The organism is Alphaproteobacteria bacterium (assembly GCA_017308135.1).
Classification (GTDB): domain Bacteria; phylum Pseudomonadota; class Alphaproteobacteria; order CACIAM-22H2; family CACIAM-22H2; genus Tagaea.
This window is the reverse complement of the sequence record JAFKFM010000012.1, coordinates 113,379-171,049: the sequence shown is the minus strand read 5'-3', so window position 1 is coordinate 171,049 and position 57,671 is coordinate 113,379. Positions and strand designations below refer to the sequence as shown.

56 protein-coding genes (2 of these 56 cut by a window edge) are annotated in these 57,671 nt (G+C 65.3%); 37 read left to right on the top strand and 19 right to left on the bottom strand.

The annotated features are described in order from the left end of the window. From J0H39_22225 to J0H39_22190, 8 genes are all read left to right on the top strand, one after another. Positions 1–18 carry the 3' portion of an SDR family oxidoreductase gene (locus tag J0H39_22225; protein MBN9499483.1) on the top strand. 765 nt of this gene lie to the left of the window's left edge, so the window shows 18 of its 783 coding nt (coding positions 766–783); its start codon lies beyond the left edge, outside the window; it ends in the stop codon at positions 16–18. Between the two features lie 2 nt (positions 19–20). Then, positions 21–863, top strand: a complete 843-nt coding sequence (locus tag J0H39_22220; GenBank protein MBN9499482.1) for a transketolase — start codon at positions 21–23, stop codon at positions 861–863. Continuing rightward, the gene (locus J0H39_22215; protein ID MBN9499481.1) at positions 811–1,848 is read left to right on the top strand and encodes a transketolase family protein; all 1,038 of its coding nucleotides are present in this window, start codon (positions 811–813) and stop codon (positions 1,846–1,848) included. The genes J0H39_22220 and J0H39_22215 overlap by 53 nt, the downstream gene beginning before the upstream one ends. After that, positions 1,848–2,642: a transporter substrate-binding domain-containing protein gene (locus tag J0H39_22210; protein ID MBN9499480.1), complete on the top strand. Its 795-nt coding sequence runs from the start codon at positions 1,848–1,850 to the stop codon at positions 2,640–2,642. Before J0H39_22215 ends, J0H39_22210 begins: the two co-directional genes overlap by 1 nt. Before the next feature lie 64 nt (positions 2,643–2,706). After that, entirely contained in the window at positions 2,707–3,387 is a 681-nt protein-coding gene (locus J0H39_22205) for an amino acid ABC transporter permease (GenBank protein MBN9499479.1), read from the top strand. 4 nt (positions 3,388–3,391) lie between these two features. Then, positions 3,392–4,042, top strand: coding sequence for an amino acid ABC transporter permease (locus J0H39_22200; protein ID MBN9499478.1), 651 nt, complete (start codon positions 3,392–3,394; stop codon positions 4,040–4,042). Then, a complete protein-coding gene (locus J0H39_22195; GenBank protein ID MBN9499477.1) occupies positions 4,029–4,754 on the top strand; it encodes an amino acid ABC transporter ATP-binding protein in 726 nt (241 codons plus the stop codon). The genes J0H39_22200 and J0H39_22195 overlap by 14 nt, the downstream gene beginning before the upstream one ends. Before the next feature lie 27 nt (positions 4,755–4,781). Next, the gene (locus J0H39_22190; GenBank protein MBN9499476.1) at positions 4,782–5,825 is read left to right on the top strand and encodes a LacI family DNA-binding transcriptional regulator; all 1,044 of its coding nucleotides are present in this window, start codon (positions 4,782–4,784) and stop codon (positions 5,823–5,825) included. A gap of 109 nt (positions 5,826–5,934) precedes the next feature. Here J0H39_22190 and J0H39_22185 read toward each other — a convergent pair whose 3' ends face one another. Beyond that, on the bottom strand, positions 5,935–6,945 hold the full coding sequence (locus J0H39_22185; protein ID MBN9499475.1) for a LysR family transcriptional regulator: 1,011 nt from the start codon (positions 6,943–6,945) through the stop codon (positions 5,935–5,937). Between the two features lie 204 nt (positions 6,946–7,149). Here J0H39_22185 and J0H39_22180 point away from each other — a divergent pair, with 204 nt between their 5' ends. The 7 genes from J0H39_22180 to J0H39_22150 are packed head-to-tail and all read left to right on the top strand — an operon-like array spanning position 7,150 to position 12,597. Beyond that, positions 7,150–8,151, top strand: a complete 1,002-nt coding sequence (locus J0H39_22180; protein ID MBN9499474.1) for an amidohydrolase — start codon at positions 7,150–7,152, stop codon at positions 8,149–8,151. Further along, positions 8,148–8,945, top strand: coding sequence for an SDR family oxidoreductase (locus J0H39_22175; protein MBN9499473.1), 798 nt, complete (start codon positions 8,148–8,150; stop codon positions 8,943–8,945). The genes J0H39_22180 and J0H39_22175 overlap by 4 nt, the downstream gene beginning before the upstream one ends. Continuing rightward, complete coding sequence (locus J0H39_22170; protein ID MBN9499472.1) at positions 8,942–9,781, top strand: sugar phosphate isomerase/epimerase; 840 nt, start codon at positions 8,942–8,944, stop codon at positions 9,779–9,781. The genes J0H39_22175 and J0H39_22170 overlap by 4 nt, the downstream gene beginning before the upstream one ends. Then, positions 9,778–10,320 (top strand): hypothetical protein, encoded by a 543-nt coding sequence (locus J0H39_22165; protein ID MBN9499471.1) that lies wholly within the window; start codon positions 9,778–9,780, stop codon positions 10,318–10,320. Before J0H39_22170 ends, J0H39_22165 begins: the two co-directional genes overlap by 4 nt. Beyond that, on the top strand, positions 10,320–11,108 hold the full coding sequence (locus J0H39_22160) for an SDR family oxidoreductase (protein ID MBN9499470.1): 789 nt from the start codon (positions 10,320–10,322) through the stop codon (positions 11,106–11,108). The genes J0H39_22165 and J0H39_22160 overlap by 1 nt, the downstream gene beginning before the upstream one ends. A gap of 11 nt (positions 11,109–11,119) precedes the next feature. Next, entirely contained in the window at positions 11,120–11,902 is a 783-nt protein-coding gene (locus J0H39_22155; GenBank protein ID MBN9499469.1) for an SDR family oxidoreductase, read from the top strand. An 8-nt stretch (positions 11,903–11,910) separates the two neighbouring features. After that, positions 11,911–12,597: a ThuA domain-containing protein gene (locus J0H39_22150; GenBank protein ID MBN9499468.1), complete on the top strand. Its 687-nt coding sequence runs from the start codon at positions 11,911–11,913 to the stop codon at positions 12,595–12,597. A gap of 1 nt (position 12,598) precedes the next feature. On the opposite strand, the gene J0H39_22145 is transcribed toward J0H39_22150, so the two are convergent. From J0H39_22145 to J0H39_22130, 4 genes are read right to left on the bottom strand one after another with little or no spacing between them, the layout of a single operon-like run. Beyond that, positions 12,599–13,462, bottom strand: coding sequence for a TauD/TfdA family dioxygenase (locus J0H39_22145; protein ID MBN9499467.1), 864 nt, complete (start codon positions 13,460–13,462; stop codon positions 12,599–12,601). Between the two features lie 5 nt (positions 13,463–13,467). Next, positions 13,468–15,354: a TRAP transporter fused permease subunit gene (locus J0H39_22140; GenBank protein MBN9499466.1), complete on the bottom strand. Its 1,887-nt coding sequence runs from the start codon at positions 15,352–15,354 to the stop codon at positions 13,468–13,470. A 14-nt stretch (positions 15,355–15,368) separates the two neighbouring features. Then, entirely contained in the window at positions 15,369–16,322 is a 954-nt protein-coding gene (locus J0H39_22135) for a TAXI family TRAP transporter solute-binding subunit (GenBank protein ID MBN9499465.1), read from the bottom strand. A 46-nt stretch (positions 16,323–16,368) separates the two neighbouring features. Next, positions 16,369–17,253, bottom strand: a complete 885-nt coding sequence (locus J0H39_22130; protein MBN9499464.1) for an NAD(P)-dependent oxidoreductase — start codon at positions 17,251–17,253, stop codon at positions 16,369–16,371. A gap of 514 nt (positions 17,254–17,767) precedes the next feature. Here J0H39_22130 and J0H39_22125 point away from each other — a divergent pair. The 16 genes from J0H39_22125 (at position 17,768) to J0H39_22050 (ending at position 36,847) form a co-directional block, all read left to right on the top strand. Then, on the top strand, positions 17,768–18,655 hold the full coding sequence (locus tag J0H39_22125) for a TauD/TfdA family dioxygenase (GenBank protein ID MBN9499463.1): 888 nt from the start codon (positions 17,768–17,770) through the stop codon (positions 18,653–18,655). Positions 18,656–18,681: 26 nt separating this feature from the next. Further along, entirely contained in the window at positions 18,682–19,659 is a 978-nt protein-coding gene (locus J0H39_22120; GenBank protein ID MBN9499462.1) for a tripartite tricarboxylate transporter substrate binding protein, read from the top strand. A gap of 18 nt (positions 19,660–19,677) precedes the next feature. Further along, positions 19,678–20,151 (top strand): tripartite tricarboxylate transporter TctB family protein, encoded by a 474-nt coding sequence (locus J0H39_22115; protein ID MBN9499461.1) that lies wholly within the window; start codon positions 19,678–19,680, stop codon positions 20,149–20,151. Positions 20,152–20,167: 16 nt separating this feature from the next. Next, the gene (locus tag J0H39_22110; protein ID MBN9499460.1) at positions 20,168–21,676 is read left to right on the top strand and encodes a tripartite tricarboxylate transporter permease; all 1,509 of its coding nucleotides are present in this window, start codon (positions 20,168–20,170) and stop codon (positions 21,674–21,676) included. A gap of 144 nt (positions 21,677–21,820) precedes the next feature. Continuing rightward, a complete protein-coding gene (locus J0H39_22105; protein MBN9499459.1) occupies positions 21,821–22,420 on the top strand; it encodes an ANTAR domain-containing protein in 600 nt (199 codons plus the stop codon). A 342-nt stretch (positions 22,421–22,762) separates the two neighbouring features. After that, positions 22,763–24,040, top strand: a complete 1,278-nt coding sequence (locus tag J0H39_22100; GenBank protein ID MBN9499458.1) for an ABC transporter substrate-binding protein — start codon at positions 22,763–22,765, stop codon at positions 24,038–24,040. Continuing rightward, positions 24,037–25,329, top strand: coding sequence for an ABC transporter substrate-binding protein (locus J0H39_22095; GenBank protein MBN9499457.1), 1,293 nt, complete (start codon positions 24,037–24,039; stop codon positions 25,327–25,329). Before J0H39_22100 ends, J0H39_22095 begins: the two co-directional genes overlap by 4 nt. A 13-nt stretch (positions 25,330–25,342) precedes the next feature. Beyond that, positions 25,343–26,239, top strand: a complete 897-nt coding sequence (gene ntrB, locus J0H39_22090; GenBank protein ID MBN9499456.1) for a nitrate ABC transporter permease — start codon at positions 25,343–25,345, stop codon at positions 26,237–26,239. A gap of 13 nt (positions 26,240–26,252) precedes the next feature. Further along, a complete protein-coding gene (locus J0H39_22085) occupies positions 26,253–27,050 on the top strand; it encodes an ABC transporter ATP-binding protein (GenBank protein MBN9499455.1) in 798 nt (265 codons plus the stop codon). Next, the gene (locus tag J0H39_22080; GenBank protein MBN9499454.1) at positions 27,047–28,240 is read left to right on the top strand and encodes an NAD(P)/FAD-dependent oxidoreductase; all 1,194 of its coding nucleotides are present in this window, start codon (positions 27,047–27,049) and stop codon (positions 28,238–28,240) included. The genes J0H39_22085 and J0H39_22080 overlap by 4 nt, the downstream gene beginning before the upstream one ends. Positions 28,241–28,243: 3 nt before the next feature. Continuing rightward, positions 28,244–30,016, top strand: coding sequence for a NirA family protein (locus J0H39_22075; GenBank protein ID MBN9499453.1), 1,773 nt, complete (start codon positions 28,244–28,246; stop codon positions 30,014–30,016). Beyond that, positions 30,004–31,548: a sulfite reductase subunit alpha gene (locus tag J0H39_22070; protein MBN9499452.1), complete on the top strand. Its 1,545-nt coding sequence runs from the start codon at positions 30,004–30,006 to the stop codon at positions 31,546–31,548. The genes J0H39_22075 and J0H39_22070 overlap by 13 nt, the downstream gene beginning before the upstream one ends. Beyond that, complete coding sequence (locus tag J0H39_22065) at positions 31,548–34,127, top strand: molybdopterin-dependent oxidoreductase (protein ID MBN9499451.1); 2,580 nt, start codon at positions 31,548–31,550, stop codon at positions 34,125–34,127. The genes J0H39_22070 and J0H39_22065 overlap by 1 nt, the downstream gene beginning before the upstream one ends. Then, positions 34,127–34,993, top strand: a complete 867-nt coding sequence (locus J0H39_22060) for a bifunctional precorrin-2 dehydrogenase/sirohydrochlorin ferrochelatase (protein ID MBN9499450.1) — start codon at positions 34,127–34,129, stop codon at positions 34,991–34,993. The genes J0H39_22065 and J0H39_22060 overlap by 1 nt, the downstream gene beginning before the upstream one ends. A gap of 106 nt (positions 34,994–35,099) precedes the next feature. Further along, a complete protein-coding gene (locus tag J0H39_22055; protein ID MBN9499449.1) occupies positions 35,100–35,561 on the top strand; it encodes a RidA family protein in 462 nt (153 codons plus the stop codon). Positions 35,562–35,563: 2 nt separating this feature from the next. Further along, positions 35,564–36,847: an alanine racemase gene (locus J0H39_22050; GenBank protein ID MBN9499448.1), complete on the top strand. Its 1,284-nt coding sequence runs from the start codon at positions 35,564–35,566 to the stop codon at positions 36,845–36,847. A gap of 28 nt (positions 36,848–36,875) precedes the next feature. On the opposite strand, the gene J0H39_22045 is transcribed toward J0H39_22050, so the two are convergent. From J0H39_22045 to J0H39_22020, 6 genes are read right to left on the bottom strand one after another with little or no spacing between them, the layout of a single operon-like run. Then, positions 36,876–37,946, bottom strand: coding sequence for an isopenicillin N synthase family oxygenase (locus J0H39_22045; GenBank protein MBN9499447.1), 1,071 nt, complete (start codon positions 37,944–37,946; stop codon positions 36,876–36,878). A gap of 11 nt (positions 37,947–37,957) precedes the next feature. Beyond that, complete coding sequence (locus tag J0H39_22040; protein MBN9499446.1) at positions 37,958–39,040, bottom strand: isopenicillin N synthase family oxygenase; 1,083 nt, start codon at positions 39,038–39,040, stop codon at positions 37,958–37,960. 16 nt (positions 39,041–39,056) lie between these two features. After that, positions 39,057–39,872 carry an ABC transporter permease gene (locus J0H39_22035; protein MBN9499445.1) on the bottom strand — a complete coding sequence of 272 codons (816 nt, stop codon included), beginning with the start codon at positions 39,870–39,872 and terminating at the stop codon, positions 39,057–39,059. Beyond that, on the bottom strand, positions 39,869–40,762 hold the full coding sequence (locus tag J0H39_22030) for an ABC transporter permease (protein ID MBN9499444.1): 894 nt from the start codon (positions 40,760–40,762) through the stop codon (positions 39,869–39,871). Before J0H39_22030 ends, J0H39_22035 begins: the two co-directional genes overlap by 4 nt. Continuing rightward, entirely contained in the window at positions 40,762–41,832 is a 1,071-nt protein-coding gene (locus J0H39_22025; protein ID MBN9499443.1) for an ABC transporter ATP-binding protein, read from the bottom strand. Before J0H39_22025 ends, J0H39_22030 begins: the two co-directional genes overlap by 1 nt. Positions 41,833–41,839: 7 nt before the next feature. Next, positions 41,840–42,889: an extracellular solute-binding protein gene (locus J0H39_22020; GenBank protein MBN9499442.1), complete on the bottom strand. Its 1,050-nt coding sequence runs from the start codon at positions 42,887–42,889 to the stop codon at positions 41,840–41,842. A gap of 304 nt (positions 42,890–43,193) precedes the next feature. Between J0H39_22020 and J0H39_22015 the strand changes: the two genes are divergently transcribed. Genes J0H39_22015 through J0H39_21995 form a run of 5 tightly spaced genes read left to right on the top strand, consistent with a single transcriptional unit; the run spans position 43,194 to position 48,470 of the window. Continuing rightward, positions 43,194–44,189 carry an isopenicillin N synthase family oxygenase gene (locus J0H39_22015; GenBank protein MBN9499441.1) on the top strand — a complete coding sequence of 332 codons (996 nt, stop codon included), beginning with the start codon at positions 43,194–43,196 and terminating at the stop codon, positions 44,187–44,189. Between the two features lie 45 nt (positions 44,190–44,234). Continuing rightward, the gene (locus J0H39_22010; GenBank protein MBN9499440.1) at positions 44,235–45,257 is read left to right on the top strand and encodes an ABC transporter substrate-binding protein; all 1,023 of its coding nucleotides are present in this window, start codon (positions 44,235–44,237) and stop codon (positions 45,255–45,257) included. A gap of 32 nt (positions 45,258–45,289) precedes the next feature. Beyond that, entirely contained in the window at positions 45,290–46,144 is an 855-nt protein-coding gene (locus tag J0H39_22005; GenBank protein MBN9499439.1) for an ABC transporter permease, read from the top strand. Beyond that, positions 46,141–46,935: an ABC transporter permease gene (locus J0H39_22000; protein ID MBN9499438.1), complete on the top strand. Its 795-nt coding sequence runs from the start codon at positions 46,141–46,143 to the stop codon at positions 46,933–46,935. The genes J0H39_22005 and J0H39_22000 overlap by 4 nt, the downstream gene beginning before the upstream one ends. Next, a complete protein-coding gene (locus J0H39_21995) occupies positions 46,932–48,470 on the top strand; it encodes an amidohydrolase family protein (GenBank protein ID MBN9499437.1) in 1,539 nt (512 codons plus the stop codon). The genes J0H39_22000 and J0H39_21995 overlap by 4 nt, the downstream gene beginning before the upstream one ends. On the opposite strand, the gene J0H39_21990 is transcribed toward J0H39_21995, so the two are convergent. Then, complete coding sequence (locus J0H39_21990; protein MBN9499436.1) at positions 48,467–49,099, bottom strand: ureidoglycolate lyase; 633 nt, start codon at positions 49,097–49,099, stop codon at positions 48,467–48,469. The genes J0H39_21995 and J0H39_21990 overlap by 4 nt on opposite strands. 172 nt (positions 49,100–49,271) lie before the next feature. Here J0H39_21990 and zwf point away from each other — a divergent pair, with 172 nt between their 5' ends. Continuing rightward, positions 49,272–50,729, top strand: coding sequence for a glucose-6-phosphate dehydrogenase (gene zwf, locus J0H39_21985; GenBank protein MBN9499435.1), 1,458 nt, complete (start codon positions 49,272–49,274; stop codon positions 50,727–50,729). On the opposite strand, the gene J0H39_21980 is transcribed toward zwf, so the two are convergent. The 7 genes in view from J0H39_21980 to J0H39_21950 are tightly spaced (at most 17 nt apart) and all read right to left on the bottom strand, a layout consistent with a single transcriptional unit that may run on beyond the window. After that, positions 50,726–51,727 carry an extracellular solute-binding protein gene (locus tag J0H39_21980; protein ID MBN9499434.1) on the bottom strand — a complete coding sequence of 334 codons (1,002 nt, stop codon included), beginning with the start codon at positions 51,725–51,727 and terminating at the stop codon, positions 50,726–50,728. The two genes, zwf and J0H39_21980, sit on opposite strands and share 4 nt — an antisense overlap. Before the next feature lie 17 nt (positions 51,728–51,744). Then, entirely contained in the window at positions 51,745–53,388 is a 1,644-nt protein-coding gene (locus J0H39_21975; protein MBN9499433.1) for an iron ABC transporter permease, read from the bottom strand. Continuing rightward, complete coding sequence (locus J0H39_21970) at positions 53,385–54,449, bottom strand: ABC transporter ATP-binding protein (GenBank protein ID MBN9499432.1); 1,065 nt, start codon at positions 54,447–54,449, stop codon at positions 53,385–53,387. Before J0H39_21970 ends, J0H39_21975 begins: the two co-directional genes overlap by 4 nt. Next, on the bottom strand, positions 54,427–55,221 hold the full coding sequence (locus J0H39_21965; GenBank protein ID MBN9499431.1) for an inositol monophosphatase family protein: 795 nt from the start codon (positions 55,219–55,221) through the stop codon (positions 54,427–54,429). Before J0H39_21965 ends, J0H39_21970 begins: the two co-directional genes overlap by 23 nt. Then, positions 55,218–56,156: a proline racemase family protein gene (locus tag J0H39_21960; GenBank protein MBN9499430.1), complete on the bottom strand. Its 939-nt coding sequence runs from the start codon at positions 56,154–56,156 to the stop codon at positions 55,218–55,220. Before J0H39_21960 ends, J0H39_21965 begins: the two co-directional genes overlap by 4 nt. Positions 56,157–56,166: 10 nt before the next feature. After that, complete coding sequence (locus J0H39_21955; protein ID MBN9499429.1) at positions 56,167–57,435, bottom strand: FAD-binding oxidoreductase; 1,269 nt, start codon at positions 57,433–57,435, stop codon at positions 56,167–56,169. Continuing rightward, on the bottom strand, positions 57,414–57,671 hold the 3' end of the coding sequence (locus tag J0H39_21950; protein ID MBN9499428.1) for a dihydrodipicolinate synthase family protein. 684 nt of this gene lie beyond the right edge of the window; 258 of the gene's 942 nt are visible here — the last part of the coding sequence; its start codon lies beyond the right edge, outside the window — the gene reads right to left on this strand; it ends in the stop codon at positions 57,414–57,416. Before J0H39_21950 ends, J0H39_21955 begins: the two co-directional genes overlap by 22 nt.

Sequence of the window (57,671 nt, the reverse complement as noted above, 5' to 3'; positions counted from 1 at the left end):
GGTCTGGACCGCGATTGACGATGACGCAAAGCGCTTCACGCAACACCAACGATCTCGCCGCCGCGATGGCGGGGCGCGCGAAGAATCTTCGCCGCCACATGCTGCGCATGGCGCGCGGGCAGGGGCAGGGCTATATCGGCCAGGGCCTGGGCATCGCCGACATGATGGCGGTGCTCTATTTCTCCGAGCTGCGTTATTCGCCCGACGATCTGCAACGTTTCGACCGCGATCGTTTCCTGCTGTCCACGGGCCATTACTCGATCGCGCTGTGGGCGGCCTTGGCCGAGGCGGGCATTCTGCGCCACGACGAGCTCGACAGCTACGGTCGCGACGGCAGCCGGCTGGAGATGAGCGCCATCGACACGACGCCGGGTGCCGAGATCACCGGCGGCTCGCTGGGCCACGGCCTGGGTTTGGGCGTGGGCATGGCGGTGGGGATCAAAACCCTCGCCCCGCAAGCGCGCATCTTCGTCGAATTGTCGGACGGCGAAATGCAGGAAGGCTCGACCTGGGAAGCGGCGATGGCCGCATCCAGTTTCCGCGCCGACAATCTGGTGGCGCTGATCGATTGCAACGGCATCCAGGCCGATGGCGCGATCGTGCTGGATATGGAGCCGGTCGCCGCGAAATGGGCGGGCTTCGGCTGGGACGTGCAGGAAATCGACGGCAATTCGATCCCGGCCTTGCTGGCCGCGTTCGATGCCGCGCGCGCGCGCGACGGCAAGCCCAAAGCGATCGTGCTGCGCACACTGCCGGGCAAAGGTGTGGCGACGCTGGAGAAGCGCGAGAAGGCGCATTTCATCCGCGTCGATGCGTCGGAATGGGATCAGTTCGAACGCGAGTTGGAGGAAACCGGTGGCTGAAGCGCGTCGCACGCTCGGGATGGGCGAACAGGAAGCGGTGGAAGGCGCCACCGTCGAAGCGCCGTTCGGCAAGGCGCTGGCCGCCGCCGCCGCGCGGGACGATCGTATCGTCGGGCTCACCGCCGATCTCGGCAAATACACCGATATTGTGCCGTTCGCGACGGCGTATGCGTCGCGCTTCTACAATGTCGGCATGGCCGAACAGAATTTGATCGCCATGTCGGCCGGCATGGCGAAGATCGGCCGCGTGCCGTTTTGCACGACCTATGGCGTGTTCGCCACGCGCCGCGCATACGATTTCGTGGCGATCGCCTGCGCGCATTCGCATCTCAACGTGAAGATCTTCGCCGGTCTGCCGGGCCTGACCACCGGTTACGGCGGCACGCATCAGGCGATCGAGGATACGGGACTGATGCGCCTGATCCCGGGCCTGACGGTGATCGATCCGTGCGATGCGACCGATCTCGCCCAGGCGGTGGATGTCGCCTTGGCGACCGACGGGCCGTTCTATGTGCGCTTGCTGCGCGGTCTGGTGCCCGTGGTACTCGATCCCGCGACCTATAAGCTGCGCCACGGCAAGGCGACGGCTTTGCGCCAGGGGGCCGATGTCGCGATCGTCTCGACCGGCTTCATGACCCAGCGCGCGCTTGCGGCGGCCAATGCGCTGCAAGCGAAGGGCATTGCGGCGGGCGTTCTGCATGTGCCGTTCCTGAAGCCGTTCGACGCCGCAGCGGTGGCCGAATTCGCCGCCGCCGCGCGTTGCGTGGTGACGGCGGAAAACCATGTGGTGTCGGGCGGGCTTGCCTCGCTGGTCGCCGAAACGCTGTTCGACGCGGGGCTGACGCGGCCGATGGCGCGTATCGGCCTGCCGGACAAATTCATCGAATGCGGCTCCGTGCCCGGACTTCAGGAGAAGTACGGGCTGATGGACGCCGATATCGCACGGGCCGCGACAGGCCTGTTGGAAAAGAAGGGGAGGAAGTGATGACGTTTCTCGGAAGTTTGAAGGCGACGCTGGCCGCTTTGGCGGTGGCGCTCGTCGCCGTGGCGCCCGCCTCGGCGCAGACCATCGACGACATCGTCAAGCGCGGCAAACTGATCGTCGCGGTCGACGTCACCACGCCGCCCTATGGGCGCATGGGGGCGGACGGCTCGCCCGAAGGCCACGAGCCGGACATGGCGCGCGCGCTCGCCAAGCATATGGGCGTGCCGGTCGAACTCGTGCCGGTGACGACGCAGAACCGCATTCCGTTCCTGATCTCGAACCGCGTCGATATGGTCATCTCGCTGTTCTCGATCACGCCGGAACGCGCCAAGCAGATCTGGTTCTCGATCCCCTACAGCTTCGAAGCGAGCGTGCTGGTCGCCCCCAAGGGGACCGAAGTGAAGACGCTGAAGGATCTGGCGGGCAAGCGCGTTTCGGTGCCGCGCGGCACGATCCAGGACACGATCCTGACGGACGCGAACATCGCCGGCATCAACATCATGCGCTACGACGACGAATCCGCCGCCATCCAGGCGATGATGTCGGGCCAGGCCGAAGTCGTCGGCACCGGCAGCTTGGTTTCGCAGCAGATGAACCAGCGTCAGCCCGGCAAGGATTACGAGAACAAGATCACCTTGCGCTCGTTCCATCAGGGCGTCGGCATCCGCAAGGGCCAGACGGACCTGCTGCAATGGCTTAACACCACGATCTACTTCATGAAGAACACGGGGGAACTGCAAGCCCTGCGCACGAAATACATGAACCAGGAACTCGGCGAATTGCCGGTGTTCTGAGAATCCGGCCGGGTGCGCGCGCGACCGCGCACCCGGATTTCGGCGAAAAGGGGTAGGCGGGGCGTTGGACTACACCTTCCAATTCGATGCCGTATTCGCCAATTGGCCGCTGCTGTTCGACGGCGTGCTGCTGACGATCCGACTTTCGATCGTCACGATGGCGAGCGGCCTGCTGATCGGCATCCTGGGCGCCTATGTGCTGCGCTTCGGGCCGCGCTGGGGCATCGCGATCGTGCGCAGCTATGTCGAGGTTTTTCGCAACACGCCGTTGCTCGTCCAGCTCTTCTTCATCTATTTCGGGCTTCCGAGCATCGGCCTGCCGCTGTCGCCCAACACCGCCGCCGTCTGGGCGCTGGGCATCAATCTGGGCGCCTATACGATCGAAATCATCCGGTCCGGGCTGCTCGGCGTGCCGGCGGGCTTGGTCGATGCGGGGCGATCGCTCGGGCTCACCGATCTTAAAATCTATCTGCTGATTCTGCTGCGCCCCGCTTTGGTGATCTCGTTCCCGGCGCTGTCCAGCCAGTTCATCGTATTGCTGCTGGGGACGAGCGTCGTGTCGACGATCAGTGCCGAAGAACTCACCGCCGTCGCGAGTTCCATCCAGTCGCGCACGTTCCGCAGCTTCGAAATCTATTTGGCCGTGCTCGCCATCTATCTGGCTTTGAGCCTGACGGCCAAGGCGATCCTCTACGCGATCTCCCGGCGTTTCATCTACGCCCATCTCAAGATGATCAAGGGGTAGGGCGATGTTCCGCGAATTCGCCTGGCTCGACGTGATCTCGCTGCTGCGCGCGGCACAGTGGACGATCCTGCTGTCGCTGTTCGCGTTCGTCGCTGGCGGGCTCGTCGGGTTGGCGGTCGCGCTGGCGCGCGTGTCGCGCATCGCGGCTTTGCGTTACGCCATGATCGGCTACATCAATCTGATCCAGGGCACGCCGTTCCTGATCCAGTTGCTGGTGATCTATTTCGGCCTGACTTTCGTCGGGATTCGGCTCGACGCGTGGAGTTCGGCGGCGATCGCGCTCACCCTTTATACCAGCGCGTTCCTGGGCGAGATCTGGCGCGGCTGTATCCAGGGCGTGCCGGCCACGCAATGGGAAGCGGCGGAAGTGTTGGGCCTCAGCCATTTCCAGAAATATCTTTACGTCATCCTGCCACAGGCGCTGCTGGTCTCGCTGCCCGCGACGGTCGGGTTCCTCGTCCAGATCGTCAAGGCGACCTCGCTGCTGTCGGTGATCGGCTTCGCGGAGATCATGCGCATCGCCCAGACGATCAACAACGTCACCTTCCAGCCCTTTATCGTCTACGGCATCTGCGCAGTGCTGTATTTCCTGATCTGCCTGCCGCTGTCGCGCTTCAGCGTCTATCTCGAACGGCGGCTCCATGGCGTTGCTTGAAATCCGCGCGCTGCGCCGGCGGATCGGCGGCAACGAAGTCCTCGCCGGCATCGACCTCGATGTCGAAACGGGCGAGGTGTTGGCGCTGATCGGCCGATCGGGCTCGGGCAAGAGCTCGCTGCTGCGCTGCATCGGCGGGCTGGACGCGGCCGATAGCGGGCGCATCGTCATCGACGGAATCGACATCGCCGATACGGCGCGCAAGCGCGATTTACGCGAACGCATCGGCATGGTGTTCCAAAGTTTCAATCTGTTCCCGCATCTGTCGGTCGAAGGGAACGTCACGCTGGCGCTGCGCAAGGTGCGCGGCATTTCTAAAGCCGAAGCGCGCGACATCGCACACGCGATGCTGGAGAAAGTCGGCATCGCGGAGAAGGCGGGCGCCTACCCGCGCGCCTTGTCGGGCGGGCAGATGCAACGCGTGGCGATCGCGCGTTCGCTCGCCCTCCAGCCGCGTTTGCTGCTGCTTGACGAGGTGACCTCCGCGCTCGACCCGGAAATGGTCCGCGAGGTCCAGAACGTGCTGACGCTGCTGGCGGCCGAAGGCGTGACGATGATCCTGGTCACCCACGAAATCGACTTCGCGCGGGCGGCTTCCCGCCGGGTTGCGCTGCTGCATAAGGGCCGGATCGGCGAAATCGGTCCGACAAAGCAAGTCCTCGATACGCCCGCCACAGCGGAACTGCGCGAATTTCTCGGCTTCCGCCTATAATGCGCTCCGGCGATTCTGGACGGGGTCATGGCCGACGCGAATAACAACGGGACGGGTAAATCTGCCGCGCGCGGCGCGTCCGGCACGTTCAGCCTTTACGATATCGCCAAACGCGCGGGCGTTTCGCCGATCACCGTGTCGCGCGTGATCAACAAGCCCGAACTCGTTTCGGCCGAGACGCGCACGCGCGTTCTGCAGGTGATCGACGAGATGGGCTTCGTGCTCAACCGCCTCGCCAGCAGCTTTTCGCGCGCCGCCAGCCGCATCGTGGGCACGGTGGCGCCGCCGATCATCAATTTCGGCATCGCCGAACAGGTCCAGGGCATGTCGGACGTGTTCTCCACCAGCGACTATCAGCTGCTGGTCAGCCCCGGCGAGTTGTCGGGCGATCACGAGGGCCGGCAGGTGATGAACATGCTGGGCTGGCAGCCGGCCGGCATGGTGCTTCAGGCGTTTTCGGAATCTGACACTATGCGCGAGACTTTGCGCACGCGCGGCCTGCCGGTCGTCGAGATCAGCGAGATTTTCGGCAAGGAGCCGATCGACTGCGTCGTGGGGATATCGAACCACGAAGCGGCAAGGCGCATGACCCATTTCCTGGCCGAATGCGGCTATAAGCGCATCGCCTTCATGGGGGCGGTGTCGCACGGCAATGACCGCGCGACGCGCCGCACGCTAGGCTATCGCGCCGCGATGGCCGAACTCGACCGCAAGCCCGTCGACGTGATCGGACCGTTGCGCGCGTCCTACGCCGCCGATGGCTTGCGCGAAATACTCGAGCTTCAGCCCGATACGGACGCGATCTTCTGCGCCAGCGATACGTTCGCCATCGCCGCGATCCAGGAATGTCAGCGCCGGGGCCTCAAAGTGCCCGACGATCTCGCTTTCGCCGGCTTCGGCGATCTCGATTTCGCGGCGATCATCGTGCCAGCACTGACGACCGTGCGCGTCGATCGCTACAATATGGGGCGTTTGGCGGCGCAAACGCTGCTGCGCCGGATGCGCGGTGAAGACGACGTGCCGCGCGTCCAAGACGTCGGCTTCACGATCATGCGCCGCGCAAGCGCGTAGAACAAAATTTGGCAATTCAACCCCCGTCGCGCCCGCCATCGGGCCGTCCCGGCGAATCCCCGTGCCAATCTCGACGGCATGTCGCGCGCCGGCTTGGCGACGGTGGACGCTAAGCAAGTTTGGATCTGCGCAAGGGTTTGCTTCGCGTCGGCCGCCGCGGCTTCGCGTGCGGCTTGGATGGCGGTTTGTCGGGCATCACGCCGAACAACTCGAAATGCGAATTTTCGGCGCCGATTTGGCGCAGCGTCTCGCCGATCAGCGCGCAAAGTTTGGCGAACTCGGGCGCGGCCGGCGTTTCGGCGCCCCGCACCAATGATAGCGTGCGTTTGATATCGGGCCGTATGATCGGGCGCGCGATCAGCTTGCCTTCGGCCATCTCGCGCGCGACGGCACCCGCCGGCAGCACCGCGCAGGCGAGGCCTTCCAGCACGATGTCGATCATCGCCGGCATCGACGTGACGGGATAGACGATGCGCGGCTGCATGCCGTGCGCGCGCATCGTATCCTTCAGAATGCGCCGCACGACGTCGCCTTCGCCCGGCATGGTCAGGTCGATGCCGCGCAACGCCGCCAATTCGATCGGCTTCGATTTGGCGTGGCGCGAGCCGGTCGCCACGATCAAACAGAGCGACTCGTTCAAGATCGGCTCGATCGCGAGATCGGCCGCCGCGCGCGCCTCGAATGCGACCGCGACGTCCAGACGGCCGGATTGGAGCTGCTCGACGATTTGATTGCTCGGCCCCTCGACGATCGACAGGTGCAGCGACGGAATCGCGTCGCGCACGCGCGCCAGCAAACGGCCGGTCAAATATCCGGTCAAGCTGGCGGGCATGCCCACGCGCACCGCCAAAGGCTGCCGATCCTCGATCTCGCGCAGACGGCGTTTGAGCTCGGCCAAACGCGCGAGGATCTTGCGCGCTTCGTCGAGGAAAAGGGCACCGGCGGCCGTCGGTACCGTGCCGGCGGAATTGCGCGTGACCAGCCTTGCGCCGAACTCCTGTTCGAGCGCGCGCAACTGCACGCCCAAAGCCGGTTGGGCGATATTCAGCTTCGCGGCCGCGCGCGTGATGCTGCCGGTTTCGCAAATGCAAACGAAGCATTCGAGCTGTCGGCTACGCATTTCCGCTCCCCGAAAATCGCGGCGGCTCAAAGCCGCATTTTTGGGATACCGGGGCGCCGGGTTTAGGTCAAACATTTTCGGTATGACCGCGAAACGAAGGTGTCTTAGACGTCGCGGTCCCGGCTTTCCAAACTTAGGTCCAAGGAAACGGCATGTTGCGCCTGCGAAGGGCGCGCGACCGTTCGTTCGTGTTGGGAGAAGCGCGTGACGATCCAGACCGCCAAATGCATCGATCTGCACGCCCATGTGCGCTTGGCCGCGACCGATGGCGCCGCGGGGCCGCACGGGCCCGAGCAGGGCGTGGACGAGAAGGGACAGCCCTGGTACCGCGTCGGCAACTACAAAATCGTCGGCGTGAAGCACAAGAACTCACCCTTCACCGACCCCGATCTGCGCATTCAGCGGATGGACGCCGCGCATATCGACTTCCAGGTCGTGTCGCCAAGCCCGCTGACCTATTTCCATCATATTGATGCGCCGTCGGCGATCGCCTTCTGCCGCAAGTTCAACGACGCGCTCGCCGAATTGGTGCGCCGCTATCCCGGCCGCTTGGCGGGCTTCGCGTCGCTGCCGATGCAATCCCCCGACGCGGCGGCCGAGGAGTTGGAGCGCGCCGTGTCCGAACTCGGCCTGTGGGGGGCCGCGACCGGCACGGAATTCGCGGGCGAGCCGCTGCACAGCCCGGCCTTCGACAAGCTCTACGATATGTTCGTGCGCCTCGACGTGCCGCTCTGCCTGCACCCCGCGCCGGCGGGCATCGACGGCCCGCCCGGCGATCCGGCGTTGAAGCGCTTCGACCTCGACGTCATCGTCGGCTTCGCCGCGCAGGAAACCATTGCCGTTTCGACGCTGATTTTCGGCGGCGTGATGGAACGCCATCCCAAGCTCGACGTCTGGATCAGCCATGGCGGCGGTGCCGCCGTGTTCTCCGCCGGTCGCTTGGCGCAAGCCGGCCGCAAACGGCCTTGGGCGACGGCATCGATGAAGAAAGACGGCGCGTTCGAGGCGATGCTGCGACGCTTTTGGTTCGACGCGCATCTCAACGACGACGTGGCGCTGAAGCTGCTGATCGACAAGGTCGGCATCGATCGCGTCGTCTTCGGCACGAATTTCGCGGGGTGGGACCAACCCGAAGACGGGCAGCACGGTTTCGTGCCGCCCGTGTTCGCCGACAACGCGCGCCGCTTGCTGCGCAAAATCGCATGACCGCGCCCGGCGACGCAAAACCGCTGGCGGTGATCGCGGGCGGCGGCAACGGCATCGGCGCCTCGACCGCGCGCCTGATGGCTGCGCGCGGCTGGCGCGTTGCGATCGGCGATCTGGACGGCGCGGCGGCGCAAGCGCTGGCGCGGGAACTGGGCGGAACGGGTTTCGCGATCGATATCGGCGACGAAAAATCGATCGCCGAATTCGCGGCTTCGGCCGACGCGCTTGCCGGCGGCGCGCAGGCGCTGATCGTGACGGCGGCGGTGTTCCAGGACAATGTGCCGCCCGACAAGCTGCCGGTCGCGGAATGGGAACGCATTCTGCGCATCAATCTGACCGGCACCTATTTGCTGAACCGCGAATTCGGCCCGCGCATGGCGCGCCGGCGCCGGGGCAGCATCGTCAACGTCGCGTCGATCGCGGCGCTGGGGTCGATGCCCGTCTACGCCTATGGCACGTCGAAATCGGGCGTGGTCGCGCTTACGCAAAACCTCGCCGGCGAATGGGGTCGCGCCGGTGTGCGCGTCAATTGCGTATCGCCGGGATCGACCTTGGTGCCGCGCGTCGTCGAACGTATCGCGTCGGGCCGCTACGCCGCGCATCCGGGCGAATTCACGGCGCTAGGCCGCGCGGTCGAACCCGACGAAGTCGCGGAGACGATCGAATTCCTCGCCTCGTCGCGCGCATCGGCGATCACGGGCGTGAATATCCCGGTCGATTCCGGCTGGCATGTCGCGCAGACCTGGGCGCAGCATGGCGGCATGCGTGCGCCGCCGCCGGCGGAAGGGACTTGATCGCCATGCGCGCATTGTCGCTCGCCTATCATACGGCGCCGGAGCTCGCACCGCTTGGCGCAGTGCGCGTCGCGGCGCAAGCCGGTTGCACGCATGTCGGCATGCGTCTGGCGGGCGGGGCCGGCGGCGACGCGCTGACGCCGCTGGCGCAAGACGCGGCGATGCGCCGTGCGGTTCTCGGCGCCTTGCGCGACGAAGGCATCGGCGTGCTGGAAGCGAGCACCGTGCGTCTGACGCCCGCGACCGATCCCGCCGCGTTCGCACCGTTTTGCGATGCGGCGGCGGAGCTGGGCGCGCGTTTCGCACTGACCAATGCCGACGATCCCGAATTCGCGCGGCTTGCCGACAATCTCGGGCGGCTTTGCGAGGCGGCGGCGAAGGTCGGTCTCGAAACGCATTTCGAATTCGTCTCGTGGTCGGCGATTCCCGATCTGGCGGCGGCGCTGGAACTGCGCCGCGCGGTCGGCCATCGCAAGCTGAAGATCGCGCTGGACGCGCTGCATTTCGATCGCTCGCGCGGCGTCGCCGCGCAGATCGCGGCGGCCGATCCGGCGGCGTTCGGCGATTTCCATATTTGCGACGCGCCGCGCGCGGAGAACCCGTTGCGCGAGGAGCAGATCCATACCGCCGTTCACGCGCGTTTGTTCCCCGGCGATGGTGCGCTCGATCTGACCGGCATGCTTGAAGCGTTGCCGCCCGATCTGCCGATCCTGATCGAAGTGCCGACGCGCGAATTAGCGCGCACGACGCTGGCGCCGGCGCGCGTATCGCGTGCCGTGGCCGCCACGCGCAACGTGCTGGCGAAATGCCGAACCAAGTTGGAGGCCCCGATATGAGCGTTCCGCAATCCGCGCGCGCGATCCGCGCCATCGCCACCGCCGTCGCGGCCCATGCCGACGATCCCGCCGCATTGACGCGGGCGTTGCAGGTCCCGTTCGGGGAATTGCTGGCGCTGCCCGATCTGCGCGCCAAGGGCGTGCCGCGCGCGGGCAACCATGTCGCCAACTCGTTCTACCTTTATTACGACGGCGACCTGTCGATCCTGCTGTTCGAATTGCCGAAGGGCAAGCGCATCCCCGCGCATGATCACGGCAATTGGGAAACGATGGGGATCTATAGCGGCGCCGTGAAGCACACGGTTTACGAGCGCACGGACGATGGCGCCGTCGACGGCAAGGCGACATTGCGGGTCGTCGACGATCGAACCTTGATGCCGGGCGATACGGCGCTGGTGGCGCCGCCCGCCGACATCCATTCCTTCATGGCGACGGTCGACGATACGTGGGGGATCACCGTCGCCGCCGGCACATATCACGCGCAGCGCAGCTATTACGATCCCGAGAACGGCACCGTCGTGAAGAAGAAACCGCGCTAATGGAACTCGGTCTCGACGGAAAGACGGCGATCGTCTTGGGCGGCACGGCCGGTATCGGTTTGGCCAGCGCGCTGCGCTTCGCGCGCGAAGGTGCGAAGGTCGCGATTTGCGGGCGCGACGCGGATCGGCTGGAAGCCGCGCGCACCCTTATCGCGCAAGCGGGCGGCAACGTGCTGGCTTTCCGGGCCGATGTCGCCGACGAGAAAGCGTCTGACGCTTTCTTCGCCAAGGTCGCGGCGGAATTCGGGTCCGCCCATATCCTGGTCAACAACGCCGCCGGGCCCAAGCCCGGCAAGTTCGACGCGCTGTCGGACGACGATTGGCGGAAGGCGTTCGAAACGACGCTGATGTCCGCCATCCGCGCGACGCGCGCCGTGCTACCCGCGATGCGGGCGCAGCGTTGGGGGCGCATCGTCAATATCAGCTCCTACGGCGTGCGCCAGCCGATCGCGGGCTTGATGCTATCGAACGGCATTCGTCTGGGCGCCGTCGGCTGGGCCAAGACATTGGCGGGCGAAGTCGCGGCCGATGGCGTAACCGTCAACACGGTATGCCCCGGCTGGACCGAAACCGACCGCATGCGCCAAGTCGTCGGCGCACGCGCGGGGTCTGCGGGCAAATCCTACGACGCCGTCGCCGTCGATATCGCCGGAACGATTCCCGCCGGTCGCTTCGGCCGGCCCGAGGAGATCGCCGACGTCGTCGTCTTCTTGGCTTCCGAACGCGCGAGCTATCTGACCGGCATGGCGATCCAGGTCGATGGCGGCGCGGTGCAATCGCCGCTTTAGGGTTCCACGAAATGCCGAACAGCAAACGCGTCGTTCTGATCACAGGTGCCGCTGGGGGCTTGGGGCTCGCCATCGCCGCGCGCTTCCACGCGCATGGCGACCAAGTCGCGCTTCTCGATCTCGACGCCAAGGCGCTCGACACGGCGGCGGCGACGTTGCCGGGCAGTCTCGCCGTCGCGGGCGATGTGACCGACGAAGCGTCGATCGAAGCCGCGATGGACAAGATCGCGGCGACTTTCGGGCATTCGCCCGACGTGCTGGTCAACAACGCCGGGATCGTGCGTTTCGGCGATCTGCTGGAACATTCGGTCGCGGATTTCCGCCGCGTGATCGACGTCAATCTCGTCGGCGCTTTTGTCGTCGCGAAATCCGCGGCCAAGCGCATGGTCGCGCGCAAGCATGGCGCCATCGTCAACATCACCTCGCTCAACGCCGTCGCCCCCAGCCCCGACGCGGGCGCCTATCCGGCGGCGAAGGCGGGGCTCGCCTCGCTTACCCAGCATCTCGCCTTGTCGCTGGGGCCGCGCGGTATACGCGTCAACGCGGTGGGGCCGGGCTTTATCGATGCGGGCATGTCGGAACAGATCTATCGCGACGACACGGTGCGCGATCTGCGCAGCCGCACCGTGCCCGCACGTTCGCTGGGCAAAGCGGAAGACGTGGCGAACGCCGTGTTCTTCCTGGCCTCGCCCGAGGCGCGCTACGTCCATGGCCAGCATTTGATGGTCGATGGCGGCGTGTCGTTCAGCTTGAAGCTTCAAATGCCGCGCCCGGCGCCCAAGCCGCGCGTATGAGCGGGCGCGTGCGCAATCTCATCCTGACCGGCGGCATCGGCCATCCGTTCGCGGATTCGGCTTCGGCTCTGGCGGCGTGTCTCGCCGACGCCGGTTGCCGCAGCGACGTGACCGAGGATATCGATGCGGGGCTCGAAACCCTCGCTTGGGGCGAATATCGTCTGGCGACGCTCTATGCGCTGCGCTGGACGATGACGACCGGCGAGAAATACGCGCCGCATCGCGCGCAATGGGGGTTCGCGCTGTCGCCGCGCGGGCAATCGGCGCTGGAATCCCATGTCGCGCAAGGCGGCGGTTTGCTGGTGTTGCACACCGGCCTGATCTGTTTCGACGATTGGCCGGGCTTGCGCGACATTACGGGCGGCGTGTGGCGCTGGGGCGTTTCCAGCCATCCGCCGCGTGGTCCCGTGCATGTGGCGCCGACCGGCCGCGCGCATCCGGTGATGGACGGCGTGCCCGCGTTCGATCTAGCGGAGGACGAGGCCTATCAGGATCTCGACCTGCTGGACGACATCGCGCCGCTGGCGACCGTGCGCGCGACGGCGTACGACAAGGGTGCGTGGCCGGCCGTGTGGGCGCGCGGCCACAAGAAGGGCCGGGTGGTGTGCGACACGCTGGGTCACGACCGGCGTTCGCTGGAAACGCCGGCCCATCGCCGCTTGCTCGCCAACGCGGCGCGCTGGCTGACGGAATAGCTCAGAAGGGCGCGTCGCCCTTGACGACGACGCGCATCAGCACGCGCCGGTGCTTGCCCATCTCGTAATTCGCGATGGCGCGATGCAGCGTGCAGCGATTGTCCCAGAACATCAGATCGCCCGGCCGCCAATTGTGGGTGTAGACGAAGCGCTCCGACGTCGCGTGCGCTTGCAGTTCCTCGACCAGCTTGCGGCCTTCCTCGACCGGCATGCCGTCGATATGCGAGCAGTACATGCCGAGATAGAGCGACTTGTCGCCCGTTTCCTGATGCGTGCGCACCAAGGGATGGGCAATCGGCGGCGCGGAAGCGAGATCGTCTTCGGTCGGCGGCGCGCTGCCGGTGTAGCGGCGCATATATTCCAGCGAATGGACGACGCGCATGCCTTCGATGCGCTTCTTCGTGCCGTCAGACAGCGCGCGATAGGCGGCGGTCATGTCGGCGAACTGCGTGTCGCCGCCTTTAGGCGGCAGCTCGACCGCGTGCAGCATGGTCGTCAGCGCCGGCTTTTTCAGGAACGACTTGTCCGTGTGCCAGAAATAGTTCGAGTTGATGAACGGCTTCTCGACCGGATTGCCGTTGGCGTCGAGATTGGTGACCGTGTGCACCGCGTCCCATTTCGAGCCATCGTGCTGACGCACCGTATGGCCTTCGATCGCGCCGAAAGCGCTCGCGAAGGCGAACATCTTCTCCTTCGTCAGGGCCTGGCCGCGCACGGCGACCAGGCGGTGGTCGCGGAACGCGGTCTTCAGCGCGTCGAGATGGACAGGATTGGAAAGATCCGCGCCCTCGATCGACGCGCCGAAACCCGCCATCAATGGCGCGATCTGGAAGGGCGCGACGGCACCCGGATTCGCGATACCCATGTCGTTCACTCCGCGCCGGCCGGCGTCTTCTTCGCGCGGCCCAGGAAGGCGAGGCCCGCGAGGATCGCAAGGCCGGCGAGACCGACCATGCGGTCGGGGAAAATCAGCAAGATGCCCGCGACGATCGCCGCCGTGCGCTCGACCGTCGATAGCGGATGGCGCCAATAGCCGACGAGGGCCGCCGATACCGCCAGGATGCCCGCGAGCGTGGCGCCCGTGGCGAGGATGATGTCGATCCATTCGCCTTGCAGCAGCAAGGCGGGCTGGTAGACGAACATGAACGGCACGATCAAGGCGGGCAGCGCGATGCGCGTGGCCGAGATCGAGACCTTCATGCCGGATTCGCCCGCGATGCCGCCCGCCACGTAGCACGACACGGCGGTCGGCGGCGTGAGATCGGAGATGACGCCGAAATAGAAGACGAAGAGATGCGCCGCGATCGGCGGCACGCCCATCTTCGCCAGTGCGGGCGCCACCAGGATCGCGACGATCAGATAGGTCGCGGTCGTCGGCAGGCCGGTGCCCAGAAGGATCGCGGCCAGCGCCGTCACGGCCAGAAGGCCGATCAGCGTGCCGCCCGAGAAACCGACGATCAGCGACGTGAATTTGAGACCGAGACCGGTCAGATCGGTCACGTTCATCACGATGCCGATAATGGCGCAGGCGGCGGCGATCATGACGGCGCCCCGCGAGGCTTCCTCGAGCGCGTCGAGGATGTTGCGCCATTGGATCTTGCGGCGCGCGATCAGTTCGCGGCCGAGCCACACGGGAATGAACGACAAAGCGGCCCAAGCGCCCGCGCGGCTGGGCGAGATCTGCTCGATGCCGAGCAGGTAGATCAGCACGCCGACGGGAACAAGGTAGTGCCAGCCTTCGCGGATCACATCGCCCATCTTGGGCAATTCGTCGCGCGGCGTGCCCTTCAGGCCGTGGCGGGCGGCTTCGAGATCGGCGGTGATGAACAACGCGATGAAATACATCGACGCCGGAATGAACGCGGCCTTCGCGATCTCGAAATAGGGCACGTTCAGCAGATCGGCCATGATGAAGGCCGACGCGCCCATGATCGGCGGCATGATTTGCCCGCCGACCGACGCGGCCGCTTCGAGTGCGGCCGCGATACGGCCGGAATAACCGGCGCGCATCATCGTGGGGATCGTCACCGTGCCGACGGCGGCGGCGTTGCCGGGGCCCGTGCCGGTGATCGTCGCGAACAGCGCGCTCGCCAGCACCGAAACCTTGGCGGCGGCACCGCGCGAAGAACCGATCGCGGCCTGGGCGAGGCGGATGAAGAAATCGCCGCCGCCCATGCGCATCATGAACGCGCCGAACAGGATGAAGACGTAGATATAAGTGGCGCTGGAACCCAGAGCGGTGCCGAAGATGCCTTCCAAGCGGATGAACATCGACGACACGACTTGGGAATACGAGAAACCCGGATGGCCGACCAAACCCGGCAGATGGGGACCCAGGAAGGCGTAGGCCAGGAACACCGCCGCGACGATCGCGAGCGAAGGGCCGGCCGTGCGGCGGGTGGCTTCGAGCAGCAGCAAGGTCAGGACCGTGCCGAGGACGAGATCCATCGGCAGCGGGTCGATAACGCGCAAAATCTCCGGGGATGTGAACTCGATCGCCGCGTAGACGCAGACGACGACGCTCAACACCGCCGCGGCGATACGGGTGAACCGGTCGAAAGGACCGGAACGCCCGCCGCCGGGTGTTATGAGAAAGAGCATCGCAAGCGCGAAGGCGAGATGGACGCTGCGCTGGATCATCGGCGAGAAGACGACCGTCAGCGCCGTGTAGAGATGGAATGCCGCCATCGACAGGCCGACCGCGCCGGCCGCGTAGCGCATGTAGCGCTCCGTGCCGGCGGCGGGGCCTTCGTTCATCTCGCCCGTTGAGCTCACTTCAACAGACCTTTTTCGGTCAGATAACGCTGCGTCGCGGAATGCAGCGCGAAGCCCGGATACTGGGCGGTGTTGGCGGCGGTCGACGTTCCGGCCGGCCGGAACGAGCCGACGAGCTCGTCGTATTTCTCGTCCAGCATCTTGACGATCTTATAGCCGAGTTCGGCGGGGAAATCGTCGCGCACGACGACGTAGCTCCACTCGGTCACCGTGCGCGTATCGGCCGAAAGATTCTTCAACGCGTTGGTGTAGACGTCCTTGTCGATCTGGAAGTCGCCGTACCAGCCATACTTGCCCTTGATCTTGCCGACTTCGTCGCCCGACAGCGGGATGATGCGCGCCCCGCGCGGATGCGTGGCGACTTCCGTCACGACCGGGCAGGGCAGCGGGCAGAGATAGAACATCGCGTCGAGAACATTGTCCTTATACGCGTTGATGCCTTCGCCCTTGCCGAGATACTCGACGCGGAAATCGCTTTCGCGCATGCCCAGCGAGTCGAGCACGCGCTGGAACAGATAGGCTTCGCCGCCCTGGCGCGTGCCGACCGCGACGCGCTTGCCCTTGAGGTCGGCGAGCGTGCGTGCGGGCGATTCCGCCGGAACGATGATGTGATAGGGCGTCGTGAACATCGCGTAGAGCGTGCGCAGACGCGTCTTCTGGCGCCAGTCCGCACCTTGCAGCAGGAACGCCGCGCCCGGCTCGGTCACGCCGATCTTCACTTCGCCGCGTTCGATCAGCATCACGTTCTCGGCCGTGCCGCCGCTGCGCGCGCTGGCTTCGACGCCGGGGATGTATTTGTTGATCATCGTCGCGACGGCGGCGAAATAGAGATGCGACGTGCCGCCGGACGAGGAGCCGGCCATCACGAGCCGTTCCTGCGCGCCGGCGGCCATCGGTGCCGCCGTGAACAGGGCGGCGGCGACCGCAAGGTTGCGTCCGAATTTCATCATTTGGGGTTCCTCCGGAGGGTTGTCGTTGTTTCTTGTCGGGTGAGCGTCAAGCCGCTTGCGCGTCCGCTTGGCGCTCCAGCGTCAAAATCACGGCGGCGAGATCCTTTGCGCCATGCCCGTCCGCGGCGGCTTCCAGGAAGCATTTGCGCGCCGTCTCGGGCAAACGCAGCGTCATCCCGTGCAGGCGCGCGGTGGCGGCGGCGCAGTCGAGATCCTTGATGATCGTGGTGAGTGCCGAGCGCGGCTCGAAGTCGCGCGGCAGGAAGTGCTGCGGCATCACGCGCTCCAGCGTGTTGCTGCGCGCCGAGCTTGCGCGCAGCACGTCGTAGACCTTCTGCGGCTCGATCCCCGCCTTCGTCGCCAGCACCATCGCCTCGGCGATCAACACGTGCATCGTGCCGGTGATCAGGTTGTTGCAAAGCTTGATCGCCACGCCGGTTCCCGGCGGGCCCATGAACGTGACGCTGCCGCCGACGGCGTCGAAGATCGGCTTGGCGCGATCGAACGCGGCTTGCGTGCCGCCGACCATGACGCTGAGCGTGCCCTTGGCCGCGGCACTCGGGCCGCCGCTGACCGGCGCGTCGAGATACTGAATTCCGGACGCCGCAAGCCGGTTGGAGATTCTGATCGACGTCGCCTGATCGATCGTCGAAAAGTCGACGCAGAGCAGGCCGCGCGGCGCGCCGGCGGCGATCGTTTCGGGCGCTAGAAACAACGATTCCGAATCGTGTGGCGTCACGCGGCAGCCGCACAACGCGTCGATATTGCGGACCAAAGCCGAGAGATTCTCGGCGCGGATGGCGCCCTCGGCGACTAAGCGGTCGCGCTCGGCCGTATTGCGGCTGAACACGGCGACCGAATGCCCCGCGCCGAGCAGGCGCCGCACCATCGGCGTGCCCATATTTCCAAGACCGACGAACCCGATGCGCAAAGCCGCGTCTCTCCCGTTGCGCCGCGCGTCGCGGCGTTTCGTATTGATGCCATTTCGCCTCATGCGCGAAGGGCATGTCCAAAACACAATGAAACGCGCGTCATATAAAAATTATATGGGGCGAATTGTATGCCGTCGATCTGCGCTTCCGCCCGCATCGCGCGCGGAAGCGATTTCATGTCGGAGACCGATTAATTCCGGCTTGTGCGAAGCGAACCAGTTCTTCGCGTCGGCGAGAAGCACCTTGTTTATAGATGCAAGCTGCGCGTCCGTGGCATCGACCGCGATCGGATTGTTTCGACGCCGAATTCTTTGATCGGTTTTCGCGTCGCATACCAGCTCGAACTACTCGGTTCTTGAATTTCTCATTTAAAGCTGCATACAAATCGAGGACTGGAGATGCGGATTTACGTTTCGCAGCGAATGCGGTCCGTGAAAATCTCCAATGCCGCGCGATCAATCCGCGGGTCGAGGAACGCTTTATCAGGAGACACTTTTTCAGGAGACATGAGTGATGTCTGACGTTTCGGGAAACAGCGGGCCGGCGCCATTCACGATCCGCCCGCTCTCGGACAAATTCGCGGCCGAGATCATCGGGTTGGACTTGCGCAAACCGCTGAACGACGCGACGCGCAAGGCCGTGCTGGACGCTTTGGTCCGCCACAAGGCCATCTGCTTTCGCGACCAATCGCTGAGCGGCGAGCAGCAAGTCGCTTTCACGCAGCAATTCGGTTCGCTCGAGCTTTTCGTCATCGCCAACCGGGGGCGCGAAAATCCGCTGCCGTTGCTGAACATCGTCACCAATATCGGCCGCGACGGCAAGCCGCTCGGCGATCTTGAAACCAAGCGCTGGCACACCGACAAGTCGTTCCTGTCCACGCCGTGTTTCGCGACGATCCTGCACCCGGTCATTTTGCCGCCGATCGGCGGCGAAACGTGCTTCGCGGATATGTGCGCCGCCTACGACGCGTTACCCGCGCCGGAGAAGGCCAAGCTGGAGAATGTCCGCATCGTCCATAGCCGCGAGTACTCGATGCGGCGCGCCGGCAAGGTGCCGACGGCGCAGGAGATCGCGGATGCCGGCCCGCCGATGTCGCACCCGCTGATCCGCGTGAATCCCCATTCGGGCCGCAAGGGGTTCTTCATGGGCGAGCACGCCGCGTATCTCGAAGGCCGGGAAAGCGAAGGCCGCGCGCCGATCGATGCGCTTGAGGCCTATGCCACGCAGGATCAGTTCGTTCATCGCCACGCGTGGAGCAAGGGCGATGTCTTGATGTGGGACAACGGCAGTCTGCTGCATCGCGGCGCCGACAATTTCAACGTCGAGGTGCAGCCGCGCGTGCTGCATCGCACCGTTCTTAGCAACCTGAACGCCGAATTGAAGCTCGCACTCGCTTCTTGATCATTTCCCCGACAGGAGAAACCCCCGTGAAATCCTTCGCCAAACTTTCCCGCCGCGGCGTGTTGTCCGCGGCCGTGCTGCTGGGCGCCGTTTCCATGGCGCAAGCCCAGTCCTATCCGTCGCGCGAGATCACGCTCGTCATCCCCTTCGGCATCGGCGGATCGACCGATATCATCGGGCGGCAGTTCGCCGGCGAGCTTGCGAAGGCGATGAGCGCGAAGATCAACGTCGAGAACAAGCCCGGCGGAACCGGCACGATCGGCAGCACCCAGGTCATCCAGTCGAGGCCCGATGGCTATACGATCGGTTTCGTCGCGAACGACGCGCTGGTCCTGCAGCCCCTGTTGAATCCGTCGCTCGTCTTCAAGTCGCCGGACGACTATCAGCCGATCGTCAAGCTCGGCTATCGCTCCGACGTTCTTTACGTGCGCACGGAAGCGCCGTGGAAGAACTATGCGGAATTCGTCGCCGACGCGAAGCGCAATCCGGGCAAGATGCGCATCGCCATTCCCGGCGTGGGCACGCTGGGCGAACTTTCGATCCAGAAATTGAACAAGGTCGCGGGTGTGCGGATCGTGCCCGTGCCGTTCAGCGGCGGCGGGGCCGAAGCGACGCTGGCCGTGCTGGGCGGCCGTGTCGAAGCGAGTGCGGGTTCGGTTTCCGTGGGTGCGGGGCAGGTCGCGGCGGGTAAGTTGCGCCCGCTTGCGGTTTTCCAGCGCGGCAAGCACGCGGTGTTTCCCGAAGCTGATTCGATCGACGATGTCCATGCCGATGTGTCGATTTTGGCCGAGTTCTATCTCTTCGGGCCAAAGGGCCTGCCGAAGGATGTGCTCGACAAGCTCGTCGCCGCTTCGACCCAGGTCGGCCGCAGCGAGGATTGGGCCGTGTTCGCCAAGAAGCAGGATTTCACGCCCGACGTGAAAGGCCCGGACGCGACGAAGGAAGATCTTCTGCGTCAGGGGCGGGACTTCGCCGAAAGACTTAAAGACAACGCGGCGAAGTAAACCGGAAATCCCTGCGTCATGAACGTGTCGCGCATCCAGAAGCGCAAAGGCTATCTCGCCGTCGGCGGGGCCGGATTGTTGCTGTCTGCGGGCTATCTCGGGGCGTCGGCCCGGCTCCCCTTCGGGGAGCTGGCCCGGCCCGGGGCCGGCGTCTTTCCGCTGTTGGTCGGCGTCTTGCTCGTGATCGGAAGTTTGAGCACGTTGTGGGAAGGCTTGCGGACCGCGCCCGTGGAGCGGGTCGATCTGCCCGCCGGTCGGGATCGTCTGCGACTGCTCGTGCTCCTGGCGGCGCTGTTCGTCTACATCGTCGCCTTGCCGTGGCTGGGGCAGCTCGTCGCGAGTGCCTTGTTCCTGATCCTTCTCATGCGCGTGCTGTCGGACGTGACTTGGCCGCGCGTGATCGTCGCGTCGCTGATCATCTCCGCGACGCTCTACTTGGTCTTCGTGCGACTGCTGAACGTTCCGATGCCGCGCGGAATACTGGATATCTGAAGGAAGGCCGATACGGATGGAGCCCCTCGAAGGACTTTTGTACGGGCTGAGCCTCGCCTTCACTTATCAGAACCTGCTCGCCGCGTTCGCGGGCGCGTTCGCCGGGACCGCGATCGGGGTCTTGCCGGGTTTCGGCCCGACCGCCGGGCTTGCGTTGTTGCTGCCGTTCACCTTCGCGATGGGGCCGAGCACGGGCCTCATCATGATGGCGAGTATGCTTTACGGCGCCATGTATGGCGGCTCCACCACCGCCATTCTGATGAACATGCCGGGCGAAGCCGCCTCGGTGATGACGTGTATCGACGGATACAAGCTCACGAAGAAAGGGCGGGCCGGCGCCGTTCTGTTCATCGTCGCCGTCGGTTCTTTCGTCGGCGGCACGATCTCGGTCATCGGCGTCATGTTGTTCGTGCCGACGCTCTCCGAACTGGCGATCATCTTCGGTCCGGGCGAGTTCTTCGCGTTGACGGCGGGCGGCTTGCTTTTGCTATCGCGAATATCGGCCGGTTCGGTGGCGGCGGGCCTGTTGCCGATGGCGATCGGGCTTCTGCTCAGCACCATCGGTCAGGAAGCGGTTTCGGGCCAATATCGTTTCACGTTCGGCATCAACGACCTCAGCCAGGGATTGGAATTGGCGGTCCTGGCGGTCGGTATCTACGGCATCGCGGAGATCATGTTCGTCGTCGAGGCGCTGACCGCCCAGACGAAGCCGATGCGCGTGCGGGTTCGCGAAATGCTGCCGACGCGCGAGGAGATGCGGCGCTCCTGGGCGCCGATCGGGCGGGGCACATTTGTTGGATTTCTATTCGGGCTGATTCCGGGGCCCGCGACGACGCTGTCCACTTTCACGGCCTATCGTCTCGAGAAGGCGGTCTCCAAATACAAGAACGAGATCGGCGAAGGCGCGGTCGAAGGAGTTGCCGCGCCCGAAACGGCCAACAACGCGGCGGCGACGTCGTTGATGGTGCCGCTGCTCGGTCTCGGAATTCCCTTCAGTTCGGCGACGGCACTGATGCTCGGCGCCATGATGGTGCACAACGTGCAGCCGGGCCCGTTGCTGATGACCAGTTACCCGGAGATTTTCTGGGCGGTTATCGCGTCGATGTTCATCGGCAACATCATGCTGGTGGTGATCAACGTTCCGATGATCGGCCTCTGGGTCAACATGCTGCGGATCCCGGTCTATATTCTGCTGCCGACGATCTTGATGATGGCGGTTATCGGCGCCTATAGCCTGCGCAACAGCATGTTCGACGTGTCGCTGCTGCTCGGGCTCGGCATGCTCGGCTATGTATTGCGCAAGCTCGAATTCCAGCTGGCGCCGCTGGTCGTCGGCGTCGTGCTCGGCCCCATGATCGAGAAGCATTTCCGCGAAGGGCTTTTCATGAGTCAGGGCGATCTCTCGGTGTTCTGGGATAGCTCGATCTCGATCGGAATCTGGGGCGCGATCTTCGTCGTGATCATCCTCAGCGGCACGATGCGGATGTGGAAGCACATCTTCCCGCCTGCGGAAGGCGACCAGTAGCCGCGATGGGGCTATCGCGTTCGCGCGCCCCGCTCGCCCGCCGCACGACAACGGGTGCTGCACCCGATCGGACGCCGTCGGCGATCCGGCGGGTTCGGTAAGCCGCCGCCGCGCCCGGCACGCGCCCTGCAAGTGCGGGCGCGGATGTCCGCGCTCGAGCCCGAAGTCATTGATATCGTTCTGGTCGACGCCGACGCGTCGCGCGCCGAACTGGTGCGCGAGGCGCTCGACGGCTCGGGCTATCGCATCGTCGCGACGCTCGGCCCCGGCGACGACGTCATCGAAGGCATTCGCCGCCACAAGCCGGGCCTGGTGATCGTCGATATCGAATCGCCCGATCGCGACACGCTCGATTCCATGAAGGCGGTGGCCGGCGAGGGCGCGCAACCGGTGGTGATGTTCGTCGACGAGTCGGACGAATCCGCGACCCGCGAAGCGATCCGTGCCGGCGTCAGCGCCTATATCGTCGATGGCTTGGCGCCCAAGCGGGTCAAACCCATCCTTGATGTCGCGGTCGCGCGCTTTCGCGAACATCAGCGTTTGAAGGCGGAGCTCGACGCGGCGCGCGCGGGTTTGGAGGAACGCAAGACGATCGAGCGCGCCAAGGGCATTTTGATGGACAGCAAGGGGATCGGCGAGGAAGAGGCGTTCCGCACCTTGCGCAAACTCGCCATGGATCGGCACCAAAGATTGGCCGATGTCGCGCGCGAACTCGTCTCCTACGCGCAGCTTCTGAAACGCTGACCGCACGAAATTTGGGCGCGTGCGCGGTACGATTGCCCGTTTTTTGCTGCGCCGCACCCGGTCCGCCGCATCCGCGCGCGCGGCGATGACTCGCCGGAATCCCAGGCCGAAAGCCCACGAATCGCGGTCCGGCGCCAATTGGCACGCGCGTTGCTGAATACCGAGCGAACTGCACGCGTGCGGTCGCGGTCTCGGCAATGGCGTCGAGGACGGGCCCCACGCAAGCGACGGGCGAAAGCCCCAGGGACAACGGCGTCCCGCAGAGATCAGACGCGCCAATGCTCGGCGCGGGATCGATGCGGACGCCGTTTTTGTTTTTGGGCCCGGATTTCCGGGTTCGGGATCGCGTTGGGGGGCGAAAACGACGTGCAAGGGCTCGAGAAAACGCAGCTGACCTTGGGGTTCGTGCCGCTTTCCGATTGCGCGCCGCTGGTCGTGGCGCGCGAGAAAGGGTTCTTCGAACGCCAAGGCCTGTCGGTCGATCTGTCGCGCGAGGCTTCGTGGGCGACGGTGCGCGACAAGGTCGCGGTCGAAGCGCTCGATGGCGCCCAGACCCTCGCCGCCATGCCGCTTGCGGCCACGCTCGGCCTTGGCGGCAATCGCAAGGCGATGGTCACGGGCATGACGATCGGCCTCAACGGCAACGCGATCGTCATCTCGCGCGAGCTTTGGCGCGAACTCGACGACGGTTCCGGCCTCGATCCGATGGCGACGGGCGAATCCTTACGCCGCGCGCTCGACGCGCGTCGCGCGCGCGGTCTGAAGCCGCCGCGCTTCGGCGTCACTTTCGCGTATTCGAGCCATAACTATCTGCTGCGCTACTGGCTCGCCGCGTCGGGCATCGATCCCGATCGCGAGGTCGAGTTGGCGGTCGTCCCGCCGCCGCGCATGTTGCGCAGCCTGGTCGACGGCGAAATCGACGGCTATTGCGTGGGCGCGCCCTTCGGCCAGCTTGCGGTCGATCTCGGCGTCGGGCGCTTCGCTGCCGCGACCTACGAGGTGTGGAACAACCACCCGGAAAAGATTTTCAGTGTCACGCGGTCCTGGGCCGAGCGGCATCCCAACACGCATGTGGCGCTGGTGATGGCGCTGATCGAAGCGTGCCGCTGGCTCGACGATCCGGCCAACCGCTTGGACGCGGCGCGTTTGCTCGCGCGATCGGATTATTGCGACGCGCCGGAATCGATCCTGATGGCGACGTTGGGCGGCACGGTGCAGACCGGGGCGGGTCCGCGCCACATTCCCGATTTCCACGTTTTCCATCGCTATCAAGCGAATTTCCCGTGGCGCAGTCAGGCGCTGTGGACGCTCGCCCAGATGCGCCGCTGGGGCCAGATCGGGCCGGAAGTGGACGTCTACGCGCTGGTCGATGCGGTGTGCCGGCCCGACGTCTATCGCGCCGCCGCGCGCCGTTTGGGCGTGGCTTCGCCCGACGTCGATTTCAAGAGCGAAGGCACGCATCGCGACAAATACACGCTCGAGACCGGCGAAGGCCCGATCGAGCTGGGTTCCGACATTTTCTTCGACGGCCGGGTTTTCGATCCCGTGCCGCACGATTCCGATCCGGCGGGTTCTTCGCCCGCGACCCTCAACCCCAATGCCAAGGAGATCGAACGATGACCCGCAAGCTCGGCCGCCGCAGCCTTTTGAAGGGCGCTTCCGCCACCGCCGCCTTGTTCGCCGCCGCGCGCGCGAGCTTCCCCGCCGGCGCTTTCGCGCAGAGCGCGGGCCCCGAGACCAAGAAAGCCGTGCTCGGCTATATCGCGTTGACCGACAGCGCGCCGCTGATCATCGCCAAGGAACGCGGGCTGTTCGCCAAGCACGGCGTGCCCGACGTCGAAGTTTCCAAGCAGGCGTCGTGGGGGGCCACGCGCGACAACATGGTGCTGGGCGGGGCCAGCAACGGCATCGACGGCGCGCATATCCTGCGCCCGATGGTGCATATGATCACGACCGGCTTGGTTACGCAGAACAACGTGCCCACGCCGATGTATGTGCTGCTAAACCTTAACGAGGACGGGCAGGCGATCTCCGTTTCCAACGAATATAAGGACCTCGGCGTCGGCAAGGATTCCTCGCCGCTCAAAGCCGCGTTCGAGCGCAAGAAGGCGCGTGGCGGCGAATTGACCGCCGCCGTCACTTTCCCGGGCGGCACGCACGATCTTTGGATGCGTTACTGGCTCGCCGCCGGCGGCATCGATCCCGACAGCGATATCCGCGTGATCGTCGTCCCGCCGCCGCAGATGGTCGCGAATATGCGCGTCGGCAATATGGACACGTTCTGCGTGGGCGAGCCGTGGAACGAGCAGCTGGTGAACCAGAATATCGGCTTCTCGGCGCTGACCACGGGCGAGCTGTGGTTCAACCACCCGGAAAAGGTGCTCGGCATGCGCGCCGAGTGGGTCGATAAGAACCCGAAGGCCGCGCAAGCGATCATGATGGCGGTGATGGAAGCCCAGCAATGGTGCGCTGGCGACGGCAACAAGGACGAGCTCGCCAACATCGTCGGCCGCCGCCAATGGTTCAACGTGCCGCCCGCCGACATCAATCTGCGCCTGAAGGGCGACATCAATTACGGCAATGGCCGCGCCGAGAAGGGCACCAATCTCTACATGAAGTTCTGGGGCAAGGGCGGCACGGTGTCCTATCCGTGGAAGAGCCTCGACACCTGGTTCATGACGGAGAACATCCGCTGGGGCCGCTACAAGCACGATTTCGACGTGAAGGGTCTGGTCGACAAGACCAACCGTTCGGATTTGTGGATCCAGTCCGCCAAGGCGCTCGGTATCTCGGATCACGTGTCGGGCGATTCGCGCGGCGTCGAAACGTTCTTCGACGGCGTGAAATTCGATCCGGCGAACCCGGCCGAGTATCTCAAGGCCGTGCGCATCAAGCGCGCGGCGGTCTGAGGGAGCGATGGAAATGGGCCTACCCGCACGCAAGCTCGAGACGGTGCCGGCGGCGAAAGCCGCCGGGCCGGCCGCGATCGTGCCGCTCAAGCGCGCGACCCCGTCGCTCGCCGAACGGATCAAACCGATCCTGAACGCGTTGTGGGTCAATCTGCTGCCCCCGGCCGTGACGGTCGCGATCATTCTCGCCGTCTGGCAGATCGCCTTCGATCGGCCGGGTGCCACGCTGCCCGCCCCGACGGTCGTATGGGATCAGGCATTCGACTTGATCTCGGAGCCGTTCTACGTCGCGGGCTCGCAGGATATGGGGCTGGGCTGGCGCGTTCTCACGTCGCTCCAGCGCGTGGCGATCGGCTTCGGCGCCGCCACGATCGTCGGCATCCTCGTGGGGGCGATCATCGGCCAATCGGTGTGGGCGATGCGCGGGCTCGACCCGGTGTTCCAGATATTGCGGACCGTTCCGCCTCTGGCATGGCTGCCCATTTCCTTGGCGGCGTTCCGCGACGCCAATCCTTCGGCGATTTTCGTGATCTTCATCACGGCGATCTGGCCGATCCTGATCAACACGGCGGTCGGCATCCGCAACATCCCGCAGGATTACCGTAACGTCGCGCAGGTGTTGCGGCTCAATCATCTTGAGTTCTTCGCCAAGATCATGCTGCCCGCCGCCGCACCCTACATCTTCACGGGGCTGCGCATCGGCATCGGTTTGGCGTGGCTCGCCATTGTCGCGGCCGAAATGCTGACCGGCGGTGTGGGCATCGGCTTCTTCATTTGGGACGCGTGGAACTCCTCGCGCATTCCCGACATCATCGTGGCGCTGGTCTATATCGGCATCGTGGGTTTCGCCCTCGATCGGATCGTGGCTTTCGTCGCGACGCGCGTCACGCGCGGCACGGCTTCGAACTGAGGCGGAGGGCGAAATGAACGCTTATCTGAAGCTCGACCGGATCGACAAGTCGTTCAAGCGTGGCGGGACGACCAGCGAGGTTCTGCGCGACGTCAATCTCGACATCGCCAAGGGCGAGTTTGTGTCGATCATCGGCCATTCGGGTTGCGGCAAGTCGACGCTGCTCAACATCGTCGCCGGCCTCGCCGACACGACCAAAGGCGTCGTGTTCCTCGACGGCCAAGCGGTGGAGGAGCCCGGCCCCGATCGCGCGGTCGTTTTCCAGAACCATTCGCTGCTGCCGTGGCTCACGGTCTACGACAATGTGCGCTTGGCGGTGGACAAGGTGTTCGGCGGCGCGAAATCGAAGGCCGAACGCCACGATTGGACGATGCAGCAGCTCGAACTCGTCCATATGGGCCACGCCAAGGACAAGCGCCCGGGCGAAATCTCCGGCGGCATGAAGCAGCGTGTGGGGATCGCGCGCGCGCTCGCCATGCAGCCCAAAGTGCTGCTGATGGACGAGCCGTTCGGCGCGCTCGACGCGCTGACCCGCGCGCATCTGCAGGACTCGGTCATGGAGATCCATGCGCGCCTGGGCAACACGGTGCTGATGGTCACGCACGACGTCGACGAGGCGGTGCTGCTCTCCGACCGCATCGTGATGATGACCAACGGCCCGGCCGCGACGATCGGCGAAGTGCTGGACGTCGATCTCGCCCGGCCGCGCAAGCGGCTCGATCTGGTCGCCAACCAGACCTATCTGTCGGCGCGGGCGGCGGTTCTCGAATTCCTTTACGCGCGCCACAAGGCGCCGTCGATCGCGGCATGAGCGCCGCGCCGTCGCGCATCGTCGTCGTCGGAAATGGCATGGCGGGTCAGCGCCTGCTGGCCGAACTCGACGCGCGCGGCCGCGCGAACGGCGTTCTGGCGATCGGCGCCGAGCCGCATCCCGCCTATAACCGCATCCTGTTGTCGTCGGTCTTGGCGGGGGAAGCGACGCTCGCCGATATCGGGCTGGGCGATCGCGATTGGTACGCGGCGCGCGGCATCGATCTCGTCACCGGCGATCCCGTCGTTGCGATCGACCGTGCCGCGAAGACGATCACGCTCGCCTCGGGGCGCCGCGAGAGCTACGGCAAGCTGGTGCTCGCGACCGGCTCGCGCGCGATCCGTTTGAACTTGCCCGGCGCCGAACGCGCCGTCGCCTTTCGCGATCTCGTCGATATCGAACGCTTGCGCGCGGCCGAAACCGGTAGTACGGCGGTCGTTATCGGCGGCGGTCTGCTCGGCCTGGAAGCCGCGTATGGCTTGGCCAGGCGCGGCGTGCGCGTCGCCCTTGTCCATCTGATGGACGATCTGATGGAACGCCAGCTCGATGCGGCGGCGGCGCGGCTTTTGGCGCAAGAAATCGCCAAGCGCGGCATCGAACTGCACCTTGGCGCTTCGACCGACCGGATCGAAGCGGACGCCGTCGTGCTGAAGGACGGAAAACGCATTCCGGCGTCGCTCGTCGTTATGGCGGTCGGCATCGCGCCGGAAGTCACGCTGGCGCGATCGGCCGGGCTCGATTGCGGGCGCGGCATACGGGTGGATGATGCGCTATGCAGCGTCGATCCCGACATCCACGCGCTGGGGGAATGCATCGAGCATCGCGGCGCGTGTTTCGGCTTGGTCGGCCCGATTTGGAATCAGGCGCGCGTTCTTGCCGATCTCTTGGCCGGGCGCACGGCGACTTACGAAGGCTCGAGCGTCGCGACGACGCTCAAAGTCTCCGGCGTGTCGCTATTCTCGGCCGGGATCGTGCGCGAAACGCCGGGCGCGGAAACGTTGATTTTTTCCGATCCCGCCCTTGGCGTCTATCGCAAGCTGATCCTGCGCGACGACCGGCTGGAAGGCGCCGTGCTTTACGGCGACACCGAAGGTTCCGGCTGGTACGCCGACGCAATCGCCACGCGCCGCGACATCTCGCATTGGCGCGATCGCATCGCGTTCGGCGCACCTGTTTCCCAGGCGGCTTAGGCCATGGACGATTTCACCGACGAGCAAAAGCAATATCTCGCGGGCTTCGCGACCGGTGTCGCCGCGCGCCGTGCGGCTTTGGGCTTGCCCGCGGGGCTTGCCGTCGGCGGCGGCGGCTCGGCCGCGCCCAATCCCGACGCGGCGATGTTCGAGGCGCAGGATCGCGCGGTCGCGGCGGGCGGGAAGCTATCGGTCGAGGAACAGGCCAAGCGCAAAACGCCGCCGCTCGATCGCTGGAACGCGCTGGTCGCGGCCGCCGAAACGAATTCGGCCCCGAAAGGGTCCGACGTTTTTCTGACCAAGTATTTCGGCCTGTTCCATGTCGCGCCGGCGCAGGATTCGTATATGTGCCGCCTGCGCATCCATCATGGCGTGCTCGACGCGCGCCAGATGCGCGGCCTCGCCGATCTCGCCGAGAAAATGGGCGGCGGTTATTCGCATGTGACGACGCGCAACAATCTCCAGATCCGCGAAATCGCGCCCAAGGATGCGCCGGATTTCCTGATCGCGTTGCAGGAGCTGGGCCTCACCGCGCGCGGGACGGGCGCCGACAATATCCGCAACATCACCGGCAGCCCGGCCGCCGGGATCGATCCGCAGGAATTGATCGACACGCGCGATCTGGGCAGAAAGCTCCAGTACCATATTCTCAACGGCCGGCATCTTTCGGCGCTGCCGCGCAAGTTCAACATCGCCTTCGACGGCGGCGGCAAGATCGGCGTTCTGGAAGACACGAACGATATCGGCTTCGCCGCCGTGAAGATCGGCAAAGGCCACGGCGTGGCGCCGGGCGTGTGGTTCCGCCTGATGCTGGGCGGTATCACCGGCCATCACGATTTCGCGCGCGACACCGGCGTGGTCGTGGCGCCCAAGGACGCGATCGCCATGTCGGACGCGATTCTGCGCGTCTATTGCGCGCATGGCGACCGCACGGACCGCAAGAAGGCGCGGCTCAAATATCTGCTCGATGCGTGGGGCTTCGACAAGTTCCTCGCGGAAGTCGAGACGACGCTCGGCCGCAAGCTCGATCGCGTACCGCTCGAGGTTTGCGAACCGCGCGGGCCCATCGACCGGGCGGGGCATTTGGGCGTGCATGCGCAAAACCAGTCGGGCCTGAACTGGATCGGCGTTGTCATGTCGGCGGGGCGCATGGAAGCGGCACAGATGCGCGGCCTTGCGGCGATCGCCGAGAAATTCGGCAGCGGCGCGCTGCGCCTGACCGTTTGGCAGAATTTGCTGATCCCGGATGTGCCCGACGCGCAGCTCGACGCGGCCAAGTCGGCGATCGAAGCGCTTGATCTCGATTGGCGCGCGTCCAACCCGCGCGGCGGCTTAATCGCTTGCACGGGCAATGCGGGCTGCAAATTCGCCGCCGCGAACACCAAGCTGCATGCCGAGCGCATCGCGACGCATCTCGAAACACGTTTGGCGCTCGACACGCCGGTCAATATCCATCTGACCGGCTGCCATCATTCCTGCGCCCAGCACTATGTCGGCGATATCGGCTTGATCGCGACCAAGATCGACGCGGGCGACGCGCAGATCGAAGGCTATCACTTGTTCGTCGGCGGCGGGGCCGGGGCGGAGCGCGGGCTCGGCCGCGAAGTGATGCGCGATGTCGCGGCCGAAGCGTTGCCCGCGCGGATCGAGGCGCTGCTGACGGTCTATCTTGCCGGGCGCCAGCCGGGCGAGAGCTTCCATGCTTGGGCGTCGCGCCAGGATGTGGCGTGTTTGCGCGCCGCCCTCGAACCCTCCGCCAAGGAATTGGCGGCGTGACCGTCTATATCCCCAAATTGCCCGAGGAAGCGCCGTTCTCGGCGGCGCAGCGCGCGTGGCTCAACGGCTATTTCGCCGGCATGATGGGCGGCGACACGGGCGAGGCCGCCGCAGCGCCGGTCGTCGCGGAAGAGGATTTTCCCTGGCACGATCCGGCCTTCGATCTCGACGACCGCTTGGCGATGGCGAAAGACCGCGCCTTGCCGCGCCGCTTGATGGCGGCGATGGCGCAGCTCGATTGCGGCCAATGCGGCTATCTGTGCCAGACCTATGGCGAGGCAATCGCGTCGGGCGCCGAGAAATCGCTCGGCAAATGCGTGCCCGGCGGCAAGGAAACGAGCAAGGCGCTACGGGCCTTGATGGCCGAAGCGCCGGCCGTGGCGCCGACGGCGATCAAAGCCGAAGCGGCGCATCCGCCCGGCCGCTTGATCGCCGAGGCCGTCTTCAAGGGCGCGACGCCGTTGAACGGCGCGGGTTCGGCCAAGGATACGCGCCATGTCGTGTTCGATCTGTCGGGTACAGGGCTCGACTATCGCCCCGGCGACGCTTTCGGCCTTTATGCGCCGGTCGATCCCGCTTTGGTCGATGCGGTCGTCGCGGCGTTGGGCAGCGTGCCTTCGCAGATGGTCGAGCGCGAAGGCCGAAAAATGCCGCTGCGCGATATGCTGTCGACGACGCTCGATATCGCGCGGCCGGGCGACAGCGTCGTCGAGACGATGATGAAACATGCGGCGCGTCCCGAGGATCGCGAGGGGCTCGCCAAGATTCTCGATGGCGCCGCAGATGCGCCGCTCGCCGATCCCGATCTGCTCGATCTGCTGCTGAAATTCCCTTTCGTACGCCCGCCGCTCGACGAATTGCTGGCGAGCCTCGAGGAATTGCAGCCGCGCCTCTATTCGATCGCGTCGAGCCCGCGCGCGCATGAAGGCGAAGTGCATTTGACGATCGGCGTCGTGCGCTACAGGCGCAACGATCGCGCACGCCAAGGTGTCGCTTCGACCTTCCTGGCCGAGCGCCATCCGCCGGGTGCGAGGCTGCGCTGCTTCGTGCAGCCCGCACACGGGTTCCGCCTGCCCGACGATTTGTCGAAGCCGGTCATTATGATCGGGCCGGGGACGGGGATCGCGCCCTTCCGCGCCTTCCTCGAAGAACGCCGCGCGACGCAAGCGCCGGGCAAGAATTGGCTGTTCTTCGGCGATCAGCACGAAGCCTGCGACTTCATCTATCGCGACGAGATCGAGGCTTTCCAAACCGATGGTACGCTGACACGGCTCGATCTCGCTTTCTCGCGCGACGGCGCCAAGAAAATCTATGTCCAGGATCGCATGCGCGACGCGGGCGCCGAGCTCTGGGCGTGGCTGAACGACGGTGCGCATGTCTATGTCTGCGGCGACGCCAGCCGCATGGCGCGCGATGTGGACGCCGCGTTGCGCGAGATCGTCGCGGCGCACGGCAATATGGACGAAACCGCCGCCAAAGCCTTCGTCCAGAAACTCGCCGCCGATAAACGCTATCAGCGGGACGTTTATTGATGAAACCCACGCGCACCACGTGCCCTTATTGCGGCGTGGGGTGCGGCGTGATCGCCTCGTCCGACGGCACGATCAAGGGCGATCCTGAACATCCCGCGAATTTCGGGCGCTTGTGCTCCAAGGGCTCGGCGCTGGGCGAGACGATCGATCTCGACGGCCGCTTGCTCTATCCGGAGGTTGACGGCAAGCGCGTCGATTGGGATACGGCCCTGAATTGCGTCGCCGACGGCTTCGCCGAAATCGTCAAGCGTAGGGGCCCCGACGCGGTCGCGTTCTATGTTTCCGGTCAGTTGCTGACCGAGGATTACTACGCCGCCAACAAGCTGATCAAAGGCTGGATCGGAACCGCGAATATCGACACGAATTCGCGGTTGTGCATGGCGTCCTCCGTCGCGGGGCATAAGCGCGCCTTCGGGTCGGACACCGTGCCCGGCAATTACGAGGATTTCGAGCTCGCCGAGCTGATCGTGCTCGTCGGCTCCAATCTCGCCTGGTGCCACCCCGTGCTGCATCAGCGCTTGCTGGCGGCACGCAGCGTGCGCGGCGGCTTGCCCAAGATCGTCGTGATCGATCCGCGCCGCACGGCGAGCTGCGAAGATGCCGAACTGCATTTGCCGTTGAAACCGGGCAGCGACGTGGCGTTGTTTGCCGGGCTTCTTCGGCATTTGCACGAAACCGGCGCGATCGACGCCGACTATGTCGCCAAACACACGAACGGTTTCGCGGCCTTGGGCGATCTGCCCGATCGCGCGGCGGTCGCGCGCGATTGCGGCTTGCATCCGCGCGACGTGGCGGCGTTTTTCGACATGTTCGCGCGCACGCCGAAAACCGTCACGGTCTATTCGCAGGGCGTGAATCAATCCTCGGCGGGCGTGGACAAGGTCAACGCCATCGTCAATTGCCATCTCGCCACGGGGCGCATCGGCAAGCCCGGCATGGGGCCGTTTTCGGTCACCGGCCAGCCCAACGCGATGGGCGGGCGCGAGGTGGGTGCCTTATCGAATCAACTCGCGGCGCATATGGATTTCGCACCCACCGATGTCGATCGGGTGCGGCGCTTCTGGGACAGCCCAACCATCGCGACGAAACCCGGCTTGAAGGCCGTCGATCTGTTCGCTGCGATCGAACGCGGCGAGATCGAGGCCGTATGGGTGATGGCGACGAACCCGGCCGCCAGTCTGCCGGATGCCGATCGCGTCAAAGCCGCCCTCGCCAAGTGCAAGCTGGTCGTCGTGTCGGATTGCGTTTCGCGCACCGACACGCTCGACCATGCGCATGTGAAACTCCCGGCGCTCGCCTGGGGCGAGAAAGACGGCACGGTGACGAATAGCGAGCGGCGTATTTCCCGCCAGCGTCCGTTCTTGCCGCCGCCGGGGGAGGCGAAGCAAGATTGGTGGATCGTCGCGCAGGTCGCCAAGCGGCTGGGGGCGGGCGCCGCCTTCGCGTGGAACGGTCCGGCCGAGATATTCGCCGAGCATGCGCGGCTGTCGGCGTTCGAGAATGGCGGCACGCGGGATTTCGATCTCGCCCATCTGATCGATCTCGATTACGATGCGATGCGCCCGACGCAATGGCCCGCGCGCGAACGCTTCTTCGCCGCGGGCGGGTTCTACACGGCCGATCGTAAAGCGAGATTCGTTCCCACGGTGCCGCGCGCGCCCGTCAACGCGCCGGACGGCGCTTTCCCGCTGATCTTGAACACCGGCCGCGTGCGCGACCAATGGCATACGATGACGCGGACGGGAAAATCCCCGCGTCTTGCCGGCCATATCCGCGAAGCCTATGTCGCCATCAATCCGGAAGATGCGACCAAGCATGGCCTTAACGATGGCGGTTTCGCGAAACTCGCGTCGCGCTGGGGTGCTGCGATATTGCGCGTAAGTCTCGACGCGGGCCAAACGTCCGGCGAGATTTACGCGCCGTTCCATTGGACCGGCACGCACGGATCGCATGCGCGCGTCAACGCCACGATCAATCCGGCGGTCGATCCGATCTCCGGCCAGCCCGAACTCAAACACACGCCCGTGCGGCTCCAATCCTGGGTGCCGGCGTGGGAAGGCTTCCTGCTGCGGCGCGACGGTGCGGCACCTCTTGCCGATTATTGGCTCGCCAGTGCCGGTGTTGCGCATACGCGCTACGACCTTGCGGGGATCGGCGCGCCGGATATCGATGCGCTGATCGGACAGGCCGACGCGCGCATCGATTATATCGACGCGGCCGGTGGGCGATATCGCGCCGCGACGTTCAAAGACGGGCGCTTGGCGGCGGTTCTATTCGTCGGCCCGCGCGAGACCTTGCCCGACGGCGCCTGGCTCGCCGGGTTGTTCGCGAAGGATACGATCGATGCGGTCGAACGCCGCGCGCTGCTGTCGGGATATCCGCCATCGGGTGAAGCCTCGGTCGGCGCGCTGATCTGCGCCTGCCACGGCGTGCGTGCGGGTACGATCGAGGACGCGATCGCGGGTGGCTGTGCAAGTGCGGCCGCGATCGGGACGGCGACGAAGGCGGGCACCAATTGCGGCTCTTGCGTGCCCGAATTGCGCGCGATGCTCGCCGCCCTGATCCGGGAGGCCGCCTGATGCGCCATTTCCCGATCTTCCTCGATCTTTCGGGCAAGCCCGTTTTGGTGATCGGCGCGGGGCGGATCGCCGATGCCAAGGCCGAGCAGCTTGCGCAAGCGGGCGCCGTTGTCCGCCGCGCGGAAATTTTCGACACGATCGGCGTCGCGGCCCTCGCCGTTTGCGCCGATTCCGCGCAAGGCGAAATCGTCGCCGCTGCCGCGCGGGCGGCGAAAATTCCGGTCAATGTCGTCGATCGTCCGGCGCTTTGCGACTTCATTTGGCCTTCGATCGTCGATCGCGATCCCGTGACGATCGCGATCTGCACGTCGGGAACGTCGCCGGTTCTCGCACGCCATTTGCGCACGCGGATCGAGCTTGCCGTACCGGCGGCGTTCGGCCGTTTGGCCGAATGGGCGGGCCGATTGCGTGCGCGGATCGCGCGGGCGATCCCCGATCTCGGCGAACGGCGCGCGTTTTGGGAACGCGTCCTAAGCGGCCCGGCCGCCGATTTGGCGATGGCGGGCGACGCGCAAGCCGCCGAGCGCGCGCTAGACCGCGCGCTATTGGGGGCGGCGGGTCCCGAGGCGAATGTCGAGATCGTCGTTCTTCCGGAAGCCCCGGATTTGCTGACGCTTCGCGATCTGCGCTTGCTGCAGAACGCCGATACGATTCTCCATCCCGCCGGCATCGACGCGCGGTTCTTGGCGTTTGCGCGGCGCGACGCGGCGCGCATGATTTGCGGTTCCGCCGAAACGGATAATCCGGCGAATGCCGGGCGAATTATTCGCCTGGAAATGCCGAACTCCGCGCCCGCGGACCGCGCGGCGGGGCCCGTCGGCGCCACAACGGATGCGGCGGACGGTATCATGTTCGTGCGCCGATAAGTCGAGCGCGGACTCGTCCGATACAAGCCGCTATAATCGGCCCTGCGCGGCCATTCGCCCTTTCGCAAGGGCCATTCGAAAATCCGCCGCGAAGGGAGATCTCGCCATGTCGGCGGAAGCGAACTTGAAAGCGTTGGGAATCGTGTTGCCCGAAACGGTCGCGCCGGTCGCGACCTATGTTCCGTTCCGCCTGCACGGCGATACGCTTTATCTGTCGGGCCAGGGCCCGCGCCGGAAGGAAGGCGGCTACGAGACCGGCATCGTCGGCAAGGACGTGACGGTCGACGCCGCCTATCAGCACGCGCGCACGACCGGGCTCGGGCTTCTCGCGACGGTGCGCCAAGCGCTGGGCAGTCTCGATCGCGTCGACTACATCGTGAAGCTGCTGGGCATGGTCAATGCGGCCCCCGGTTTCGGATCGCAGCCGCAAGTGATCAACGGCTGCTCGGATCTGTTCGTCGAAGTGTTCGGCGATCTCGGCCGCCATGCGCGCTCGGCCGTCGGCATGGGCAGTCTGCCCAACAACATGACGGTGGAGATCGAGGCGATCTTCGCCGTGAAACGCTGATCATGGATATCTCGGCGATCCTCGACGGCACGCTCGATGACCTCGACAAGGGTGTGCCCGGCGGCGCTTCGCTGCGTTTGCGCGATGCCGGCAAGCAAGGCTGGAATCTTCTGGCGGAGGATCTGCCGCTGCCGGTCTGCGTGCTCAAGCGCGACGCGATCGAAGCCAACGAAAAGCTGATGGCGAAGTTCCTCGCCGCGACGGGCGCCATCCTCGCCCCGCACGGCAAGACGACGATGAGTCCGCAGCTGTTCAAGCGCCAGCTCGATGCGGGCGCTTGGGCGATCACCCTCGCCAATGTCGCCCAGATCCAAGTCGCGCGGCGTTTCGGCGTGCGGCGGATCGTGCTCGCCAATCAATTGATCGGCAAACAGGCCATCCGATACGTCGTCGACGAACTGGCGCGCGACACGGCGTTCGAATTCTTTTGCCTGATCGATTCGCCTGAAGGGCTGGCCGCCCTCGTCGATGCCGCGCGCGCGAAGGATTTGCGCGGCCGGATCGGCGTCTTCCTCGAAGGCGGCATGGCGGGGATGCGCACGGGCGTGCGTACCCATGACGCCGCGTTGGCACTGGCGCGTGCGATCAAGGCGGCGGCGCCGTTCGTCGCCTTGCGCGGCGTGGAAGGTTTCGAAGGCTTGGTCTCGGGCCCCGAAGGCGCCTTGAAAGTCACGGCTTTCGTCGAATTCCTGGCGAAGATCGCCGAAAGCGTCGATGCGGAAAACCTATGGGGCGAGGGGCCGGCGATCCTGACCGCCGGCGGCTCGGCATTCTACGACATCGTCGCGCGGCGATTCGCCAGCCTCACGTTGAAGCGCGAGAAGGTCACGCTGATCCGCTCGGGCTGTTACCTCACGCATGATTCCAAGATGTACGATCTGGCCTTCGATCAGATCGCGCATCGCATGCCCGAGTTCGCGCGCGAAGGCCGGCCGCAATCGGCGTTGGAGGTTTGGGCCTATGTCCAATCGCGCCCGGAACCCACGCGCGTGCTGGTGACCTTGGGCAAACGCGACACCGCCTACGATCCGTTCCTGCCGGAGCCGAAACTCTGGTATCGGCCCGGCACGACGCCGCGCGCGCCGCAAGCGCTCGCCGGGCATGTTTGCGTGTCGCTCAACGATCAGCACTGCTATCTCGACGTGCCGGCGGATTCACCCTTGCGCGTGGGCGACATGGTCGGCTTCGGCGTTTCGCACCCGTGCCTGACCTTCGACAAATGGCGCGTCATGCCGATCGTCGATCGCGAGTACGGTGTCGTCGACGCGATCCGGACCTTTTTCTGAATAGTCGCGGTCCGGATCGCCGCCGGCGTCACATCGCGCCGGCTTTCTCGTATTGGCCGATCGACATCGTCTTGTCCTGCACCTTGCCCTCGAATTGGCGCTGGCCGACCGAGTGCAGCATGCGGAAGCGCATATATTCGCCCGCATACATGTCGTCGTAGCGCGACGGGTTTTCGGCCGAAGCCGTGCCGGGAACCGGATCGAGCTTCGCCCAGAAATTCGGCTTCTGGAAGAAACCCAGCGAGATACGCGCCGTATGCGCTTGGTCGCGCGGCGGGTTGGCGACGCGATGCTTGGACGAGCGCCAGCGGTCGTTGGTCCAGCGGCGCATCGTGTCGCCGATATTCATCATGATCTGTCCTTCGACGCCGCGCATGTCGCGCCACACGCCGTCGTCACCCAGGATTTGCAACCCGCCGGGATGCGCGCCGTCCAGGCCCGAATCTTGGAAGAGATACGTCATCGCGCCGACATCGGAATGCGGCGGCGAGCGCATGTCTTCGCCCGTGGGCGCTTCGGGCTGGGGCGGGTAGTGCATCCAGCTCATCGTGCTTTCGTGTTTGTCGAACTTGTCGTCGAACCAATGTTCGTCCTGACCGAGCGCCATCGACGCGATGCGCACGACAATCTTCGACGCGCGTTCCATCTGCGTATAGAGCGCGAGATATGTTTCCTGGAAGCCGGGCAGATCGGGCCAGCGATTGGGCTGGTACTCCCAACCCACATCGGGATGGTCGGGCTTGTATTCGGCCGACGGCACCGGGCGGCTGATCATGAATTTCTCGCGCAGCTGAACGCCGTTATTGCCGCCGAACAGCTTGCCCACGCTTTCCGAGCCCTTGCCGAAATAGCCATTGAAATTGATCGGCGTCTCGGGCCCCAGCGCCTTCTTCGTTTCCATCGGCAGCGCGAAGAAGCGACGCGCCTCGGCGAAGCAGCGGTCGAGCAAGGCGAGATCGACGCCGTGACCCTTCAGGATCATGAACCCGTTCTCGCGGCCGGCGCGATCGAATTCGGCGGCGACTTCCTTCTTGGCGGCGAGATCGCCTTGATCGAATTTGGCGAGGTCGATGACGCGGGCGACGGCGATATTGGACATGGGGTCTCTCCTCAGGCTTGTTGTTGGGGTTCGAGCTTGCGGCCATAGGCGGGATCGGGCGCCGCCATCAAACCGGGTTCGAACACGCTTTCGACGTTCTCGAGCACGCCCACGGAATGGAGCATGCGGTAGCGCATATATTCGCCCGCCGGCATCGGCGGGTAGACGGGGGCTTCGCCCGGCGCCACGCAACTCGGCACCGCCGCCAAGGCCGCGTGGAAATTCGGCTTCTGGAAGAAAGCGAGCGACACGCGGCCCTTGGCTGCCGACGCGGCATCCGGCGGATTGGCGACGCGATGCAGCGACGAGGTCCAGCGATTATTGGTCCAGCGGCGCAACAGATCGCCGACATTGACCATGATTGTGCCCGGCTCGTAGCGCGCATCGAGCCATTTGCCGTGCTCGTCCATGATCTCCAGTCCGCCACTGGCGAGGCCTTGGCCGATCCCTTCGATCAGAATGGTGATCGAGCCGATATCGCGATGCGGGCTGGAGCGGAACTGCCCTTCCTTGGCGCCCGAAGGTTGCGGCGGATAATGGTTCCAGGTCGCCGTGCTCTCCTGCTTATCGAGCTTGTCGTCGAACCATTCGGCGTTCATGCCCAAAGCGGCGGCCATCACGCCCATCACGCGTTTGCCGGTCGTTTCCATCGCGGCGTAGTAGGCGAGGAAGGTCGGCGCGAACGCGGCGGGATCGGCCGGCAGCCGGTTGGGCTGATATTCCCAACCGATCTTCGGCTGGGCCGGATCGTATTCGCCGGTATCGGTCGGGCGGCTGATCTTGAATTTCTCCTTGAGATCGAAATTCGTTTTCGAGCCGAACAGGGCGCCGGACAATTCGCTTTCCGGGCCCCAATAGCCGTTGAAATCGCCATCCTTCGCCGGGCCGTAGCGGCGCTTGAAGGCCGCGGGCTTGGCGAAGAAATCCTGCGCCGCCGCGACGCATTTGGCGGTCAGGTCGATCGGGAAACCGTGACCCGCGAAACGCATGAAGCCAAGATGGCGCCCGGCGTCGTCGACTTGGCGCGCGACGGCCTCGCGGTCGGCGGCGGTGCCTTCGAAGAACGGCGTCAGATCGATCGTGGGTATCGCCACGGCAATTCCTTCCCGGTCAGTCGTTGAGTTTCTCGAGCCCGAGCGTCGACGAGACGACGCCCAGAATCACGACCGACAACGCGATTTGTGCGGCCGATACGGCGGCGACCATCGGCGTGTTGTCGTTCTGCACCAGCGACATCAGCTCGACCGGCAAGGGCCGGTCGCGATGGCCATGGGTGAAGATCGCGACCGAGATATTGTCGAAGCCTTCGATGAAGGTGAATGCCGCGCCGGCCCATATCGCGGGCAGCAACAACGGCAACACGACATGGCGGAAGGTCTGGAACCGCGTGGCGCCGAGATTGGCGGACGCCTCCTCCAGCGCCACGTCGAGGCGCATCAGCCGCGCCATGACGATGCGGATCATCACCGCCAGGATGAAGCACGCGACCGCCAAGCTTTGCAGGCCGATCGATGGGCGCGCATTGATCGTGGCGCCCGCGAACAGGATGGCGATGCCCAGCACGATACCGGGCACCATATGCGGGAACAGAACGAACACCGACAACGCCTGCCGGCCCTTGAAACGGCCGCGCACGCAGGCGATGGCCGTGGGCACGCCCAGCGCCAGGCACATGCCGGTGACGATCAGGCCGACTTTCAGGCTGACCCACATCGCCTGGATCAACTCGGGCGTGGCGAACAGCTTGGCGTACCAGTCGAAGGTGAAGCCGACCGGCGGGAACGACACGTAGCTGCGCGTATCGAACGAAATCGCGACCACGATCAGCGACGGCGCCACGAGCAACGCGAGCGACAGAAAGCCGATGGCGTAGATCGCCGCGACGCCGATGCGGTCGGTCAACGCGATTTTCCGGGCGCCGCTCACGCCACACCTTCCTGGCGGATCCAACGCGTCGCGGCCTGGCTCGCCCAGGTGAAGAGCCCGATGAAGAAGATGCAGGTGACGAGCAGCAGCGTCGAGGTGACGGCCCCCTTGCTCCATTCGAGCGAATAGACCATCTGCTCGAACGCCATCGTCGCGGCGTTGAGATAGTTCCCGCCGCCCAGCAATTGCGGCACAACGAAGGTCGTGTAGCTCAGCGTGAAGACGAGCGTGGCGCCGGTGCCGATCCCCGGCACGCTCATCGGCAGGATCACGTGGCGCAGGGTCTGCAAACGCGAGGCGCCGAGATTGGCCGAGGCTTCGTCGAGCGCCTTGTCGTGGCGCGTCATCACCGCGATCAGCGGCAGGATCATCAAGGGCAGATGCACCTGGGTCATGCCGATCAGCACGGCCCAATGCGTATTGAGGATGCGCAAGGGCGTGTCGATCAAGCCGAGATCGAGCAGGGCGCGGTTCACGATGCCGCGCTGCCCGCCGAGGATCACGATCCAGGCATAGGTGCGCACGATGCCGCTGGTCAGCAGCGGGGCGATCACCGCGATCAGAATCGCGCGGCGCGCGAACGTGCCGGAGCGCAAATAGAGATACGCGACCGGAAAGCCGAAGATCAGGCACAACGCCGTGACCGACAGCGATAGATTGATCGAGCGCTGGAAGGTCAGCAGATACAGCCGGTCGCCGAGGATCTTCGTCAGATGGTCGAGGGTGAAATCCTGCGACACGATCACGCCGCGCGACACCACGATATCCGAAAAGCCGAAGGACAGCAGCAGGACGAGCGGTATCACCATCAGCACGGTCAGGAAGGCGACCGCCGGGATCGCGGGCCAAAACCCGCGCCCATTGGCGAAGCGCGCGATCATATCGAGCATCAGGACGACGCCTCGAACACGACGCAGGCGCTGGCGTCGCGCACGGCAAGCCCCACCTTCGCGCCGACCGGCAGATGGCCCGCTGGCGAATCGCGCAAAGCGGCGATCTTGAAGCTGGTGCCGTCGGCGGCGTCGATCTCGTATTCGACGATGGCGCCGGCGGGCCGGCCGAACGTAACGCGGCCTTGCCAGCCGGCACGCGAATCGCCCGCATCGAGGATCTCGAAATTCTGCGGCCGCACCAGGACCTGCACGTCGCCGCTGAGGGGTGTGGCGAGTTTGATGCCGCCCGGCAGCGTCGCCGCGCCGCCCGACGCGCGCGCGACGAGCATGTTCGACGTGCCGACGAATTGCGCGACGTAAGGCGAGGCGGGCCGGTCGTAGATGTCGATCGGATTGGCGACCTGGGCGATGCGGCCCCCGCCCATGACCGCGACGCGGTCGGAGATCGCCAGGGCTTCGTCCTGATCGTGGGTGACGAAGATCGCTGTCATGCCCAGGCGCTTGATCAGCTTGCGCAGCTCCGCCTGCATGCCCGCGCGCAGCTTGGCGTCGAGGGCGTTGAACGCTTCGTCGAGCAGCAGCAATTTGGGTTCGACGACCAAGGCGCGCGCCACGGCGACGCGCTGCTGCTGACCGCCGGACAAGGCGATCGGGTAGCGGTCCTTGAGTTCGGAGAGCGAGACGAGGGCGAGAATATCGGCCACGCGCCGATCGATTTCGGCCTTCGGCGCCCCGCGCATTTTCAGTCCGTAGCCGACATTGGCGGCGACGGTCAGATGCGGGAACAGCGCGTAGTTCTGGAACACGACGCCGACCGGGCGGCGATTGACGGGCAGGGCCAGCGTGTCGATATCGTCGATGGCGATGCGGCCCGCATCGGGTTCGGCAAACCCTGCGATACAGCGCAGCAGCGTGGTCTTGCCGCAGCCCGACGGCCCGAGCAGCGTGACGATCTCGCCCCTGCCGATCGCAAGCGCGCAATCGGCCAGGGCGACGTGATCGCCGAAACGCTTGGTCAGGCCGTCGATGGCGACGAAAGGCGCCAAACCGACATAGGCACCGTCCATCGCCCGATCAGCCCGCGAAGACGCGGTCGAAGGCTTCGGTGATGCGTCCGCGTGCGGGTGCGAGCTTCGTCCAATCCACCGCTTGGATCTTCGCGATCTCTTCCGCCGAGGACGGCATGAAGGGGGCGGCTTCCGGCGGCGGCAGAACGCCCTTCACCGTCGGCCCAAAGAAATAGGGCGCGTTGGCCGCGAATTTCTGATGCTCGGGCGACAGCATCTCGTTGATCAGGTCGAAGGCCACGTCCTTGGCGGCCGAGTTCACGAACAACGTGCTCGACGACGGCAACACCATCGTGCCCGGTTCCGGCTTGACGAAGCCGATCGGCAAACCGCGCGACGCGGCGATGGCCGTATTCGTGTGCCATAGCACCGCGGCCGAAATTTCGCCGCGCTCCATCATCTGCGTCAGCAGGCCGGGGGTGCGGCCGACGACGGGGTTGATTTCCTTCCACTTGGCGAGACCGGCATCGAGATCGTCGGGGCCCGCGCCGAACAGGCGCGCCGCCATCGACAAGGTGCCGAGGCCGAGATTGGACGCGGGCCGCGCGATGCCGACCTTGCCCTTGAGCTCGGGCTTCCACAGATCGGCCCAGGTCTTCGGCGGCTCCTTCAGCAGTTCGCGATTATAGGCGATACCGATCACCGTATAGGTGACGGGAACGCCGTAGCCATAGGCTTCGACCAGGAAGCGCGGCTCCACATTCGCGGCGTTCGGCACGCTGGAAAGATCGTATTTCTCGAGCACGCCTTCGGCGACGGCGTTGAGCACGGCGGGCGGCTCCATCCCGGTCATGTCGTAAGGCGAAGCGCCACGCGCGGCTTTCACCTGGGCGATCGCTTCGGCCGACAGGCCGGGCACGATGCGCACGGTGGTGCCCGGACGGCGGCCCTGGACGATGGCGGCCGCGCGCTTATAGGGATCGTCGAGCGCGCCGCCGAAGCCGATCACGACCAATTCGCGCGCCTGGGCGCGCACGAGGCGCGGTGCGGCGAGAACGGCACCGGCGCCGGCGAGACCGGCAAAAAGGCGGCGGCGGGAAACGGAACGGATCGGCATGGCGGTCATTCTCCAGGTTTCGCGACGGGTCTGGAGGGATTGTGTGCAATCCATATGCCGGGCATAGCGCTTGCAGTTCACGCGGTGGGAGTACATTCGCATGCACGCGCGCCATCGCCGGATTTCGTTTGAATGCCGTTATTTAAGCCGGGGTGCGGCTTTGCCCTACGGCGATCCGTCGCGCGAAACGCCCAAGAACCCTGCCGAAACCTTCGGCAGTCGGATCAACCTGTATGCAACAGTTAATCCTGTATGCAATTTGATCCGCCCCTGTTCGAAGACGCCTTAACGAGAGGAAATCGCCATGACCCAAGTTCCCGTGATCGACATTTCGGGCTTCGCCACGGGCGACGCCGCCACGCGTGCGGCGATCGCCAAGAAGGTGGACGACACGTTCCGCCAGATCGGATTCCTGACGCTGACCGGCCACGGCGTGCCGACCGACGCGATCGGCGCCGCTTTCGCTACGGCGCATGAATTCTTCCGTCTGCCGGAGGAAGAGAAGGCGAAATACGCGCCGCCCGCGCTCGACATTTTCCGTGGCTTCAACAGCTCGGCCACGCAACGCTCCGGCTCGTCGTACAACAAGGGGCTGCCGCCCGATCTGCGCGAGAATTACATGATGAGCCGGATCGACATCGACGATCCGTATTTCCGCCGCCCGGAATTCGGCAACACCTACGCGCCGAATCATTGGCCCGAGACGCCCGCCGCCTATCGCGCGACGTGGGAGCGCTTCTATCGCGAGATGAACGGTCTGGCCGACCGTTTCATGCATATCTGCGCGACGGCGCTGGGACTCGAAGAAACCTGGTTCGACGACAAGACGGACAAATCGTCGTCGACCTGCACCGCCAACCATTACCCCTCGCAGCCCGACGCGCCTTTGCCCGGCCAATTGCGCGCCGGGGCGCATTCCGACGTTGGCAGCATCACGCTGCTGCTGCAGGAGCGCGCGATGGGCGGCTTGCAGGTGCTCGGCAAGGACGAGCAATGGCACGACGTGGTGACGCCGCGCGACGCGGTGATCGTCAATGTCGGCGATCTGCTGGCGCAATGGACCAACGACCGCTGGGTTTCGACCAAGCATCGCGTGGTCAATCCGCCGCGCGAATACGCGTCGACCGACCGCATGTCGCTGTCGTTCTTCCAGCATCCGAACTACGACGCGACCGTCGAATGCGTGCCGACCTGCACGGGCCCCGGCAATCCGCCGAAATACGAGCCGATCTGGGCGGGCACGCATATGCACCGGCGCATGATGCGCGCGCGCGAATGGAAGAAGGTCGACGCGGCCTGATTTCCGCCCCTCCGCTTCATTCCCCCTCGTGAAAGGATTCGACGAATGACAACCCGCAGACATTTTCTGATCGGCACGGCGGCGCTGTTGGGCGCCCCCGCGATCGTGCGCGCGCAGACCAAGGAGATCGTCGTCGGCGGCCCCGGCGGCATGGCCGGGCTGATGCGCGACGACATCATCCCCGCTTTCGAAAAGCGTACCGGCGCCAAGGTGCTGTTCGAAGGCTCGCGCTCGGTTGTGAACCTGCAGAAGCTGCAAACGAATAAGGACAAGCCGACGATGTCGGTCGTCATGATGGACGAAGACATCATGTTGCGCGCCGGCGGCGAAGGCCTGATCGCGCCGGTGACGCCTTCCGGCGTGAAGGGTCTGTCGAAAGTGGTGCCGGTCGCGGTCGCCAAGGACGGGATGTGGGTGCGCTATAAAACGCCGCGCGTCGCCGTGGCGTTCAACTCGACGCGCGTGCCCGGCGGCGTGCCGACCTGGGCCGAATTGTGGGACGCGAAGTATCGCGGTAAGCTGGCCGTGCCGCATATGAGCCTGACCTCGACCGCCAACGTGTTGACGATCGCGTCGCATCTGGAAACCGGCAAGCCCTTCCAGGAAGCGCAATACGACGTCGATGCCGGCTTCAAGAAGCTGCGCGCGCTGAAGCCCAATGTGATGGCCTTTTATAACAACGGCCAGCAAGGCCAGGCGCTGCTCGAACAGGGCGAAGCCTGGGCGATTCCTGGCGAGATCACGTCCTATGTGCTGCTGCGCAAGGGCGAGGGCGTGAAGATCGATCTGGCCGCCCCCAAGGAAGGCTCGTTCGGCATTCCGTCCTGCGTCGCCGAAGTGAAGGGCGCGCCGAATGCCGAACTCGCGCGCGAGTTCATCACCGAGTTGCTCGAAGCGCCCGCGCAGAAGCTATTCGCCGAGCGTTATTTCGACTCGCCGGCCAATCCCTCGACGCCGGTCGGCCCCGGCATCATGTCGCCCAGCGAGATGTTCAATACGGATTGGGAATTCGTGTCGAAGAATCGCGCGGCGTGGATCGAGCGCTTCGACCGCGAAGTCGTGGCCTGAGCGTGACGGCAATCGCGGGCAAGGCGGGCGGAATGATGAAACGGGCGGCCGCGCGCCGCCGTATCGATCCGCTGGCCCTGCTCGCGATTCCCGCCGCGGCTTATTTCGTCGTGGCGCTGGTCTTCCCGCTCGGGCGTCTGCTGCTCGACGGGTTCAGCGACGGCGACGGGGTGGGGATCGGCAATTTCACGCGCTATCTCAACGATCCCTATAGTCTCGGCGTCGTGTGGAACACGTTGCGTTATGGCGCGCTGGTGACGATCGTCGCCGCGATCGGTGGCTATGCCTACGCCTATACGATGGCGCGCAGCGGTCCGAAAATGCAGATGCTGCTGCTGATCGCCATCGTGCTGCCGATGACGACCAGCGTGATCGTCAAAGCCTTCGGCTGGTTGGTGCTGCTGCGCTCCAACGGCCTGGTCAATCATCTGCTGATGCTGACCGGCATTACGCGCGAGCCCTTGCCGCTGCTGTTTTCCCAACCCGGCCTGATCGTCGGTACGGCGTCGATCCTGCTGCCTTATATGGTGTTGCCGATCTTCGGCGTATTGCGCCAGATCCATCCCGATCTACTGGGGGCGGCCGCGACGCTGGGCGGCTCGCCCGTCTATTGCTTCCGCAAGGTCATCCTGCCGCTCAGCCTGCCGGGCTTGATCGCCGGCATCTGCTTCGTCTTCTCGATGGCCGTCTCGGCCTATGTCATTCCCAGCCTGCTGACCGGGGCGGGGTTCAAAACCCTGTCGAAAGTCGCGGCGGATTCCTATCTCGTCATCCTCAATCCGGTGCGCGGCGCCACGGTGTCGCTGATCCTGCTGGCGGTCGCCTTCGCCGCCGTGTTCCTCGCGGGCCGCGTGGTCAACCGCAAGCCGGGTCAGGTGCGCGCGTGATCAAACGCCCGCTCGAAAAGCTCGTCTTCGCGACGACCGGCTTGGTACTGGCGATCCAGTTGGCGCCGATCGTCGTCGTCGTGCTCGTCTCGGTCTCCGCCTCGCCGGTGTTCGACGTGACGGTCGGCGAGTTCTCCGCGCGCTGGTGGGAACGGCTCTGGGCCAACCGCACCTTCTGGAGCGCCATGACGCTCTCGGCGCAGATCGCGGCAGTCTCGACTTTCTTGGCGATCCTGCTGGGCACGCCCGCCGCGATCGCCATCGCGCGCGCCGCGTTTCCCGGCCGCGACGCGCTGGCGGCGCTGATCCTCTCGCCGCTGATGCTGCCGGGCATCGTGCTCGGTATCGCCATGCTGCAAGGCTTCAAGGCCTATGGCTTGACGGTTCCATTGGCGGCCATCGTCGCCGGGCACGTCGTGATGACGCTGCCCTTCATCGTGCGCTCCATCCTGGCCGCGTTGGCGTTGTTCGATTTCACGCTGATCGATGCGGCGCGCACGCTGGGCTGTTCCTTTCCGCGCGCGATCCGTAAAGTGATGATTCCGGCACTCGCGCCGGCCTATGTCAGCGGCGGAATCTTCGCCTTTCTCGCCTCGTTCGACAATTATCCGATCTCGATCTTTCTCGCTGATGCGCGTACGAAGACGCTACCCGTCCAACTGCTCGAATATATCGAAGAGTCGCCCAATCCCATGATCGCCGCCGTCTCCACCTTGCTGCTCGTCCTGACGATCGTCGCCCTGTTGGCGCTGGAACGCTTCGTGGGCTTGCGCCGCGCGGCCGCGATATGAGCGGCCAAATCCAACGCGTCGTCGCGGGCCGCATTCTCGAAGGCTTCGCGAAAGACGGCACGCCGATCCTGCACGAGAACGCGGCAATGGCGATCCAAGACGGCAAGGTGCTGGCGATCGGGCCGGCGGCCGAGATGCGCGCGGCGCATCCAGGTGCCGCGGAAACCGGCGGGCCGGAGATGTTCGTCATCCCCGGCCTTATCAACGCGCATCATCATGTCGGGTTGACGCCGCTGCAACTGGGCTCGCCCGATCATCCGCTGGAGCTGTGGTTCGCGAGCCGGTTGGCCTTGCGCGACGTCGATCCCTATCTCGATACGCTTTTCTCGGCGTTCGAGATGATCGCGAGCGGCGTGACGACCGTGCAGCATTTGCACAGCCGCGCGCCCGGCACGGCGGAGCAGATCGTCGCGACCGCTGGCCGGGTGATGGACGCCTATCGCGATATCGGCCTGCGCGCGTCCTATTCGATGGGCCTGCGCGACCAGAATCGTCTCGTCTACGCCGACGACGAAGAATTCACGGCCAGCGTGCCGGCGGATGTGCAGCCGAGCTTGCGCGACTATTTCAAGCGCTTCACCCTGCCACTCGACGATCAGCGCGCGGTCTATGAGGCGTTGCGCGCGAAGGCCGGCGGCCTGATCGCGGTTCAGCTGGCGCCGGCCAATCTACATTGGCTGTCGGATCGCGCGTTGGAACTCGCGGCCGAATTGTCGACGCGCGACAAGGCGCCGATGCATATCCATCTGGTCGAAACGGTCTACCAGAAGGCCTATGCGAAAAAGCGCACGGGCGGCACGGCGCTCGAACATCTCCATCGCATGGGCCTGACCGGGCCGTTGCTGACGGCCGGGCATTCGACCTGGATGACGGAAAGCGATATCGAGCTTTGCGCGCATACGGGCACGCGCATCTGCCATAATTGCAGCTCCAATCTGCGGCTCAAAAGCGGTTTGGCGCCGCTCAACCGCTTCCTCGCCAAGGGTATTCGCGTCGGTCTCGGCATGGACGAGGCGGGGATCAACGACGACCGCGACATGTTGCAGGAAATGCGCATGGCGCTGCGCATGCATCGCGAGCCGGGGCTCGATGCGCCGCATCCGGAGCCCGCGCAGATCCTGCGCATGGCGACCGAATTCGGCGCCGAGACGACGCCCTTCGGCACCGCGATCGGGCGCCTCCATCCCGGCTGCGAAGCCGATCTGGTGATGTTCGATTGGGATACGGTGACCTATCCCTATCAGAACGACGCGGTCGCACCGATCGACGTGCTGGTCCAGCGCGCGCGCGGCAATGCGGTTAAGCGCGTGATGATCGCGGGCGAGACCGTCTATAAGGATGGAAGCTTCACGAAGCTCGATCGCGATGCGACGCTGGCGGAAATCGCCGCGCGCATGAAGGCGCCGTTGACGCCGGCCGAACTTGACCGCGTGACGCTCGCCAAGTCGGTCTTCCCTTACGTGAAGCAGTTCTACGACGGCTATCTCGACGGGATCGGCATGGATCCCCATTACCGCCTCAGCGGCCGGGATTAGCGCGGCGTCAAAGGCACGCCGATATAGGCGCCGAATTCGGTGACGAAGTCGCACGACACGCAAGCGTGAACGCGGCCTTGGCGGTCGTCGAATGTCGCGCGCGCGTGCACGGGAAACACCGGCTGATGCCACACGCCGGGATCGATATGCACGCCGACGCTGCCGTCGAAATGGAAGGCGACGAAATCCTCGGGCTTCAAATCGTCGCCGGGCTTCGCCAACAGCGCCACGAAGGATGCGCCATCGCGCGGGACGAAGATCTGTCCGCCATCGGGATGGTAATTCGCCTCGTGCGTATAGAGCAGCGTGGCGTCCGTCGGTTCGCGGTCTTCGCGCGCATCGGCGGGATCGTCGAACCAGCCGGTCACATAGCCGCGCCCGACCGCGTGATTGACCGCGTGCTGAATTTGGCCGCGCCGGACCATCTCGAACGTATCCTCGACCGTGCCGCCTTCGTTGCCCGTGCCATCGACGATGGGCCGCCAGCCGGGTTGCGGCCAGGTGACGATCGTGACCTTGCCGGTCGCGAAATCGCGCACGAGGTGGCCGTACCCCTTCAAAGTTTCGGGGGTGGCCCGCACGAACGGGGCGGTGACGACGCGCGCTTCGCCGCGCAAAATGGACGGCATCGCGTCCAGATCGACGCCCGCGAAATTCGAAAAATCGACCTGTCCGCCCATGTTCCGCTCTCCGATTTCGGCCCGGATAAGTCTGCCCGGCCCGGAAATTCCCCGCAATGCTAATGACAAACCGGGGTGTTCCGTCGGATGCTGACGCCCGGTATCGGAAGGATAAAGTACCTTGTCACAGATCATTCCCGTCGCCCCGTTCGATTGCGTCGTGTTCGGCGGAACGGGCGACCTCGCCACGCGCAAATTGCTGCCCGCCCTCTGGCATCGCGACGCCGACGGCCAGATCCCGGCCGAGGCGCGGATCGTCGCCGTCTCACGGAAGAATTTCGACGATGCGGCCTATCGCAAGTTCGTCGAGGAGAATGTCCGCCCGACGCTGTCGCCCGGCGACAAGCCGCTCTGGGAGCGGTTCCTGGCGCGGCTGCGCCATGTGACGCTGGATGCGGAAGGCGAGCAGGGCTGGCCCGCGCTTGCCGACGCGTTGAAGGGCGGCGACGATCACGTCCGCGTCGTCTATCTCGCCACGTCGCCCAAATTCTTCGGGCCGATCGCGCGGCGCTTGGCCCAGCAAGGCCTCGTCACGCCGCTCACGCGCCTCGTGGTCGAAAAGCCGATCGGCTCCGACCTCGCCTCGGCGCGGCGGATCAACGACGAAATCGGCGCGGTGATCGACGAATCCGCGATCTATCGCATCGATCATTATCTGGGCAAGGAAACGGTCCAGAACCTGATCGCGTTGCGCTTCGCCAATTCGATGTTCGAGCCGTTGTGGTCGTCGCAATGGATCGACCATGTGCAGATCACGGTCGCCGAAACCGTCGGGCTCGAAAGCCGCGCCGATTACTACGACGGCTCGGGCGCCTTGCGCGACATGGTGCAGAACCATCTCGTCCAGCTGCTGTGCTTGGTGGCGATGGAGCCGCCGCGCGCCTTCGCGGCCGATGCGGTGCGCGACGAGAAGCTGAAAGTGCTGCGTGCGCTGGAGCCCGTCGCATCGTCGGCCATCGTACGCGGCCAATACGTGGCCGGCGCCATCGCGGGCACGGCCGTCCGCTCCTATGCCGACGATCTGGGCAAAGGCCGCACCAGTCGCACGGAAACCTTCGTCGCGATCAAGACGGGCATTGCCAATTGGCGCTGGGCGGGCGTGCCGTTCTATCTGCGCACCGGCAAGCGCCTGGCGAGCAAGAACTCCGAGATCGTGATCGCCTTCAAACCCGTGCCGCATTCGCTGTTCGGCGAGGGCGTGAAGCTCGAAGCCAACCGCCTGGTCGTGCGCTTGCAGCCCGACGAAGGCATCACGATGCGCTTGATGACGAAGGAGCCGGGGCCCGGCGGCATGCGTTTGCGGGCCGCACCGCTCGATCTATCCTTCGCGGAGGAATTCTCCGTCCGCTTCCCGGAAGCCTATGAGCGTTTGCTGATGGACGTGGTGCGCGGCAACCAGACGCTGTTCATGCGCCGCGACGAGGTCGAGGCCGCGTGGAGCTGGATCGATCCGCTGGTGCGCGAGTGGGAGCGCGGGAGCGAAGCCCCCAAGAATTACGTCGCCGGCAGCTGGGGGCCGGCGGCGGCCACCGCGCTGATCGAGCGCGATGGCCGTACCTGGCACGAAGAATTGACTTAACGCGCGGCCGCGACGGCGGCTTGCCATTCGGCGAGGAAGGCGTCGCGCTTGGCGGCGGCGTCGTTCTCGTCGAGCGCGAACACCTTGATCGAGCCCAAATTCGGCAGATCGGCGTGCTTGGACACGTCGATATCGCCGCGGCTCGGCCGGCGGAACGCGTTCTCCAACAGGGCGATCTGCACTTCGCGCGAGATCATCACGTCGAAAGCGCGCTTGGCCGCGTCGCCGTTGGGGGCACCCTTCGCCAGAACGATGAATTCCGGCGTCGTGAACGTGCCGTCCTCGGCGTAGACCAGTTTGATCTCCTTCTGGCCGCCGGCGACATAGGCATAGGCGTTCGATTCGAACGTCAGGCCCACGGTGAATTCGCCTTGCGCCACGGCGCGCAGCACGGTCGCGGCCGCCGGCGTCACGGTCGTGTTGACCGCGAGCTTGCGCAACGCCTCCGCGCCCAGCATTTGGCGCACGCCCCACAGGATGGTGAAGGCGGTCGAGCTGTTCGCGGGATCGGCGATGATAATCTTGCCTTTCCAGCGCGGGTCGAGCAGATCGGCCCAGGTCTTGGGCTGCGGATTGCCGCCCAGCTGATTGGTGTTCACCATCTGCACGACGACGTGGACGTTCGACGCGGTCCACAGATTCTGGGGTTCCGCGAACATCGCGGGGATCGAAGCGGCTTCGGGCGAGCGGTAGGATTCGAACAGCGGCTTGAACGCGCCCAGCGTGTTGGCGCTGGAGCTCCAGAACACGTCGGCTTGCGGCTTGCCCGCTTCGCTTTCCATGCGGCGCAGCAGGACCGCACTGCCGCCGGTCACGAAGTTGAAGCGCATATTGGGCGCCTTGGTGCGCGCGACGTCGGTGATCGACTGCACGGCCTGCTGGTTGTTCGACGTGTAGACGACGGCGTTGCCGGCCCCTTGCGCGAAAACGGGCAAGGGCAGGGCGGCCGAAGCGCCCAGACCGGCCAAAAGCGTGCGGCGATTCAATTCGAATTTCATTGTGCTCTCCTCTGTTTTTATTTGGCGGCGAAAAGATCGATCTTGAACACGGTGGTGGCGATCAGGATCGGGATCAGGATGACGCCGACCAGGACGAGCCCGTAGGCCGAGGCCTGCGCCATCAGATTGGAATCGATCAGACGGAAGATCTGGATCGGCATCGTCTCTTGCCCCGCCGAATAGACGACGACCGACGCGGAAAGTTCCGCGACCGTCGTGGTCCAGACGAGGACCGCCGCCGCCGCGATCGACGGCAGCATCAGCGGAAAGACGACCTTGAAGAAACTCCGCAACGGCGGCACGCCTAGGCTGATCGACGCGTCCTCGATCGAGTTGGGGATATTATAGAGCGTCGAGGATGCGTTGCGGATACCGAAAGGCAGGCGGCGGATCAGATACGCGACCACGATGATTGCGCCCGTTCCGGCGAGCGGTAGGAAACTGCCGTTGAACGAAATCATCAAGCCGATGCCCAGCACCGTGCCGGACAGCGCGAGCGGCAACGCCGACAGATAATCGATGCCGGGCGTGAGCGCGTTGCGCTTCTTGACGACCAGGAAGCCGACAACGGTGGAGATCAGCAGACTCAGCACCGTCGCGATGCCGGCGAAGATCAGCGTGTTGACGATGGGATCGGGGGCGGACAGGAACACGCGCTCCAGATTGGCGGTCGTCCATTCGCCCCAGCGCATCACGGGGCCGCGCGCGCGGGTGAAGGCGCCCGCGACGATGGTGACGAGCGGCAGCAGCGATACGATCATGATGAAGGCGGCGCCCAAGGCGATCGGCAGCGTAGCGAAGCCGGCGAGTGGACTTGGCTTGGCGCCACGCCCCTGCACGATCTCGTAACGGCCGCGCGACACGATCCAGCGCTGGACGAACAGCGCGCAGGCGACGATGCCGATGGAGACGGAGGCGAGCGTGCTCTGCATCACCGGGTTCGTGCCGACTTCGGACACGAAGCTCTGATAGGTCAGCACCGACAGGAGATAGACGCGCTGGCCCAGAATCGTCGCGACGGCGAAGTTGCCGACGACCAGGGTGAAGACCAGCAACGCGCTCGCCAGGATCGACGGGGCAACGACCGGCACCATCACTTTCAACAAGGTGCGGCCGGGCGGCACGCCCAGGCTCTGCGAGGCTTCCTCCAATTGGGAGTCGAAGCCTTTGATTGCCGCCAGCGTGCCGATATAGACGTAAGTGTAGTAGACGAACGTCATCACCGTGATCAGGCCGAACCAGCCGTAGAACGACGGCAGGCGGATTCCCCATTCCGCGAAGGCGCGGGTGACGAAGCCGTTATTGCCCAGGATCATCAGCCAGGTTTGCGCCGCGATCACCTCGGGTACGATCAACGTCGTCATCGGCAGCAAGGCGATCAGCGCCTTACCGGGAAACGAGAAACGTGCCGCGACGAAGGCGAGCGGCACGCCGATCAATGTTGACGTGACCGTGACGATGGCGCCAAGCAGCAGCGTGTTGGTGACGGCCGAGCTGTAGCGCGGATCGTTCACCAGCGTCGCCCAGCCCGATTGCCCGCCCGCCCCGGCCGACAGGCTGGCGCTCAGCACGTTCAGCAGCGGATAGAGCAGGAATAGCGCGAAGAGTGCGAGTGTGGCCGCCGACAGGACGAACCAGATGTCCTTGAAGGGGCGGGTCACGACGCGACCACCAAGGTCTGCGCGGGATCGAAGCGCAACGAAGCCGCATCGCCTGCGGCCAATCCGGGGACGGCGCCATGCGCTTCGATCACGATCTCGCGGCCCGATGCGGTCGCCACGCGGAAACTGGTGCGTCCGCCCAGATATTGGCGCCGGCGGACGGTGCAGGGAATGCTGTTCACGTCGTTGGCGGCGGGACCCAGCTTCAGCGTTTCGCCGCGCGCGATCAGCACGGCCTTGCCGGCGGGCAAGGCGGTGGGTGCAAAAGCCTGCAAGTTGGCGCCATCCAGCGCAACATGGGCAAGGGCGCCCGCGCTCGTCGGCGCAGAAAGTTCGACGTTCAGCGTGTTCGCCGCGCCGACGAAATCGGCGACATAGGCCGAGACGGGGCGCGCATAAAGGTCTTCGGGCCCGCCGACCTGTTCGAGCGTGCCCAGGCGCAACAAGCCGATGCGGTCGGACAGCGCCAACGCTTCCTCCTGGTCATGCGTCACCAGCACGGTGGTGATGCCGACTTGGCGCTGCAGATCGGCGATCGTCTCGCGCACTTGGACCCGCAGCTTGGCGTCGAGATTGGACAAAGGCTCGTCCATCAGCAGCACGGTCGGCTTGATGGCAAGCGCGCGGGCCAAGGCGACACGTTGGCGCTGACCGCCCGACAAGGCGGCGGGCATGCGTTGCGCGAAAGCGCTCAAGCCCACGCGCTCCAGATACTCGCCGACGGTGGTTTTGATCGTCGCTTCGGGCACGTTGCGCGCGCGCAAGCCATAGGCGACGTTGTCGTAGACGCTTTTGTCGGGAAACAACGCGTAATCCTGGAACACCATGCCGATGTCGCGCCGATAGGCAGGCAGGTCGGTCACGTCGCGATCGCCGAAGAACAGCTTGCCGGACCGCACGGGAATGAAGCCCGCGATGGTGCGCAACAGCGTCGTCTTGCCGCAGCCCGACGGGCCCAGCAGCGTGAACAGCGAACCGTCGGCGATGTCGAGCGACAGGCCGGAGATCACCGGCTCGGCGCCGTAGCCGACGACCAGATTATCGATGCGGATTCCCGCCATTTGCCAAAGCCCCCTGCACGATTTTCAAAGCCGCCTCGTGGCGGCGCTTATCGCCGCCCGCGAGAACGCGCGGGCCGCTGGCGATCGTCAATTCGTCGCCGTTCCAGTCGGTGATGATTCCGCCGGCCCCTTCGAGGATCGGCACGAAGGCGGCGTAGTCATGAAGTTTGAGGCCGGCGTCGATCGCCAGATCGGTGCGCCCTTGCGCAAGGCGGCCGTAGCTCAGCGCCGCGCCGCCATAGACACGCCACGCGGTGACGTCGCTCAACGCCGCCAGCGGCTTCTTGGCTTCCACGTCGAAGAAATCGGGATTGCTGGCGGATAGAATCGCATCGGCCAGCGTTTCGCCCTTGCGCGTTTCGCACGGCTTGCCGTTCAGCGTGGTTTGGCGGCCTTTCGCCCCCACCCAGCGTTCCTTGGTCGCGGGGAAATGGATCACGCCCAGCACCGGCTTGCCCTTATGGGCGAGGGCGATCAGCGTGCCGTAGACCGGCATGCCGACGACATAGGCCGCGGTGCCGTCGATCGGATCGAGAATCCAGACGTAATCCGCGTCGGGCGTCTTGGCGTCGAATTCCTCGCCCAGCACGCCGTGATCGGGATAGGCCGCGGCGATCATCGCGCGCAAGCGTTCCTCGATCGCGAGATCCATCTCGGTGACGAACGACTTGTCGGGCTTGGTCTGCGCCGCCGCATGCGAGCGCGCGTCGAGCATCGCGGCGGCTTGGTCCGCGAGCGTTTCGGCGAAGGCGACGAGCGCGTCCAGATTCATTCGCCGCTCCGCATGCCGTCGGCGAAGGGATCGTTCGCGTCGCGCAGCAGCGTGGCTTCGGCGACGACATAGGCGCGGCCGCGAATGCGCGGGATGATCCGCCCGTCAGGACCTGGGCGATATTTCGCCTGGAAGCGGCTGCCGACGATGCTTTCCTGCACCCATTCGGCGCCCGGCGCCAATTTGCCGTCGGCGGCGAGGCAGGCGAGCTTGGCGCTCGTGCCCGTGCCGCAGGGCGAGCGGTCATAGGCGCCGCCCGGGCACAGCACGAAGTTCCGGCTGTTCGCATTCAGATCGGCGGGCGGGCCGAAAAACTCGACATGGTCGATCTTGCCGCCGTCCTCGCCGGTGATGCCGGCGGCGGCGAGGGCGCGCATCGTCGCATCGGCGGCGCGCGTCAGCGACGGGATGGCACTCATCGTCAGCGCATAGGGCGCGTCCGACACCAGGAAGAACCAGTTTCCGCCCCAAGCGATATCGCCGACGACCGTACCGATATCGGGCACGTCGACCGCGACGGCTTTGCGATAGCGATAGGCGGGGACGTTCTCGATCTCGACTTCGTTGCGGCCGAGAAGATCGACCGTCACGTCGCCGACCGGCGTTTCGAAGCGATGCGTGCCGGGTTTGAGCCGGCCCAGATGCGCCAGCGTCACCGCCAAGCCGATCGTGCCGTGGCCGCACATGCCGATGACGCCGACATTGTTGAAGAAGATCACGCCCGCCGCCGCCGCCGGATCGACCGGTTCGCACAGCAAGGCCCCCACGACCGCGTCGTTGCCGCGTGGCTCGTTCACCGCGAAGCTGCGCACATGGTCGAACTTCTCGGCGAAGATCCTGCGCCGCTCGGCCATGCTGCCTTTGCCCAGATCCGGCAGACCGTCGATCACGACGCGCGTGGGTTCGCCTTCGGTGTGGGAGTCGATGACGCGCATGGGCCGGACCTTATCCGAAGCGTTGGAGATCGTAGGGGGCGAGCGGGATCGATGGTTGCGTGCCGGCGGCCAGCGCCGCGACGAGTTCCCCGGTGATCGCCGCCAGGGTCACGCCGAGATGCTGGTGTCCGAATGCATAAAGCAAATTGCCCGCCTTGCGCGAGCGCCCAATCGCCGGAATGTAGTCGGGCAATGTCGGGCGATTGCCGATCCAGCGCGTGCGCGCCGAGCCCTTGGGCACGCCGACGGCGGCGGCATGGGCGTCGAGCTTTGCCCATTTGCGCGGATCGCTGGGCGCGTCGATGCGCGAGAACTCGGTGAAACTGGTCATACGCAGCGTATTGGCGAAGCGCGTGATGATCGCGGATCGGTCGCCGAAGGCGATGGGCGGCAAGTCGCGCGGCCATTCGGCGTCGGTCAGGGTCGTGTCGATGTGATAGCCGCGCTCCGCGATCAGCGGGACGGGGCCTTCCAGCCCGCGCAACAATTCGCCCGACCACGCGCCGCCCGCGACCAGAATATGGTCGGCGTTCAGCGTTGTGCCGTCGGCGAGGATGGCACGCGCGATGCCATTCTCGATTTCCAGTCGCGCGACAGTGCCGGTCAGCTTGATGCCGCCCGCTTGGCGGAAGGAATCGTCGATCTTGCCGCGCAAGGCTTGCAGATCGATGACCTGACCCGTGCCGGTATAGCGCACGGCGCCGGCGGGTTTGATCGCAAGGCGATGGCCGAGCATCGCCAGTTCTTCGCCGGTCGCTTCGCGCGCGGCGGCGTAGCCGTAGTCGGTGGCGCAGGCCGCGCGGATACCGGCAGCGGCGGTCGCTTGTTTCTCCCAGACGACGAAATGGCCCTGCTCGCGGATCAGATCCGCCGCGCCGATCTCGCCGACCAAGCGATGCCAGGCGGGCAAAGCGGCGGCGACGATGGCTTTGAGCGCGCGCGAGCCCGCCTCGTAACGCGATGGCGTCGAAGCGGCGATCAAACGCAGACCGAAAGGCAGCCAAGCGCCGATATCGCGCGGCGGGAAAGCGGCGGGGCCGCCCGCGCTGTAAAGCCGCTTGTGCAGCGACAGCAGCGTGGCGAGCGAGGCGAGCGGTGTGACTTGCTCGCTGGCGAGATGCCCCGCATTGCCGAACGACGCGGCGCGCGACGGATCGCCCGCATCGATCAGCGTCGTCGCGAAGCCCGCTTGTTGCAGGCGTCGCGCGGCGGCGGCCCCGACGAAACCGCCGCCGATAACGAGGGCGGCCTTGCCGCTCACGGGCCGAGCGGGCGCCAGGTCGCGTACCACGTCTTGAAGCGCTTCCACTGCGCGTCGACATAGGTGCGCTGGCTGGCCGAAAGTTCGTCGGCCGGGTTGAAATGCAGCGTGTATTCCGGATACCCGGCGAGGACCATCAGATGCTTGTAGTACAGCACCAGATCGGGGCCTTCGTCGTAGCTGTTCAGCACGCCGAGCGCGCGATCGAGTTCCAACGCGCGCTGCGTGGCGATGGGGTCGCCCGCGGCCGCCTT

Coding starts and splice junctions, on each gene's coding strand:
- J0H39_22015 (MBN9499441.1), top strand. CDS start 43,194: ATGACCCAAGTTCCCGTGATCGACATTTCGGGCTTCGCCACGGGCGAC.
- J0H39_21995 (MBN9499437.1), top strand. CDS start 46,932: ATGAGCGGCCAAATCCAACGCGTCGTCGCGGGCCGCATTCTCGAAGGC.
- J0H39_22095 (MBN9499457.1), top strand. CDS start 24,037: ATGACCCGCAAGCTCGGCCGCCGCAGCCTTTTGAAGGGCGCTTCCGCC.
- J0H39_22010 (MBN9499440.1), top strand. CDS start 44,235: ATGACAACCCGCAGACATTTTCTGATCGGCACGGCGGCGCTGTTGGGC.
- J0H39_22055 (MBN9499449.1), top strand. CDS start 35,100: ATGTCGGCGGAAGCGAACTTGAAAGCGTTGGGAATCGTGTTGCCCGAA.
- J0H39_22025 (MBN9499443.1), bottom strand. CDS start 41,832: ATGGACGGTGCCTATGTCGGTTTGGCGCCTTTCGTCGCCATCGACGGC.
- J0H39_22125 (MBN9499463.1), top strand. CDS start 17,768: ATGTCTGACGTTTCGGGAAACAGCGGGCCGGCGCCATTCACGATCCGC.
- J0H39_22030 (MBN9499444.1), bottom strand. CDS start 40,762: ATGCTCGATATGATCGCGCGCTTCGCCAATGGGCGCGGGTTTTGGCCC.
- J0H39_22045 (MBN9499447.1), bottom strand. CDS start 37,946: ATGTCCAATATCGCCGTCGCCCGCGTCATCGACCTCGCCAAATTCGAT.
- J0H39_22190 (MBN9499476.1), top strand. CDS start 4,782: ATGGCCGACGCGAATAACAACGGGACGGGTAAATCTGCCGCGCGCGGC.
- J0H39_21965 (MBN9499431.1), bottom strand. CDS start 55,221: ATGAATCTGGACGCGCTCGTCGCCTTCGCCGAAACGCTCGCGGACCAA.
- J0H39_21960 (MBN9499430.1), bottom strand. CDS start 56,156: ATGCGCGTCATCGACTCCCACACCGAAGGCGAACCCACGCGCGTCGTG.
- J0H39_22020 (MBN9499442.1), bottom strand. CDS start 42,889: ATGCCGATCCGTTCCGTTTCCCGCCGCCGCCTTTTTGCCGGTCTCGCC.
- J0H39_22065 (MBN9499451.1), top strand. CDS start 31,548: ATGAAACCCACGCGCACCACGTGCCCTTATTGCGGCGTGGGGTGCGGC.
- J0H39_22200 (MBN9499478.1), top strand. CDS start 3,392: ATGTTCCGCGAATTCGCCTGGCTCGACGTGATCTCGCTGCTGCGCGCG.
- J0H39_22175 (MBN9499473.1), top strand. CDS start 8,148: ATGACCGCGCCCGGCGACGCAAAACCGCTGGCGGTGATCGCGGGCGGC.
- J0H39_22185 (MBN9499475.1), bottom strand. CDS start 6,945: ATGCGTAGCCGACAGCTCGAATGCTTCGTTTGCATTTGCGAAACCGGC.
- J0H39_22105 (MBN9499459.1), top strand. CDS start 21,821: ATGTCCGCGCTCGAGCCCGAAGTCATTGATATCGTTCTGGTCGACGCC.
- J0H39_22160 (MBN9499470.1), top strand. CDS start 10,320: ATGGAACTCGGTCTCGACGGAAAGACGGCGATCGTCTTGGGCGGCACG.
- J0H39_22135 (MBN9499465.1), bottom strand. CDS start 16,322: ATGATGAAATTCGGACGCAACCTTGCGGTCGCCGCCGCCCTGTTCACG.
- J0H39_22060 (MBN9499450.1), top strand. CDS start 34,127: ATGCGCCATTTCCCGATCTTCCTCGATCTTTCGGGCAAGCCCGTTTTG.
- J0H39_22085 (MBN9499455.1), top strand. CDS start 26,253: ATGAACGCTTATCTGAAGCTCGACCGGATCGACAAGTCGTTCAAGCGT.
- J0H39_22220 (MBN9499482.1), top strand. CDS start 21: ATGACGCAAAGCGCTTCACGCAACACCAACGATCTCGCCGCCGCGATG.
- J0H39_22005 (MBN9499439.1), top strand. CDS start 45,290: ATGATGAAACGGGCGGCCGCGCGCCGCCGTATCGATCCGCTGGCCCTG.
- J0H39_22110 (MBN9499460.1), top strand. CDS start 20,168: ATGGAGCCCCTCGAAGGACTTTTGTACGGGCTGAGCCTCGCCTTCACT.
- J0H39_22145 (MBN9499467.1), bottom strand. CDS start 13,462: ATGGGTATCGCGAATCCGGGTGCCGTCGCGCCCTTCCAGATCGCGCCA.
- J0H39_22215 (MBN9499481.1), top strand. CDS start 811: ATGCGTCGGAATGGGATCAGTTCGAACGCGAGTTGGAGGAAACCGGTG.
- J0H39_22050 (MBN9499448.1), top strand. CDS start 35,564: ATGGATATCTCGGCGATCCTCGACGGCACGCTCGATGACCTCGACAAG.
- ntrB (MBN9499456.1), top strand. CDS start 25,343: ATGGGCCTACCCGCACGCAAGCTCGAGACGGTGCCGGCGGCGAAAGCC.
- J0H39_22195 (MBN9499477.1), top strand. CDS start 4,029: ATGGCGTTGCTTGAAATCCGCGCGCTGCGCCGGCGGATCGGCGGCAAC.
- J0H39_22210 (MBN9499480.1), top strand. CDS start 1,848: ATGACGTTTCTCGGAAGTTTGAAGGCGACGCTGGCCGCTTTGGCGGTG.
- J0H39_22165 (MBN9499471.1), top strand. CDS start 9,778: ATGAGCGTTCCGCAATCCGCGCGCGCGATCCGCGCCATCGCCACCGCC.
- J0H39_22075 (MBN9499453.1), top strand. CDS start 28,244: ATGGACGATTTCACCGACGAGCAAAAGCAATATCTCGCGGGCTTCGCG.
- J0H39_22115 (MBN9499461.1), top strand. CDS start 19,678: ATGAACGTGTCGCGCATCCAGAAGCGCAAAGGCTATCTCGCCGTCGGC.
- J0H39_22080 (MBN9499454.1), top strand. CDS start 27,047: ATGAGCGCCGCGCCGTCGCGCATCGTCGTCGTCGGAAATGGCATGGCG.
- J0H39_21990 (MBN9499436.1), bottom strand. CDS start 49,099: ATGCCGTCCATTTTGCGCGGCGAAGCGCGCGTCGTCACCGCCCCGTTC.
- J0H39_22155 (MBN9499469.1), top strand. CDS start 11,120: ATGCCGAACAGCAAACGCGTCGTTCTGATCACAGGTGCCGCTGGGGGC.
- J0H39_21970 (MBN9499432.1), bottom strand. CDS start 54,449: ATGGCGGGAATCCGCATCGATAATCTGGTCGTCGGCTACGGCGCCGAG.
- J0H39_21980 (MBN9499434.1), bottom strand. CDS start 51,727: ATGAAATTCGAATTGAATCGCCGCACGCTTTTGGCCGGTCTGGGCGCT.
- J0H39_22140 (MBN9499466.1), bottom strand. CDS start 15,354: ATGAACGAAGGCCCCGCCGCCGGCACGGAGCGCTACATGCGCTACGCG.